This window comes from Ignavibacteriales bacterium, from assembly GCA_026390575.1.
Classification (GTDB): domain Bacteria; phylum Bacteroidota; class Ignavibacteria; order UBA10030; family UBA10030; genus Fen-1298.
In genome coordinates, this window is record JAPLFR010000007.1 from 57672 (window position 1) to 115342 (window position 57671).

Here is a 57671-nt window from a genome sequence, read left to right on the forward strand (position 1 = left end):
TATGAGACTGAGAAAACGCACTTGGATTATAATAAATAGAACTTACATCATACGCAGAAGCCACCGACGTTCCACCCATTCCTAATGCATGTGCTCCAATTGATATTCCCAAAAATTGTGCAGCGGTGGTACTGACCTTTGCTTGAGCTATCGATTTTGAATATCCGAAAAACACAAGACAAGCACACAGAGAGAGAGTTGTAAAGACTTCATATGTTTTCTTTATCATGGCCGTCTCCACTTACTTGATAATCGCTAATTTACCAGTTTTCGTTCCAATCGACGATTCTATCACATAGAAGTAGACGCCAAACGCTACATCTAGATTTTCTTTTGTCTTTAAATTCCACGAGACGTGTCCATCTTCAATATTGCCGCTCTGTGTAAGAGAAATAACATGGTCTCCTCGCGATGTGTAGATAAGGATTTTTGCTGATGCCGGCAAATGAATGAAGTCAATCCGGCGGAGACGACCGCTTGTGACGCTGGGCGGTAAAGGCGATTCCAGTGTTGAGGATGCTACATAAGGATTTGGCACAACGCGAATCCTTGAGAGTGCATCCTGTGTCAATGTGGAAGGATCTGACTTCGGTTTTGTGGTGATAAAAGCAAGCGTATCACCTTGAGAGAATGGTTTCGTTGTACAGATCCGGAGTGTATCATCGGTATGATATGGGATCACTTTCCCATCCTCGGAATCAAAGAATAATTCCCAGGTATATTCATACTCGCCGCGCGGATCTTTTTCATACAGGAAGATGTCATCTTTCGGTGCTAAGCGACCACGTTTTAGGAAGTTCAAGGTTGTATAACTGAACTTAAGATAGGTCTTCTCGGTTTTATTATAAATCCGAAAATTTGTCGGGATTGCATCAGAATATAAAATCGGATCTGCATAGGATGTATCAATGAATTTTGTAGAGTCGAATTGAAATTCGTAATCACAAGGCTTTCTATAGCCGCGCATCAAGGGATTTCCGTTATCGTCATATAGGTCCGTTAAAAGCATATTGAAACTATATTTCGTCTTGTTGGTTATCCACTTCGTTGTTGAATCGTCTTTTGCGACCGACCAAGGATTATTGAAAATAAGTTCTACACCATCAAAAACATCCGCATCTTTGCTATCTGTTGTATAGGGTGTTCCCCGGATATATTTACTTTGATAGACCGGATAATACTGGTACTGAATAGTATATTTCCCGGCTGGAAGTGATCCTCCGTAGAATCCGTGAATTTGGCCTGTCTTGATGTTCAATTTATATAATGATTCAGGTATCAACACTCCTTGGTCACTATAGACTTTGATTGTCCCCGGGATCAAATATTTGTGCTGTAGTGTTACAACAATAGTGTCTTGGGAAATAAATTTTTCCGTTTGATACTCAAGATCTCTCACACTGTAATTTGTTGTTATACGGTCCCATTCAGTAGAGTCCGCCAAATCGATGAGGCCATTATTGTTGTTATCGACACTATCTACTTGTGTATCGAGAAACTCGACACGGTAGCGATGACCAGTAGTTTTTGTTTCATCTATCACTTTATAATAGGCGTCGCCGGTTCCAACACCTGAAAGATGGTCGAGTAATATACCATCCTTTGGCCGAATATAACCAAGAGTTTTTGCATTCGGTACAACCACCGCACAATTCTGGCCTACACTTACCGTTCCCTGAGGAGAGATCGAAGCACTAATTTTATTCTCTGCCGGAAGAATTTCCAAATATTCATTCCCGGTATTATAGGCAACCAACGCATAATAGTATGTTCTACCGTTTTGTACCGAACTATCGACGTAGCTGTGTTCGATGCCGGTATTATTGCCCAGGTAGAAGGCAAACCCGGAAATATCTTCAAACAATTGACCTGAAGTATGGAAATATCCTTTGACACCATCATTGAGATCCCACTGTTTTATTGGACGGCGTCCTTGGGGCGAACCATATCCATCGGTAATCGTGTGAATATCATTAAACGTAGGATCCGTTGAACGATACAGTTTATATCCTTCAAATGTTTTCGTCTGTAGAAGAGGATCGATTGTCTCTTCCGCAACCCGGTCCCAGTACAATGTAACTTTTCCATCTCCCGGAACTGCTGTAAGAGTGGGTAAATCCGGTGGCAACGGAAATAGATAGTTCGCATCATAAATTTTTTGAACTGTTCTTTTGTTCTTTAACAGGTCTGCCACATCAACATCATATCCCTGGTTTTTACCCCCGCCGTACACCAACGCAAGAGAGAAGCGCTCTGTTTTCTTTGCCTGCAGAGGAAAATATCCTGAGCCGTAAATAAAATCTCCATCGGCACCATCGACAGGCCTGTTATTTTGGATCACGTTGGGAACATCGAAGAACCCGGGTGCCAAATACAACCACATTGTGTCTTTGTCACCCATTTTAAAATTACCTGCGGGTGAAAAATAAAAGAAGCTCGTCAGTCCAATTTGATCCGATTCATTCACATCGGTTTTATCGATATGCCATTCCCCAGGCGAACCTGTATCATAACCATTGTCATCGTAACCGGACGTCGGTAGGCCGTCGCCTTCTCCATAATCTCCGGTATTTGGACTGCCGTCTCTTCCATTGTCATCATGAAGAACGTTCCAGTTCTTATTGTTATCGATTCTATCATCACGCCGTTCATCAATCATGCTATAAGGATCGCTACCCATTCCTGTAAAATAATCCACATACGCTACAGGGCGCAGCATGTCAAACAACACTGTTCCTTCTTTGGTTCTTTTCACTTGTTCATAATGCAAGAAATAGTTTTCATCGATAAGGCCATCGTAATCGTTATCAACACCGTCATAAGCATTGGGATTAATAGTACCATCACTCAATTTATTCCCTTCACTCACCCATGTTTGCCCTGGATAAATCCATCGAGTTAGTCCATGGGTTGTGATCTGAACTGAATCGGCAGAAGGAATCGTATAAATATATCGGCTATAATCATCCCGAATCAGAACAATTTGTTTTCCTGATGTCAGAAGAGTGGAATCAAAACTTGCCGAAGTGAATCTAGGGGCAAGCCTTCCTGAGGATGAAGAATCTGCATCGCCATCATTATCGATACCGTCATAAGGATTTCCCGGGCTTTCAAGAAAAGCATACCCGACAAGTCCGGCTCCACTGCAAGGGGTTGGCTGCCAAAATGGATTCTTCATGCACTGCCCTCTTATCGCTTTAATATCACCAGTGTAAGTAATATTCTCCTTTACATCAAAAAATGACCAATCATCGTTGTATTCGCCATAGTCTTCCACCGATGTAACGCCAACATAGGTTCCCACGAGCATTCCAAAAACAGCTCGATCATAATTCGTAGTTCCGGTATTCGTGATTTCATACAGCCAAAAGATATTATCTTGGGCAAGAGGTTGCGAACCCCATTGCATGGCGCGTACTTTCATGACAAAGCCAAGCCCTTTTCTCGTTAAATCCGATGCATTGGGTCTGAACTGTATTCCCTTCGGATTGTTTGACGGATCACTAAATCTTTCATCATTATTGTCATCCATCACGAAGTAAGTTTCCAGATCAGCAGTCGGTTTCTTTTCTTTATATCCATTCCAAAATCCTGCCCACCCCGGATCTTTTGTATCTTGAACCTTATCCGGCCAAGTCGGAGGCCACGAACTCTTATCATCACTCATTGCAACTTTAGACGGTTGCCGACTGGGATTATAATATCCATTCTCAGGCTCAAATGTCCAATATTTTCCTGTACGCGGATCTGTATCTAATAAAAGAGTCGGACGATTGACGGGAACTGTAACAACTTCATGAAAAACAGAAACCGAATCGTACTTCACTTCAGCGCCCACCAAGGGGCTGACATCACCGAGGTATCCATTATTCGGATATTTCCAAGCGCCCCTATGCCCTTGTTCCTGTGGCTGGCCAATGACACCCCAGTTGCCAAATACTGTCTGAACCTGGTTGCCGTTCATTATGGCCCATTGACGATATTGACGCCCGCTTGACTGCTGTGCTTGAACAATGATATCTGCATTGTTCAAGAAAACAACTGATGAAAAAAGAACCAATCGAATGATTGTCTTCATAAGTTAGAACTCCAGATTCATGCCAAATTCAAAACGACGCGGTTCAGAATATTTTGTTCCATCCGTGAACCATTGATCAACAGTATTGACATATAATTTAACAGACCTTGCCTGCATCTCGTTAATCCAATCATAATCAGCACGCCCCGTGGAAGCATAAACGCCTTTTTGATTTCGTGTATCAAAAACATTGAAAATGCGTGTAAAGAATATGAGCTTCAGAGGATTAAGATTCAACTCATAATATGCACGGAGATCACAATTAAACGTTGATGGCTTTATTTGACTATTTGTTACTATCGTCGTTCCGGTACTTGGATTCGAAAGATCAGGTGTATAAGGCGATCCAGAACCATATTGAAGGATGGAACTGACACCCCAGGAAGTCATTGTATAGTTTAACGACACATTTAAGGTATGCCGTTGATCCCAATCTAAAGGTACCATTTGAATATCCGGAAGTCCTCCTCCTGCTATCCTATTCTTAGCCTGTTGGGGGTCAGACGCAGTTCCATCGGCAACCTGATAAGTATAATCAACTCGTGCTGTTATTCCTCCAGAGAATTTCTTGTCTACCGTCAGTACGATTCCTTTGACAGTCCCGAAATCACTATTTGCATATTGGGCATATTGTCCTCCTCCACTTACATCAAAAATTGCAGTTTGTGTGAGGCCTCGAATATCTCTCATATATATTGTCGCATCAAATGCGACGTCTTCAGATAATTGCTGCTGGACACCAAGTTCTGCGCTTACCGTCTGTTCTGGTTTCAAATCAGTATTACCCATGATACCAATTATACCGGAAGAATTTTGGCTAATTTTGAATCTGGGGTTTTCATAAAGCCGTTCGAATCCCGGCAGTTGGAAGAAATGACCATAGGAAAAATGAACAATGCCTCTATCTGTAATAGGGAAAGATACACCTAATCTTGGACTGACAGCATATTTTGAAGTTGCCGATTTGTACCAATATTGTTCCCGTTGCTGAAGCGTTGTAGAACCACCCTGCTGGCTCACATCAAGATGATCACTTCGTACCGGACTGTCAATGCTTGGATCGTTCACGGTATACATATAATGCAACGGATCGCTGGTATCCGGATGCGCATCATTCAGTACAAGCCCATCTGGTTGAAAATAATCGAACCGAACTCCAACGTTAACAATAACGTTCTTATACTCCATCTTATCCTGTAAGTAGGCAGAAAATTCTTTTGGATGATGTTCATAGTAATCGTGATAGGGAGAATTAATATCTAGAATCATCGTTCGAATATACGGCCTGAGAATGGCAGGATCGAATCCTGTTTGTGAACTCGCCGACTTCAATTCGATATGTTCATTTGTAATGTCATGAGAACGATACTCAACACCGAACTTTACCATATTCATTTCATCCATTTGACTAGTCAGATCAAATTTGATAAGCGCGGTTTGAGTAGAACGATGGTCTTTGTTGGGATCAGTACCGCCGACCATAAAAGAATAAGCAGGTGCAACTGATAAGTTGGGATCTACATAATGAGGTCCGTACGGATCGACTACTTCATTCTGTACATGATCACCGTTTGAGAGTGTAGAATCTTGGTATTGCAGATCATAGAGATAATACTTGTAATCTTTTTTAAAGATTGATCCCCCAATCGTGTAGAACGTACTCGAACTGAGGCTATGATTAAATTGAAAAATAATTGTATTGCTTAAGTTATACTGATTCCCTACTCCATCCGGATTATAGAAATAATCCCGACGATAATTACCAAATGCATCAAGGCCTTTCTTTTTTGTGTCATCGTAGATATAATCAACAGAAAACTTCATCAATGAAGAAATATGCCATGTGAGTTTCGCTTGTGCATAATATCGCTCACTCCAGTTCATTGGAACGATCGAACTATCTCCCTTTCCATCAGAAAAAACAGATTCCAATTGGTCATTTGTTAATTTTGGAATATTCCACGGATTAAATCTTCGATATCCTTTTTCCCAGCCATTAAAATAGATGTATCGAGCATTAGTAAAAAAAGTGAGATCGTCTGTCAAAAGAGGTCCACTTAAGTTCCCTTCGATATTTCTTATATTATTAGCTTTAAAACTATTCCCCGGGAAAATACTATCATTCGTCAGGGCATAGTCCCCTCCATAAATTCCTAATCCTCCGGAAAATTTCGAGCCTCCTTCTTTGGATGTAATGTTCACAATACCCGACATCGCTTGGCCATACTCTGCATTGAATGCACCTGATATAACCTGGAGTTCTTGAACAAGGCTCTTATTCACTTCAACAATCTGACTTCCGTTGAATGCATCCGTTACAGGCACTCCATCAATCCAATATGCTACTTCACCACTGCGCCCGCCGCGAAGACTCCCTGAGACAAATCCTGCCTGCATATTCACAACCGCCCCAACTTCTGACACTGGCATGGCGGCAATATCGTTGCCGCTCACAATCGCGGTTTTTGCGGTGAGATCTTTTTGTACGAGCGGTCGCTCAGCCACCACCTCAACTGCCTCTCCTATCTGAAGAACTGTCTCTGTGATCTCCACATCGATCGTTGTAGTCAAATCTCCCTTGACGCGTACACCGGTAGTTTTCGATGGAGTATATCCAACCATTGTCACCACCATGCTGTAATCATTCGGAGGGACGTTGATCATGAAGTACTTCCCATCAAAATCCGTCATGCTACCCAGAGTGGTTCCTTCGAGCCTTACATTCGCGCCGATGATCGGATCGCCTGTCTTCTTGTCTTTCACGACACCAGAGATCTTTCCCGTGGACCCCCCGAGAGCGAGGGAAGAAAGAAAAGAGATGATGAAAAGAGAATGCACTATTCGTGTAAACATGATTCTCCTGTTTTCTAATTCATAGTGACATGGTTTTTGTTTTGCTAGCATATTCCGTTAAGCACTTTTTGCGATTCTTCCCAAAGGAAGTGTTGTTCTGCGTACTATTAATGTCGGTTCGAAAGTTTTATGGAATATAGAAAGATCATGATTATTCATTCGCTCAAGCAATCTCTCGATGGTTAACGTTCCCATCTCAGACATGGGCTGCAGCATGGATGTCAATCCAAGCGGTCCAGAAAGTTCTAAATCATCAAATCCTATAAGTGCAATATCCTCCGGACAGCGTAAACCCATCTCTGAAATTGCCGCAAGTGCACCATATGCCTGAATATCACTCGCCGCGAATACCGCTGTCGGTCTATCTGATCCAAGTTTCAGCAACTCCTTCATCATCTCATAACCGTTCTCTCGGGTAAATCCATCAAGATATTCAGATTTCGTTTTTCGGATGAGGCACTCATGTAATTTTTTATGAGCATCCATCATTGCCATTTGATATCCCTTAAACCGCTCTTTTGCAGGAACGCTCCTGAGATTCGCATTTAATATCGCAATCCGAGTATGGCCAAGATCAAGAAGATGTTTTGTGGCTGTGTATCCTCCCTGTACATTATTCACAGCAAAGGAATCAAATTCTTTGTGATATGTATCTACAAGCACCATCGGGATTTTTTTAAATAGCGTACTCTTTGCCAATTGATCCGGAATCTTCATGGAACATAACACAATACCATCGACTCGATTACGATGGATATTAAGGCGAAGCGTTTCTGCAATTTGATCAGGATGATTGATGCCTAATAAAATAATACTGGCATCGAGATCCGATAAACGTTTTTGAATCTCGCGAAGAATTTCTAGATAGAAAAACGTTGCAAAAAATGGAATTGTAAAGAGAATTGAATTTGTTCTTTGACGAGCGAGACCAATAGCATAGGGATGAGGTCTATAATTTAATCTTGAGACTACTTGCAAAACGCGAGTGCGTGTTTTCGTTGAAACGCTCGCATTTTTATTGAGCACGCGTGATACTGTCCCTATTCCGACGTTAGCTTTTTTTGCAATATCATAAATGGTGACAGCCATATTCATATCATCTCATGCATGGAAGCGTTTCCATATGGAAGCGCTTCCAATATTTAGAAAATACTTTTTAGAGTCAAGTTAATTTTTATCTTTGATATCTTTGATGCATTTCAACGCATTATTAAGGAAGGGGGTTCCTTTCTTAAGTCAAGAGGAGATGGTTGGCGGAGCAAATAACTTTGAATGTGTATTTTTACGATGTACTTTTAACAATTTAATTTGGTTTCTACTCATGTTTCACCAGTATGGCATTTTCCTATAAAAGCAGGGATCACACTCCTGCGTTTCAATTGTTCATAGATAATAACTAAGCATAGAATCTCTCGATTATGATGGGAGAAGATTCAATCTCTCAGGTGTACACCTCCCATATAATGCGGACAGTTCGTATAACCTGGTTGTTGCCCATGGTTCTAGTTGTTCCCATGTAAAACGCCATTCCCAATTTCCATCGACTGTGCCTGGAAAGTTCATTCTTCCCTCATTGCCCAGACCAAGGACATCTTGGAATGGTATCACTGCAATATCTGCAACGGATTGCAATGCCAGTTTTATGAGATCCCAATGGATTTCGTTTCCGCTCGTTTTGCAGTACCGCCTGACAAAATCGCGCTCATGTTCCGTAGCCTTTCCATACCAACCAATGGTTGTATCGTTATCATGAGTGCCGGTGTAGACTACACAATTCTTGTCAAAAACATGAGGAAGAAAATTATCTTTGGGATCGGTTGAGAATGCAAATTGTAGCACTTTCATTCCCGGAAAACCAAATGTTTCCCGAAGTGCAGTAACTTCTGGTGTCATAACACCAAGATCTTCGGCAATAATCGGCAATGTTCCAAGTCTCTTTTCGATCGCTTTGAAGAGATCTTTGCCTGGTCCTTTTACCCATTTCCCAATTCGTGCTGTTTTTTCCTTCGCCGGAATTCTCCAATACGCTTCAAATCCTCTGAAGTGATCGATGCGGAGGATATCAAAGAGGTCAAACGTTTTTTTAAACCGTTCAATCCACCATTGATATTTTTGTCGTTTCATAACATCCCATCGATATAATGGATTGCCCCATCGCTGACCATCTTCGCTAAAATAATCTGGTGGGACGCCCGCAACAACAAGAGGTCTCCCGTCCTTATCAAGAGAGAATGCCTCCTGATTGGACCAAACATCTGCACTATGATGTGCAACAAAGATCGGGATATCCCCAACAAGTTTGATATTTCGATCGTTCGCATATTTCTTTAATTTTTTCCATTGCCGTGCAAAGCACCATTGCATGAACTTATGAAAATGCACTTGTGCTTTCCATCTTTCTGCTGCTTGTTTGAGAGCCGAAGGTTTTCGATGCACAAGATCATGATCCCAAACGATCCATTCCTTGCCGCCATATTGATCATTCAGCGCCTGGAACAACGAATAATCATTCAACCATTTTTTTTCTGTTTCGCAATAAGAACCAAAGTGTTGACGCTCTTTTTCATTCCCATGTTCAAAAAAGTATTGGGCGGCCTTCCAAAGCAAGTTCATTCTAAATACTGCGACTTCCTGATATTTCACACGGGTTTTCGAATCATTCGTGAACGTTTCAAGTTCGTTCTGAACCAACCAACCTTGTGATACCAATTCCTCCAGGTCAATGAGCAAGGGACTTCCCGCAAAAGCAGAGAGCGACATGTATGGGGAATTCGCCATACCTGCAGGTCCCAACGGAAGCATTTGCCAAAGTGATTGACCTGCAATTGACAACCAATCAACGAATTGATATGCTGAAATACCAAGATCCCCGGAACCATAAGGCCCCGGCAATGATGTGGGATGTAAAAGTATTCCACTACTACGAGCAAATTGCATTTCTTACCTCATGTCTTTATCATCGTACACATTTTCTTCAAACAACCTGTCAAACATAAACAAGCATCCAAACAAACGCAAGGAAAAATATTTTCAAAAATTGTACCGCGCAATATTATTTCATATGTATCATTTTTTTGACATCTGTAAAATCTCCAATCTTCAGTCGATATATAAATACTCCGCTGGATAGACGCGATGCTTCCCAAGATACAGCATAGACGCCGGATGACTTTTCACCGTCTACTAAAGTCGCCACCTCACGGCTCACGTTGCCGAAACAGCGATAACGGCAATAGATATGCACCTTCGCTTGTGTGCCCATAACTTGGTAATCTCCTTATTTGAGTTACTTAAATGACGAAGCAACGACTTCCCTACCAAATATGTGGATTGCATTCTTTTTCAATCAATGCGGTGGTTACTTCCTTCCAAATTGTTATAACTTTCGGACAAAAAAGATCGTATAATAAATCGAATCCAATTCTTGAACTATACTTTCGGAAAGGAGCGGCGCATCATGGAAAAACATTTTACACTCGTCGGCATTCTGAATATTGTGTATGATTCTTTTGCTCTCATTGGCTCATTTGTTCTCTTTGCCATCGCAATTGGATTCAGATATTTCTTTGAGTTAATCTCCCGGTATAATCACCACGGAATGGATGAAGTCCCTCCGGAAGTGTTAGATATCGTACCGTTTATCCTGACGGTTATCGGAATTCTGATCTTAGTCTTTGCTATTATCGGGATTATTGGAGCTGTTGGTGTGATGAAAAGAAAAGAATGGGGACGGATTACATTGCTCGTTATATCGTTCTTTAATCTGATACATATTCCACTCGGCACTGTTCTTGGGGTCTACAGTATTTGGGTGCTTCTGAACGACGAAACCATCCGACTCTTTAATCCAGTTCCGAATACACCAGTCGAGAAATCAACAATTTCATCCTGAGACGATATCCTTTATGAAAATTCTCGCGCTTGAAAAAGAGATCGCTGGGATAACGGACGAGCAATTTACTCCCGCAATTTTGAAAACAGAGGCAATGCGGGCTTGGGAACTACATCAACAAGGAACGATCCGCGAGCTGTACTTCCGACAGGATCGAAATGAAGCAGTGCTGATTCTAGAATGCAAAGATGTTAAAGAAGCTCAATCTGTACTTGCAACATTACCGTTGGTGAAGGCAGGTCTGATCGCATTTGAAATTATTCCACTTATTTCATACGATGGTTTTACTCGGCTCTTTTCGAAAGAATTTTTATAAAAAAATAATAATTGAAGTTGTTTTGAATTCCCGACTGCTCTATATTTAACAGAGCGCTCTGGGTTCATTTTTCGATCGGAATTATTCTTCCTCCGGATTGTAATAGACGCGCTGAACTTTCCGCGCTTTATGCATACGTATTGTAATCGCTCCCAACATGCTCGGCTTTTTTACCTCTAAGCTGAAAGGGTTCGATCGATGAACATTCTCCTCGTCAACCCAAAATTTCCTGATACGTTCTGGAGTTTCAAGCATGCACTCAAGTTTGTCTCCAAGCGTACAACCTTTCCGCCGCTCGGACTGCTGACCGTAGCATCACTGCTGCCTCATTCATGGAACAAGCGTTTGGTTGATATGAATGTGCAAGACTTACGAGAAATTGAATTGAGATGGGCTGACCTCGTTTTCCTTGGCAGTATGTCGATTCAATTGAAATCAGCGCGAGCTGTCATTGAGCGATGTAAAACAATGGGTAAAAAGATTGTCGCCGGCGGACCGTTGTTCACATCATTCCCCGACGAATTCAAGGATGTCGATTATCTTGTCCTCAATGAAGCAGAGTTGACCCTGCCACAATTTCTCGCGGATATAAGAAATCGTGATGCTTGCCATATTTACCAGACCGATCAATGGGCAGATGTTACAACAACTCCTGTTCCTTTGTGGAATCTCATCAATTCGAAGTATTACTCATCCATGAATATTCAATACTCACGCGGCTGCCCGTACGATTGCGAATTCTGCGACATTACAGTTCTGTACGGACGCGTACCGAGAACAAAAACAAAGGAACAGATGCTTTTGGAATTAGAAGCTATGTACTCTACCGGCTGGAGAGGCGATGTTTTCATTGTTGACGACAACTTCATCGGCAATAAGGCATTGCTGAAGAAAGAAATTCTGCCCGCAATGATACATTGGATGGAACAAAGAAAGTATCCGTTTGCTCTCAACACAGAAGCTTCCATCAATCTCTCCGACGATGAAGAGTTGATGGATTTGATGGTGAGAGCAGGGTTCAATGCGGTATTCGTCGGTATCGAATCACCGAATGAAGAAAGTTTAATTGAGTGTAAAAAGAGCCCGAATAGAAACCGCAATCTTGTCGAATCGGTGAAGAAACTTCAACACAAAGGACTGCAAGTGCAGGGTGGATTTATCGTCGGATTTGATAGCGATCCGAGTTCAATCTTTCAGAAGTTAGTCGAGTTCATTCAAGAGAGCGGCATCGTTACTGCAATGGTCGGATTGCTGAATGCACCAATAGGTACAAGACTCTATAAACGGATGCTGAAAGAAGGACGATTGCTTAAAGCAATGTCAGGTGATAATACAGATTTCTCAATGAATTTTATTCCTAAGATGAACTATGATTTTCTCGTCAATGGATATCGATCGATTCTGGAAAATATTTATTCGTCAAAACAATATTACGCCCGCGTCAAAGAGTTCCTTCGGACGTATAATCCTCCGAAAGTTAAAGTTCCGTTAGTACAAGCAGACCACTTCAAGGCGCTCTTGCGATCTGTGATTATACTCGGTATTATCGATAAGGAACGCGTGCAGTACTGGAGGTTATTTTTCTGGTCACTCTTCACACGTCCGCGCATGTTTCCACTTGCAATCACCTTCACAATTTACGGATACCATTACAGAAAAATTTTGGAATATTACGTAGCAGGATAAAAAATACACAGCATCAAGAAACAACTATCTTCGTTTACTCCTAACTGTTCTTGATCACTCTTCATTGATCATTGCACATTGCTTGCTGCCTTCAACGTATTCTTCAAGAGCATCGCAACCGTCATGAGGCCGACACCGCCAGGGACGGGCGTGATAGCCTTCGCGATTTTCGATGCAGATTCAAAATGTACATCACCGACGATACGGTATCCTTTAGGTTTCGAAGTATCTTCAACGCGATTAATACCGACATCAATGACGACAACGCCTGGCTTTAACATTGCACCAGTGATAAATTCCGGTTTGCCGATGGCGGCGATAAGAATGTCTGCAGATTTGATATAGGATACGAGATCGGAAGCGCCCGTGTGCGCGACAGTGACTACAGCATTAGCACCGCGCTGTTTTTGCAATAAGATATTCGCAACCGGTTTACCGACGATGTTGCTGCGGCCAACGACAACAACGTGTTTTCCTGATGGATCATTGCCGCTTCGAACGAGAAGTTCTTGAATTCCCGCAGGTGTGCACGATTTGAATGTATCAATCCCTATAACCAATTTTCCGATGCTCATCGGATGAATACCATCGACATCTTTACGCGGATCAATGGCTTGAATCACTGTTTGCTCATTCAAATGCTTCGGCAGCGGCAGTTGAACAAGAATTCCATGAATTTTCGGATCACGATTGAACTCGTCAATTTTTCTTAGCAATACTTGCACCGAGGTATCAGCCGGCATCTGCTCCGTGATCGAATAAAATCCCATTTCTTCAGATCGCTTCCCTTTCGAGCGTACATACGATTGCGATGCGGGATCGTCTCCGACAAGAATTACCGCAAGTCCAGGAACAATTCCTTTCGTTTCTTTCAAACGGATGGTTTCTTCCTTCACCTCGCGTTTGATGTCTTCTGCAATTTTCTTTCCGTCTATAATTTCTGCCATGGCTCATCCTTTGCGTTTTGACAATCGATCGCAACAAATGGAACGTTCATGGAAAAGCTTTTCGCCCGTTCAGCCAAGAGATTCAATTTATACTCGATGTTCTGAAAAACATCCTCTCTCCATTGGTCAGGCACTAATTCCTTCCACGCTGCCATAAAGATCTTCATAGAAAAATGATTCAACATTGCTGTAGCGTCTGAAAATTTAAAATCGAACTCATCTTCATACAATGCATTGATATGAAAGTTCGATTGCTCGAGCATATTTTTATATTCGGCAACCGGCCTGCGCTTCTCATAGATATGATCGTCAACCTTCACGCATAATTCCTTCAAACCGCTCTCGTTCAAAACTTCACGAAACACATTGTAAAATTCAGCGAATGTCTGGTCCGTATTAAATGTAAAGACAAATTGAGCGCCGGGCCGGGAGACACGTCTGCATTCACTCAGTGTTTTGGAAAAATCCTGAACATTATTCATTCCGTTATTGGAAACGATCAGATCAAAAAAATCGTTATCGAAAGGCATTCGTTCAGCCACGCCTTCGACAAGTTCAACATTTGGCACGCCTGTATATCTCAATTTAAATTTTGTCCGTTCAAGAGCTGCTTTCCACGGGTCAATACCGAATACTTTGCACGTTGGGCCAAGACGCATCGCAAGCTCGACCAATGGGAAACCTGATCCAAAGCCAATATCAAGGGCATGAATATTTCTTCTGTACCGCACAAGGCTGAGCAGTTTGATTCCAAAAGGAGCTGCCCAGAACGACATATCATCAAGCGCCGATAAGAACTCCGGGTCGTTGAAATTCAATTCGGTTTTTAAGTACTGAGTCATAGTAAAAGTTGGTTGCTAAATTACCAAGTCATAGAAGAACAGCGACACTATTGAAAACTTGGAAAGATCACTTGTTCAATCTTGGTTGCATTGCCGGATTCTGCATCCACTTGAATAAAGACCGCACACATCCGTACGTCATGTTCAGCAAGTTCGAATTTGTAGGGTGTCTGGAATTGGAACCGGCGGATCGCAATTTCTTTTTTCATCCCGATCACCGAATCGTACGGCCCGGTCATTCCAACATCCGTAATATACGCAGTACCTTTCGGAAGAATCCGTGCATCAGAAGTCGGGATGTGCGTATGTGTCCCTACAAATGCGCTCACACGTCCATCGAGATGCCATGCAAGCGCCATTTTTTCCGCAGTAGCTTCAGCATGCATATCAATGAGGACGACTTTTGTATCATGTGCAACTCTACTCAACGCCCAATCCGCAGCCTTGAACGGATCATCGATAGTTTGCATAAATGTCCGTCCCTGCAAGTTAATAACGCCGATGCGTCCCTTCTCTTTCAAATCATAAAGAACAAAACCGTTGCCGGGATTTTCCTTCGGATAGTTCAGCGGCCGCAGAATGTTGCGTTCTTTCGCGATGAGCGCTTTCGCCTGCCAGCGGTCCCACAAATGATTCCCTGTGGTGATCACGTGAACACCTAATTCGAAAAGTGCCTTTGCATCCGCTTCGTCAATTCCCTTGCCTTCGGTTGCATTCTCTCCATTGACGATACAAAAATCAATTTCATATTTCTGGATGTATTGTTTGAGCAAAGTAGCAAGAAGCGTCATTCCCGGTTTGCCATTGATGTCGCCTACAAAAAAAATATTTATGAGTTTTGCCACAAGTTCCCTCGATGTGTTAAGATAAAGATTTGATATTCAGCCTTCTCTGTCACTATTGATGCATCGTAAAAAGTTCATCAGGCAAGATCCAGAATATTATCGTACACCTGTTTTATCTTTTCTCCCACTCGTTCCCACAGAAATTCTTTTTGAATACGTGTACGCAAGACAGTATCTTTTTTATTCTTCAATGCTGTCTGTATTCCTTCAGCAATATTCTCTGTTGATGTTGGCTCTACATAGATTGCATCATTGCCAAAATAATCTTTTGTTCCGCCAACCGGTGTGATGACAATTTTTGCGCCAGCCAGGCCTGCTTCTAATGCAGCAATGCCAGGTGTTTCAAACTGAGAGGGAAGGACAAAAACATCGCAAGCGGCATACGCCGATGCCAGTAACATCGAGTCATGGGGAATTGCATCGACGATCAACAATCGAGGATTGCTGCTTGCACGCTCAAGGCATGCTCGCCCTGATGGTGTGTTCTCTATACGTCCTATGATTGCTGCCGGATGATCGATGCGCTCAAGCGCTTCAATGAGGCGAAAAATATTTTTACGTTCAGGTCCGATATGTCCCACAGAAAGAATAAAGTTTTTTATTCCATACTCACGTTCGAACAATCCCGGCGCTGCATGCGCAAATCGTTCTTCCACGCCATTCGGAACGACGATGAGCTTTTTCTCCGGGACGCCAAATGCATCGACGAACAGCTTCCCTTCCTCTGTCGTATTAGGTGTGACGGCTTCCGCCCAGCTGCACATCTCTGCAATCAATCCGTAATCTGTCCAGATTCCGCGCACTGTGCGGCTTATCAATCTATCGACGTTGATAACACGCTGAACCGTTTTGGCGGTGCGCCGTGTATAAAAAACAGGCGAAATGACAAGTGGAAGTCCCTGCGCTTTGACAGCACGTGCGAAATGGTACGTTGCCATGTTTGCTGAAAAAACGTGCACAAGATCAAATTCATTCGCATGAAAATCACGCCATGTATCGAACAATGTCACGTGCACACCAAGATGTTCCAATGCTTCTTTCGTCTGAAGCACCTGTGTACGCACACCTCCGCGCGTCAATGCTGTTGCCTGACTTGTTGCGAATAAAACATGCATACGTTTTCCCTACGCCTTTTTCTTCTTTTGAAGTAAATTCATTGCGGCGTTTACACCGCGCACAAGCGGAATGCGATAGTTAAACCGTCGTGCGCGCAAATAGTCTTCCGGCATCGTCCACGCTGCAGAGTTCGGTTCCCACCGAACAGTTTCCAGCACAATGTGTTCTGATGCGGGGATAATGGCTTCTGTCCCATTCGGTTGTGCAATGCGAATATACAGCGATTTATCGAGCCGAACACCTTGCAAACGCACTTTGCCATTTGCATGCTGTAATTCAGGAATTGATCCTGTACGCATGTTCCACCACGATGCATATTCGCCCATCGTTTTTACCGGTACTTTCTCGTAGCGCATTTCTTGAAAAAGCCATTCCAGCACATCGAGATGCATATCCCGTGGATGATGATAGAAAATGATCGGTTCGTGAACTGCTATTTTTCGCTCAACAACACTCGCAAAGTACCTGATCATCTGCTCGTTGTTATAGCCATGCCGTTTTAAACTGCCAATACAAATCGGATGGATCGGCACCTGTAATGCACCGTCACTGTTCTGAAGCCGTGGTAAGCTCGGCAAGTTGTCATAATCATACGAAAACTCTGACGAATATTCAAAACCGCAGTCAACAATTGCACGGCCAAGTTCATCGTTCCAAGTGCCAAAGGGAGCTGCAAATCCGTGTAAACGAAATCCTGAATTGCGTAACAATGCTTGTGCTTTACGGATATTCTGAACATTGCTTTCATAATCCGGAAACGTCTCGTGATCGAAGCAATGCACACCAACCTCATGTTCATTCATCTCCACATAGGACTTTATGGAAGTTGCATGATTTTTAGCGTCAACGAACCATGTCGGAGAAATCCCGTTTCGGTGGACAACAAGAGATAGATCTTTTAACTGTTCATCTGTTCCATTATCCGTATCAATTCGCAGACAGAATAATGAGCGTGCACCATGGGGGAAATTCCAGAGATGAACAAACGGCAATCCGCGACGATGATGAAGAAGCTCGAGGCAACTCAAAACTAATACTCGAATTTCTCCTTTTGAAACTCGTGAGACTGTTTCAAAAGGAAGTCGGCTTTCCGGTGAATAAAATGATTTCACTGCTGCACGGCGATCCGTCGCCAGTGCCGCAGGATCAAACGGCAAGGCGATCACTAAATCATCTACCTGTGTTCCTACACGAGCCGCAAAACTGCCGCGGTTGGTTTTGAGCTCGTTGGCATTCCATGCAAGCTGGCACCGGGCATACACATCGATGATGCCAAGTGAATGAAACATTGAATTCTGTGCCGGATACAGATAATCTATGTGTGCGAGTTGAGCTGTTATCTGCCGGATACGCGCGTACACTTTTACCGAACATAACACTGCGCCTCCAAGGCCAACATACTGACGAAGCATTTCCGACTCACGATCATCCACCATATCGCTTACCACCACAACACTAAATTCATCTGGAAGCAATGAATCTGTAACGACTGCATGCGGCACACCGATTTGCTGAAGAAGGATTTTCCATCCGGCATGTCCGCCAAGTATTCCGATTTTCAAGTTCATAAGAACCTCGTTATTAATTCTGTAATATCATGCCAAGTAACTGCACGGAGCAGCATCAACATAAGACTATAACACCCAATTCCCAAAAGGATTCCCCACAACAATCCATACGGAATAGCAATTGCAACACACACTGCCATGATCGCGGCGGAAAAAACCACACGTAATATTTTTCCCGGCGGGTAAAGCGGAATAACCCGCTGAAGTGAACGCTTCATCAGCAAAACACTTATGCCTTCCGAGAGAACGACACCGAAGGCAGCTCCAATCGCTCCAAAGAAACACACCCCGGTCGTGACACTCACAATATATGCGAAAGCTGTTATAAGCATAATCTTACCGTACGATTTATCTTCGCCTACGCCAATCAATCCGGCAGAATACACTGTGTGTATCATCGTAATAAAGAAATACCAAATAAACACCTGAAACACAGCGACCGATGAACTGTACTCGGCTCCATAGATTATCGCAATAAGTTGGTTCGCGATCAATATTCCACCAACAGCAACAGGCAGGCTTATGATAAGAATCCATCGCATTGCATCAGTCAGCATGCGGTTGAATGCTTCCGGGGAATCAGAGTACTTGCGCGCCGATGCCGGCAGAAGCAGCAACACGAGAATCCGATCGCCCATGAGCAAGAAATAGACAAGCTTGCTCGCTGCACTGAACGTGCCGACATTTGCAGTGGTTGTAAAAACACCAAGCGCAATCGGCGGGTAATTAATCACTAATGTTGTAAGAACAACCCCCACTGCCAGCGGAATGGACTGTTTCAAAAGACGCAGCGACGGCTTCATATGAATGTGAACATCGTGATGCTTCATACGAAATCGTATAAACAACAATACCGACGCCAGACATTCACCGGCAATACTTCCTAGTGCTACCCATACAATATCGTTAATCGTGCGGACAAAAATGAGGACAACAGCGAGATAGACGATTGCCTGCGTTACTCTCGCCGCACTGACAATTCCTAAAGTCTCTTTCCCTTGAAAAAACCAATCAACGAAAAATATTTGCGGGAGTACGGCAAATGAAAATATGATGATGAGCCACGCGATCGTTGCATTCGGAACTGTGATCAGCACAGTGAACGCAACAACGAACAGCACTATCATTGTCGCAATCAACCTGCTGCCGATCACACTGCCTACCAATTCTGGAGATTCGCCCTGTGCTATTTTTTTCGTTCCAAGTGTAGGAAAGCCAGCCGCACTCAAGACCATGGTGTACGCCAACACAGCAAAACCTAGATTGACAGCACCGAAACCTTCTTTCCCCAACACACGCGCCAGATATGCAACGGAAATAAAACCCAAGAGACGGCGTGCAATATCTGCGGAAAGAAGTGAAAGAAAGTTTTTAGAAAGTCGTTTCATGAGTGCTTCATGACTTTTTCATATACTTCATACGTTTGTCTGCCAATATTCGACCATGAATATTTTTGTTCGGCAAACTCAATAATGTATGCGCGGGTTTGTTCCCGCACATGAAACAAATGACTGTTGAGAAACATCTGAAGTTTCTTTGCCATATCTTCAGCATCATCCGGCTTGCAGATAAAACCGGTTACCCCTTCAAGAACGTCCTCGCGAAAGCTGCCAATGTCCGTTGCGATAATCGGCAAGCCAAATCGGTACGCAAGGAAAATGACACCGCTCTGAAAAATTCTTTTATACGGGAGAACAAGACAATCTGCAGCAGCGAAGTACGTTTCCACTTCATCAACTGGAATGAATTGGAACCTGAACAGAACATTCCTCTCCGGTAAAATTTTCGCTGCTTGCGATTTCAATTTTGCCGCATAGTTCGACTTCCGCTTTGGCTTTCCGATGATCATCAGCACAACTTCTGGATTTTCACGAACAAGCAACGATGCCGCATCAATCAATTTCTCTATACCTTTGTATTCATTAATCTGGCCAAAGAAAAGAATTGCATGTGCCGTCGATTCAATGCTGAGTTTTACGCGTGCATCTTTTTGCGAAAGCCCGCTCCGCGCTATGCGATTGTTGATCCCATGGGGAATGACAACAACTTTTTCCGGTGAGACATGAAAGAGCGAACAAAGTTCGTCTTTCATCTTTTGTGTATGGACAATAACACAATCCATAAGGTGATACATGATTTTGAGTGAAATCCATTGAAGAAAGGTCGCCCGTCCATCGCGCGCGTCTTTGTAAATATTGTGAGCAGTATAAACCATTTTTTTGCCAAACAGCTTATAATAGAGAATCAGAACTGTCCGGTCAAAAAGTGAGATACTGTTTTCCCATTGAATATGAAAAATTTCTGATTGTGTACGCGCTGTGTACCAAAGTAGCCGTAGATAGTACTTGCTGATACGCCAAGCTTTTGTAAATATAGTTTGTGTCGAAAGATTATCTCCGCGAAGATTATAGAGCGTAGTACGCGGAAATGTATCAATCACACCGACCGAACTATCGGAGTCAACGACTTCTATCTCCAACGATGGTATCTCGGAAAGTCCTGAGACAATTCCGTAAAGATAATCGGTTTGCTGACCGGCATTCAGGATGGAGATTTTCATAGGCGGGACTATCTATTCGTCCACCTGTACCTCAAACTTAACGATGTTGTATCCTTTCATCGTGTCGCGCACTCCGAAGATTACGCCTACAAAGACAACAACCATACCGCTCAGGAACGTACCGAGAATCAAATAACGAAGCTGAAGCACTGCTACAAAATAATCAGTGCCAATCAATAACGAAGTGACGACGAACAAGCCGACCGCGCAAAGGTAACAAAAAATTGAATTCCGGATGAGCCGCGCCCGGTTCAGAAGTCCTGCCACTTGCCGGGTGATGCTTTCAATACGCTGGATTTCAACAGAAAGAAAATCCCTTTGAGCTGCATTGAGGATCGTCTTCCTTTTTTCTTCTGTCAATATCCGGATGCGATTGAGAACACTCGTGAATTTGTTGTTAATGCCGAGCAGCAGAAGCCCGCATGCACTGATCATGACACCGGGAGCAAGAATTAATTGAATTGCCTGGATGACAGATAAGTTTTCGGAAAGATTCGGATTATTCATGTGCTTCGGCCTTTACATTCTCATTAATTTTTATTCGCGATCTCACCCATCACAAATGGTTTTTCTTTCTTCCGCTTCAGAGCAGATAGAACAGCATCGACGCCTCGATGATCCACAAGCAAAATCAATCCTACACCAAGATTGAATGTGCGACGCATATCTTCTTCCGGCACCTCGCCAACATGCTGGATGAGATTAAAAATGGCGGGCCTCTCCCATGCATTCCAATCTACATTGAGTGCTAATCCATTCGGCACGACGCGCATTGTATTACCTTCGATGCCGCCGCCTGTGATGTGCGATAGACCATGAATATATTTTGAAATAGAGGAGTTCAGCAGCGGATGAACCGATTGCTTATATGAACGATGGACAGCAAGCAGCGCATCGCCTAAAGTTTTACCTAATTCATCAAGATGGATATCAAGCGCAAACTTGTTGAGCAAAACGCGGCGCGCAAGTGAATAACCATTCGTATGTAATCCGGTGGAAGGCAAGCCGATGAGCACGTCGCCCCCCTTGACGTTTTTCCCGTTTAATATTTTTTTCTCCTCAACAATTCCAACGATGGTTCCTGCAATATCATAGTCTTCCATTCCATACATGCCGGGCATTTCTGCTGTTTCGCCGCCGATGAGTGCGCAGTCGTTTTCTTTACACGCTTTCACAAAACCAAGAACAACTTGTTCGGCAACATCCGGAGACAATTTACCGGTGGCATAATAATCCAAAAAAAACAACGGTTTTGCACCACAGACCAAGATGTCATTCACACAATGATTCACCAAATCCTGTCCAACTGTAGTATGACGATTCATAGCAATAGCAATTTTCAACTTTGTGCCAACACCATCAACACTGGAGACAAGCACAGGCTTTTTGATGGCTTTGAAGTCTGCACGATAAAAAGCGCCAAACATGCCGATGTCCGTAAGCACGTTGCGATTGAACGTGGAACGAATTGGTTTTTTAATGCGACGGATAAGTTCTTCACCAGTGTCGATATCAACACCAGATTCTTCGTATGTAGACATAGATGGAACTTCCTGATAAGAAATTTCTGTTGATTGAAGATAGCAGATTTTTTTGCCTTGAACAAGGAGAGAACGAATATCCATTGCACAAATAATAACGGAGTTTTCCTTGCTCTTTTTCCTCGGCTTCTTTATATTGGAATCGGTTTAATACATATGGGAGTTCGAGTGTGACCAATCTCAACTCTTTTCTTTCACTATCCTTTATATTTGTTATGAAACATATTGTTATCCTTATCATTTTCCTAGGACTTCTTTGCGGATCGTGTTCGACATCTCAATCATCTTTACCAACAGAGGGCGTTCTGGAAGGAACAATCTTTGCGATCGGAAATGACCCGTTTACAAAGCTCGGCCTTCAGACCACTCAAAATCAAATGTACGTTCTCCGCTGCTCAAAGGAGATAGAAAAAGAATTGAATACAAAACAAGGTCAAAAAATGCGCATTCAGTACGACACGTTGGAGAATACCCCGGAAGGAATAACCGTACGGGTCATAAGTTACGAACGCCAATAATTACCTTTTGGCATTCTTAGGAGATACTGTATGATACACAGTTTAGCAAAACGACTGATCGGTTTCTTTATCGGATCCATCCTCTGCACTACAGCGCTTTGGGGACAACAATTCGTACAAGCAACAGAAATAGGTACCATTGGACAAAAAAGTTATCCCATTCATGCTTCGGATTTACTTTGGAAGCAGGAACTTGAAGTTCGGGAGTATATAAAAGCACATCCGAGTGCTCTGCAGCGAACTTCTCTTAAGAAGACAACATCGTTTTCTGTCGGTGCTACGAAATCGTGGTATGCAGATAATTTAATTACACAAAAGAATTCAGATCGCTATCTCGTACCCTCCACCTGCCGCGCTGTTGGAACCAATTGCTATATATTTGTGGAGGATGCGAGCTGGGGATCACGGGTAAGTCAGTCTTCGGTCGATTCTGTACGTATTTACTTTGACTCAAAAACACCTGCCAACCCAGCCAAAGGAATTTATCAGACAGATGTTGATGCTTTCGGCAACCCGCCTGATGTTGATAACGATCCGAAGATTATTATCCTAATGATGGATATAAAAGACGGATATACGAGTGGTGGGACGAACGGCTACGTAGAAGGATATTTTTATTCGTTTAATGAAATCGATTCTGAATCACCAGGTTATAGCACAAGCAATTTCGCGGAAATATTTTATCTTGACACCAATCCTCTTGACCTCGCCACTACAAGCGGACTGTACGGCGGACTTTCTACCTTAGCGCATGAATTCCAACATATGATTCACTTCAATTATGATCGCAATGGAAACGAGTTAACATTCGTGAAGGAAGGATGTTCGGTACTTGCTGAAGTGAATTGCGGGTTTCCAATTTATCCACAGTCATACTATGCTGCTGAACCGAACCATTATCTCCTTGATTGGCGCCGTGATGATTATACGGCTGTTCTCAATGATTATTCACGCGCAGCACGCTTCTTTGTGTATCTGCGGGATCAGGTGGGTATGGGGCTTTTTAGACCGCTTGTTGCCAGTGCCAGCACGCTTACTGGAACGGCAGGTATCAATGCTGCGTTGCAATCAATCGGTGCAGGAGTACAGTTTTCCGATATACTACAAAATTGGTTCATCGCAAATATTTTGAACGACAGGAGTGTGGATACAAAGTACGGATATATATATCCCAATCTCCCAAAGTCAAAAGGACGCGTCTTCCTGAGTCCTAATGTATCCGTTACAAATGATACCGTCCAAAATTATGCTGTTCAATATATCAACTTTAAAAATGGATCGCAGTTAAAAGCCACGTTTACGGTGAGCAATCCGGCATTGATTGTAAAAGCAGTTGAGATTGGCGCTTCATCAAAACGTGTTGTTAATGTTACAAGCGGGGTAGAATTCTCCGAACCGCTTTATGGCAGCACTTATACCGAGGTTCACTTTGTCGTCATGAACACCGATCCTTCACTCTCTTATACTTTTACATATCAAGCCTCCGGTGCTAGTAAACCCATCGAACTGATGTATGACTATACTGAACCTGTTGGCGTTCTTCCGCTTGCTGCAAATGATACTGTTTGCGTTACTTTCGATGCCGTGCAGGATGGAAGTCTCGATTCTATCCGTGTGGCACTCCGCCGCAGTAGTACGATACGAGGGGGAATCTGGAGATCGACGGGCCTTAGCAGTCCGTCTCCCCTAGGTCAACCTATTACAACTAATTTGACGGTAAAAGGTTTATCAACTCCGCCTTCTCCCTATCCTGTTCCGTGGCCTAATTGGGTGACTATTGATGTTCGTTCTTTGAATATTAATACAAACACACCTTTCGCAGTGGCATTCATTGTGGAAGGTGCATATAGTACAACCGATGGAACCACCTACAACTATGTTATGACCACCCTCGCACCTGTTAGCAGTACACCGACAAGTTTTTCTTATTCGTCGGAATCTACAAGCGGAGCTAAATGGTACAATTTCGTCAGCAGTACCGCCCCCGATATGATGTTTAACTATTTAATACGGGCATATGTTAGTTTCCCGGCTTCGGTGTTGTACCCCGGTGATGCAAATAACGATGGCATTGTAGACGCAAGAGATATTTTACCGATTGGATTGTATTATGGGAAAACGGGTTCACCTCGTTTAAACGGATCCAATACCTGGCAAAAGCAATACATCGATCCACCATGGACACCGGAGCAAGCCGGCTATGCAGATTGTGATGGTAATGGCAAGATAGATTCTAATGATGTTATAGCCATTATTCAAAACTGGAATGCAACAAGGACTGGCGGTGTGCCGGCTGGACTCGTACGCAGTGCCATTTGCCAGGAATTGTTGCAGGAGATTGACCGGAATGGTGCGACCGGACCGATGCGTTCTATTCGTAATGCGATCTCTTCCTATATGAATCAATCGCTTGTCGAGCATACGGACAACGTCCCTTTGAATTTTGCATTATACCAGAATTATCCCAATCCATTTAATCCCTCAACAACTATTCATTTCACATTTCCGCAGAAAATACAAGAAGTTCGTCTTTCGATTTTCAATATCCTCGGGCAATTAGTGTGGGAAAAAGTTTTATCTGGTATTGAAGCCGGCACCTATGATGTTTCTTGGGCAGGGGAAACATTCAGCGGATCTAAGGTTGGCAGCGGAATATATATATACAAATTAAAAGCAGGTTCCTATCATGACGTTAAAAAAATGATTCTTATTAAATAATCTCCATGAGGAAAACAATGAAACAATATAGAGTAATAATTCCAATTGTCCTCCTCATCTTAGGAGGTTGCAGCAAGAGCACAACATCACCGGAAACATCAACATATACAATAACACCAACAGCTGGGTTGAATGGGATGATCAATCCTTCAAGTGCAACGACCGTAGAATCTGGTCAATCACAGAGGTTTGTTTTTATGCCTGACGCTGGCTTTATAGTCGATGTCTTATTAATAGATGGTGTGAAGGTAGATTCCTCTGTCGGTTATACATTTATCAATGTAAATACTAACCATACGATCCGTGTCACCTTCAAACTTGCTTCATTCACTTTAACACCGAGCGTCGGGCCGCATGGGTCGATCACTCCATCGAATGTAGTAGGTGTGGATTATGGCGGCACACAGAGATTCATTTTTACACCGGATGCGAATTATCAGGTTGATTCAGTGTTTGTGGATGGAGTGGAAGTTGACTCGCTGATTGGTTATTCGTTCGTGAATGTCACGGCGTCTCATTCGATCCGCGTAGTGTATTCCGCTATTGTTGCAGAAACCTGGACCTATCCATCTAATGGAGCAAAGTTTGCTGCAACAGTATACTCCAGTGCTTCTACAGTACAGAATGGCTCTCGATTTGAAGTGCTGGTGGTCTATTATAATATGACCAATGTTTTTGGAACAGCAATTGAGCTCGGTTTCCCAACCGACAAAATAGCTATACGGGATGTTATAGCCGGCCCGTACATATCCGGCAGTTCAGCACTTATTCTGAAAAAGTTGGACAACACTGCGGGGCGCGTGAGCTTGGGGGCAACATTTACTGCGGGCAGTGGCAGCACAGCTGCTGGAAGCGGTGTAATACTCAAGTTAAAGTGCCGTGCGATAAATACCGGCAGTAGTCCGATTACGATCAATGCGTCAAAACTACAGATTCTCCAACCGGATGGTTCATCGATCACGAATTTTAATACGCTCCAGATTGAGAACTTGACAATGGGAATTCAATAAATGATTGGGTCTATCATTCATTCACTTGAAATAGGAGAAATGAAAAGCCTCTAGAGGAAAAAAAGATTTTCAACGCTTCCGTTATATAAATCATTCAAGCCCTGACGCAGTAATGTGACAGGGCTTTAATATTTTTCTTCAGGGGCAATTCTTCCACCGCTTCATTCTATAATTGTTTCATTACTTATTGTTGACAGGTCAGTTAGCTGAAATGCTTATTGAACACGCATAAGGAAGACAATGATCCTCTATCGACCTGCTTCTGCAATAGCATCATTTGCTCCTCTCGCATTCGATATGCATCATCATGCGCACATCTTCTTAAAAATGATGGCGACGGGAACCACTATTATAGTGTCTTCGTTTATGAAGAGAAGATATTGACAATCATCGACTATACGGAACAAACTGATTCGGATAACAAAAAGAGGATGTAAAGATTGAATATCAAAATAAACGCAGAGTCAAGTGATGATCATCTCACACACAGTGGAAGATCTCGGATGCAACATTATTTCATTCGGCAATTCATAGCTCTTGTTTTCGGTTTCATGGTTTGCACAACCCTTCTTGCACAGCAGATGGAAAAGATAGTGGCAGAGAAGGGCATACCTCCGAATAGCTACCTGATTCATGCATCAGATTTGCTCTGGAAACAAGAGCTTGAAGTGCGAAATTTTGTGGTACAACATCCAGAAGCTCTCAAATCGAGTACACTACTCAAAACCGCATGGACATTCACAGTGGGCTCTACTAAATCATGGTACGCAGATAATTTGGTTACCGGTTTAATCAGCGACAGGTACCAAGTACCTTCGACATGCCGTGCTGTGGGCATCAACTGCTATATTTTTGTGGAAGACTCAAGCTGGATCACTCGTGTAAATCAAGCTGCCGTTGATTCCATACGAATATATTTTGATTCCAAAACACCTGCTAATCCTTCCAAGGGAATTTTTGCTACGGATACTTCCGCCTTCGGCAATCCACCCGATGTCGATCAAGACCCGAGAATCATCATTCTGCTCCTCAATATTAAAGACGGTTACAACGGCAGCGGTGGTTTTGTTGGAGGGTACTTCCAGCCATTCAATGAAATTAATCCCTCGCAACATGGATATAGCACAAGTAATTTCGCAGAGATGTTTTATATTGATACGAATCCGCTTAAGCTTACAACATCAGGAGGGTTAACAACCGGAATTTCAACACTTGCACATGAATTCCAACACATGATTCATTTCCATTACGATCCTACTGAAATATCTTTTGTAAATGAAGGCTGCTCGGTACTTGCAGAAGTAAATTGCGGGTTTCCAATTTACTCACAGTCATATTACGCATCCGAACCCAATCACTATCTCCTTGATTGGCGCAGTGGTGACTTGACACATGTGCTTAACGATTATTCAAGAGCTGCCCGGTTTTTTGTTTACATACGCGATCAAGTAGGTATTGGAGTATTTAAAAAAATAGTTGCCAGCACTCAACACGGAACTGCCGGGATTGATGCCGGATTACAAGCATACGGTTCACCCCTACGGTTCAATGGAATCTTGCAGGATTGGTTCATCGCTAATATCTTAGATGATAGATCTGTCGACTTATTATACGGTTACTCCTATCCCAACCTTCCAAAGGTATTAGAACGAACATTTTTCAATCCTAATGTTGCTCTCACAACCGACACTGTCAAAAATTATGCTGTCCAGTATCTTGCTTTTAAATCTGGTTCCCAATTGCATGCTACTTTTACATCCAGCAATTCTGCTCTTATTATTAAAGCGGTTGAAATAGGATCCTCAAAACGCGTAATTGATGTAACCAGAAATGTTGATTTCACAGAACCATTATTTGGTACCACATATAACGAAATTCATTTCGTTGTTATGGATACGGATCCTAATATTCAAGTAATATATTCTTATACAGCATCTGGTACCGCAGTACCGCAAACGGATGTCCAACGCGTTTCCATTGCTTTGCCAACTTCGTTTATGCTTAAGCAGAACTATCCCAATCCATTTAATCCGAGCACGAACATCGAATACAGCATTCCTATAAAAGGAATTGTAAAAATTGAGGTATTTGATATTCTTGGTCACTCGGTTGCAACATTAGTCGATAAAGTTCAAGACGCCGGTGTCTATCATACAACGTGGACTGGAAAAGCAAACAATGGCATAGCAATGCCCTCTGGAGTGTATTTCTATCGGCTGGAAAGCGGCAGTTTTTCAAAAACCGAACGAATGCTCCTTTTGAAGTAAGATACAGGATTGATCATTGAGAAAGCCCTGCCGCAGAAATGCGATAGGGCTTTTCATTTTTCTCTATTTGCCATTCTTCCGCCGCTTCATTATATTGATTCGTCCAATGCAAGGTCAGCCCAATGAAATCAGTTATTCTTCGCGGCACGGATAAGTTTTACACTGTTGGCAAAATCATTTGCCTCGGGCAGAATTACGCTGAACATGCCAAAGAAATGAAATTCGAAGTACCCGCATCGCCTGTATTCTTCTTCAAACCTCCAAGCGCGATCATCCATAACGGCGGACAAATTGTTCTGCCTGAGATATCGAACGATGTCCACCATGAAGTTGAGATGACCATACTGATAGGTGAAAGGGGAAACAACATTCACCGTTGCACCGCTTTGAAGCATGTTGCAGGATATGGAATTGGGCTTGATATGACGATGCGTGATATCCAGAATGAAGCAAAGAAAAAAGGCCTTCCGTGGGCACTTGCCAAGGGGTTCGATACCTCTGCACCTGTTTCGGAATTTATTCCGGCAGAGAGTGTAGGCGATCCTGGTTTACTTACTGTCCAATTGTTGATCAACGGAAAGCTTCGGCAATCATCTAGCACGAGCAAATTTGTATTCCCTGTCGATAAAGTTATCGCCTACATCTCGCAGTTCATCACCTTTGAGCCCGGAGATATTATTTTCACCGGCACGCCGGAAGGCGTTTCACGCGTAGAGCATGGTGATAAATTAGAAGCTTCATTGCTTGATACCGATAAAAATATATTAACATCTTTGTCTGTAAGCGTGCAATAATAAAGCGAATTGCTGATAACTGACAACTGTAACTGAAAACTGTTTTGACTAAAATCATCACGATAGCGATTCCAAAAGGCGGCGTTGGGAAAACAACAACGGCGGTAAACCTTGCCGCAAGTTTCGCCGTACTCGAAAAACGCGTCCTGCTCATCGACACAGATCCATTTGGCGCGTGCAGTATGTCGCTCGGTTTCACACCGGAGAAAACCAAAGGCGGATTATACGAAGTCTTCAACTTCATGCACTCGATGGCTCAGGTGATTCATCGAACCGATCTTGCATTCTTGGATTTTGTTCCCACAAACATTACTTCCACACAGGCGGAAGAGCGTATGATGCGTATTGCTGAGAATCGCACATTACTGAAAAACATTCTCCGCACGATCGCACCGCACTATGATTACATCATTATCGATACACCGCCATTCCTGCGCGGATTAACGACCAATGCACTCACGTGTGCTGATTCTGTACTTATACCAATTCGGTCTGGGCATTTCTCACTGGAGGGTATTGACAAACTATTCAAATACTTTGACTGGATTCGCGAAGCCGCAAACAAAAATCTGCAAATTGAAGGTATCCTTCAAACAATGTACGAGCCGCACACGAAAGTAACAGAAATAACTGATCGCGAATTGCAATTGCGTTATCGTAAGCATTTGATTAAAACAATTATCCCAAAGAACACTCATCTCACAGAATCTTCGTTTTATGGTAAACCGGCTGTGCTCTTTAACGCCGCATCGAAAGGTACGTTGGCGTATTTAGAACTTGCACGCGAACTCATTAGCCGTCACGAAGCAGCGCAGCAACCTCAAACATCAATTACTACGCAAATCCAATCTGCATAATTTCAGCATTCTCCCTCCTGTCGTTGATTTCGTTCCCCTTTTTTCGTTAATTGATAATGAAATGGACGAGCGGGTACTAAGAGACCACCCTTTTTTATATCAAAGACAGAACCCGAATGAGCACACAAGAACTTTCCAAAGCATATAATCCGAAAGAAGTTGAAGATAAATGGTATTCCTGGTGGGAATCAAATCACCTCTTCCACGCTGCTGTGAATAAAGATAAAGCGCCTTATACCATCGTTATTCCTCCGCCGAACATTACCGGTATTTTAACGATGGGGCATGTGCTGAACAATACTTTGCAAGATGTCTTCGTTCGATGGAAACGTATGCAGGGATTCGAAGCGTGCTGGATTCCCGGAACTGATCACGCAGGCATTGCAACACAGAACGCTGTTGAAAAATCTCTCGCCAAAGAAGGAAAGCATCGCCGCGATCTCGGCAGAGAAAAATTTATCGAACTCGTTTGGCAATGGCGTGAAAAATACGGCAGCACCATCATCCGGCAGCTGCGCAAACTCGGCGTCTCCTGCGATTGGGAACGCGAGCGATTCACCATGGATGAAGGATTATCGAATGCGGTGAAAGAAGTCTTCATCCGGTTGTTTGACAAAGGACTTATTTATCGCGGCAAGTACATCGTCAACTGGTGCCCGCAGCATCAAACCGCGCTCAGCGACGACGAAGTCGATCATGCGGAATCAAACGGCAATCTCTATTATATCAAATATCCGATAGTCGGTTCAGACGAGCATGCACTCATCGCTACAACGCGGCCAGAAACAATGCTCGGCGATACGGCGCTTTGCGTACACCCCAAAGATGAACGCTACAAACATTTGATTGGCAAGACAGCAATACTGCCAATTGTTGGACGTAAACTACCAATTATTGCTGATGATTATATTGATCTGAGTTTTGGGACTGGTGTTATGAAAGTGACTCCTGCGCATGACACCAACGATTTCCTTCTTGGCCAGCGGCACGAACTTCCACAATTGAATATCTTTGACGAAACTGCGCATCTCAATTCATCTGTTCCAAAACAGTACGAAGGATTGGATCGGTTTGAGTGCCGCGCACAGCTTGTGAAAGATCTGGAAGCTCAAAACTTGTTAGTGAAGACCGAACCTTATGTACACAACATTGGCAAATGCTATAGATGCCATACTATTATAGAGCCATGGCTGTCGGATCAATGGTTTGTGAAGATGAAACCACTTGCGGCTCCGGCATTGCGTGTCGTGCACGAAGGTTTAGTGCAGTTTCATCCGGACCGCTGGACAAAAGTGTATGAGCATTGGATGACAAACATCCGCGACTGGTGTATCTCGCGCCAGATCTGGTGGGGACATCGCATTCCTGTGTATTATGCACCGGACGGTAACTATGTCCCGGCACGCAATGAAGAAGAAGCACGCAAAAAACTGGGCGTTGCTGCCGACGTCCCGATTCGTCAAGATGAAGATGTACTAGACACTTGGTTCTCGTCCTGGCTCTGGCCATTCTCTACTCTTGGTTGGCCGGAAGATAATGCGGATCTGCATTATTTCAATCCGACCGACACACTTATCACCGCACCCGATATTATTTTCTTCTGGGTCGCACGGATGATTATGGCGAATATGGAATTTATGAAAGGCACGCCGGGCCGCGACGGCAAACCGCGCAAAAAAGATGAGGACTTGATCCCGTTCCACGATGTGTATTTTACCAGCATCATTCGTGACGAACAAGGCCGCAAAATGAGCAAGTCGCTCGGCAATTCACCTGATCCGCTCGACGTTATCGATCAGTACGGCGCCGACGCATTGCGCTTCACCATCGCGTACCTTTCTCCGCTCGGTCAGGATGTACTGTTCGCGTCGGAGAAATGCGATCTTGGCCGCAATTTCGCTAATAAAATTTGGAACGCCGGCCGTTTTCTTCTCATGAATAAGCAGGAAATCATCGGCGCAGAAAACATCTCCCTCGACACATTGTCGATGGAATATCTCGATCTTGCCGATCAGTGGATTCTCTCCCGGCTCAATCACGCTATTAAATCATTCAACACCTCGCTCAACCAATTCCATGTCAATGAAGCAACAAAGGTGATTTATGATTTTGTCTGGCATGATTTCTGCGATTGGTATGTGGAGATGGTGAAAACGCGTTTTTACGGCGAGGAACCGCAGGATGTAAAAACTGTCGTCGTAACACGTGCGTTTTGGATTTTCGATCAAGCACTCCGTTTGCTGCACCCGGTGATGCCGTTCATTTCGGAAGAATTGTGGCAGAATCTGAGCGACCGCAAAGGACAATCGCTCGTACGCACTGCTTTCCCAATCGCGAATGAACATCACATCAATCAGATAGTTGAAGATGAATTGAACTTCGTCATCAAAGTTGTCGAGGCGGTGCGAAATATCCGCGGCGAGTTGAATGTTGCGCCGTCAAAACAAATTGAAGTGCATATGCATCTTCACGGTGAGTTTGGCGAGAAGTTAGCTCTCGATGCAAACTATATTCAAGGACTTCTCAACTATATCGACCGTCTCTGTCGAGCAAAGACAGTGCCAACATGGGCTCGCGAATCGGAAAAATTTGAACGCCCGAAAGCATCCGCCAGCGCAGTCGTTGATGGAACGGAAATCTATGTTCCGCTTGTTGGTATCATTGACCTTGATGCCGAACGGAAACGATTGGAAAAAGAGATCGCACGCCTGCAAGGATTGATCGATAGTATTGGGAAGAAATTAACAAACGCCAGTTTCGTCGAGCGGGCGCCGAAAGATGTCGTAGAAAAAGAACGCGAGAAACAAAAGAACATGACAATGAATATGGAGAAGTTAAAAGTAAGCTTGGAGCAATTGAGCCAATAAGCTTGTGAGTTAATCAGTAGTAGAGTCCAGTCACCGACTGGACATTTCCATTGCTTTTATATTGTCCGATCTGGTGATCGGACTCTACTTTTAAATTTTCACTTTTTACTTTGGACTTTGTTATGTACACAGCCACAATTGAAACAGAATTCTCCGCCGCACATATCATCCGCGGATATAACGGACCGTGTTCACATCCTCATGGACACAATTGGAAAGTCACGGTCGAAGCGAAAACAGAGGTTCTCGATCATCTCGGAATGAGTGTTGACTTCTATGTCCTTGAGAAAAAGACAGAAGAGATTGTTGCACAATTCGATCACTGCGATTTGAACACGACACCGCCTTTCGACCAAGCTCTTAATCCAACATCTGAGAATATCGCACGGTATATTTTTGAAGAGCTGAAAAAATGTTTGCCAGCAAAGATAAGTCTGTCCTTTGTAGCGATTGGCGAAACTGGAAAATACACCGCAAAGTATTCAGAAGCATAACACGCATTGAAGAACAATTCTTCTCAAGATACTCTCGTCGTCAACGAGATCTTTTTCAGTATCCAAGGTGAATCCTCCCAAATCGGCAAACCCTGCGTCTTTGTACGGCTCACTGCCTGCGACCTGCGATGCAGTTGGTGCGATACTACATATGCCTTTGAAGAAGGCAGGACGATGCACATGGATGAAATACTGGAACAGGTAAAATCGTACAAATGCAGCCTGGTGGAGATCACCGGCGGCGAACCTTTATTCCAGGATAATGTTCACGGCCTCTTGAAGCGCCTGTGTGATGACGGCTATGTTGTCATGATTGAAACCGGTGGTCATCGCGATATCAGTACAATTGATCCGCGGGTGAAACGAATTATGGACGTCAAATGCCCCGGCAGTTTGATGGAAAAGCGCAATCGTTGGGAGAACTTAGAAGCACTGACAGCACGGGATGAAATAAAGTTTGTCATCGCACATGAAACCGATTACGAGTGGGCAAAGAACGTCATACAAAAGTACAACTTAATAGACCGATGCACAGTTCTCATGTCACCTGTGTTTGGTACATTAGAAAATCGTACATTAGCAGAGTGGATTCTTCGCGATCACATACAAGTGCAGTTCCAAATCCAAATACATAAATATATTTGGGATCCGAAGGCAAGAGGAGTATAATGATTACCCAGATTACGCTGATGTACCACTGATAAGAGATTTCGCAGATGGAAAGAATTTGTATTCGTCAAGAAGAATGTGACGAAAGTGATACAAGAAAGAAACAAGGAACCTTCCATGAACCCTATTGACAAGCTTGAAACGTTTGATAATAAATATCCCACACGCGATTATACTATCACGATAGTGAATCCGGAATTCACTTCCGTCTGTCCAAAGACCGGCCTGCCTGATTTCGGTACAATCACGATCAACTATATTCCAGGAAAAAAATGCGTCGAACTGAAATCGCTGAAGTACTATTTTCTTGAATACCGTTCGATGGGTATTTTTTATGAGACGGTTGTGAATAAAATTCTTGACGATCTCGTGTCGATGCTGCACCCAAAGTGGATCGAAGTGACCGGAAGCTTTACGGCGCGCGGCGGCATTGAGACAACCGTCAAGACCGTACATTCAGAAAAAGGGAAACATAAAATTTCATGAGCAAGTCACGCGCGGTTGTGCTGGTGAGTGGAGGAATGGATAGCTGCGTCACTGCTGCTATCGCCAATCTTCAGTACGAATTAGCATTTTTGCATGTGAACTACGGTCAGCGGACAGAACAGCGTGAATTGAAGGCCTTTCATGCACTTGCCAAACATTACGGCGTTCAGCAGCGGCTCATTGCAGATTTGACGCATCTTAAATCCATCGGCGGCTCCAGTCTTACCGACAGGCACATGGCAGTGACAGAAGCCGATCCGGAAACACTTTTTCATTCTAAGAAAAACGATATTCCGACTTCGTATGTTCCATTTCGAAACGCCAACATTTTATCTGTTGCAGTAAGCTGGGCGGAAGTTGTCGGAGCAGAATATGTATTCATCGGCGCAGTGGAAGAAGATAGTTCCGGGTACCCCGATTGCCGAAAAGAATTTTACGATGCCTTCAATACAGTCATTGATTTAGGAACAAAACCAGAAACGAAGATTTCAATCAGTACTCCTGTCATCAATCTAAAAAAATCTGAAATCGTAAAGCGCGGGATAGAATTGCATGCGCCTTTTGAGTTGACATGGTCGTGCTATACAAACGAAGATCGCGCTTGCGGAGTTTGTGACAGTTGTGCACTACGTCTGCGGGCATTTCAAATTGCCGGAATTGAGGATCCAATTCAGTACGCACAACGACCTCGATATATTTCATAACAGGTATACCAGAATGGTTCACCAGAATATAACATATATCGGCGAGTTACGGTGCGAAGCCATCCATGGTCCGAGCAGCGTTCATCTTATCACCGATGCGCCGATAGACAACCATGGAAAAGGTGAAAGTTTCTCGCCTACAGATTTAGTCGTTACGGCGCTTGCCACTTGTGTTATCACAACGGCTGGGATGATTGCTGAACGTGAGAATGTGAAATTGGAAGGCACAAAGATTTATACCGAGAAGCACATGTCCACGGACTCACCCCGCAGGATCGTGAAGATAGTATTAGAGTTTGACATGCCGAAAAGTATTCCACTCAACTTTCGTCCAAAGTTGAAAGCAACTGCTGCTTCGTGCCCGGTAAAGCAGAGCATACACCCGGATGTGGCAGTGGATATTCATTTCCGGTTCCCTGATTAAGGAACAACCATGTTCCCATCAGAAATCCTTCGCAATATTCTCAAACTATTTCAACTCCTTTCACGGGGGTTCAAATCAAGTTTCTCTCTCAATCCATCGGAGAAAAGTATGAATCAACCCGGTACAAATCGACCCATTCCAGTCGCCCATCGCAATATATGTCCGCACTGTAGACTGGATATCCCTGATGGTGCACGCGTATGCCATCACTGCCATCAATTCGTCAGTGTGAGATTCAATCTTGCGAATATTATTACTATTCTTGTTTCTGTCGCAGCAGTAGCAATGTCTGTTTATTCACTCTATATGACTGCGACGCAGGCGCAGGTAGCAAAGAATATTGAGAGTCGCCGCTTCCTCATCGAGACACTTCATAATATGCAGCAGGTACAGGATGAATTGCAGGCATCGCGTGAAAAATCCGGCGGTGAAGAAAAATTGAACGAGAAAGAATTATTACTGCTGAATTACTATCAAGTACTTTCTCGTACATTAGCACAGTATATCAAACAAGAACCGTCCCTGTTCGTGAAAATGCGCTGCACATACGAACCTTCCATCCGGATGAGGCAAAGTCCCTCGACAAAATCTCAGCAACTTGGGACATTATATAAAGACGAAGAAGTTTTTAGACTCGGAAATTTTCGGGACAGCAAGGGTGATATGTGGTACTATGTTGCTAGTGCCGACCAACAAAAGATCGGGTGGATTTATAAGTATCTGGAAATAGTGCAGTAACAAGTCACCAATCCGACCGATTTCAGCGATCGGATTGATTCAGCCTTACCTCTCCGACCCCTTTCAGGGATCGGAGAGGTTCAGTTTTCTACCTTTACTTCATTATCTCTCCAATCGCTACCAGCAATTGGAGAGGTTTTTGTTCTGGAGGCAAATTTGAAATATCTTGATGAACATTTTTACCATGTATTCAATCGTGGATCACGTTCTGAAGAGATATTCTTTTCTGATGCAAACTATGAATACTTCCTGCGTTTGATTGCTATGAATGCCTCTACACACTTGGTTTACATTGGTGCATATTGTCTTATGCCGAATCATTATCATTTGGTATTACAACAGAAAGAAAACGGTTCCATTTCAAAATTTATTCAATCAGCTATGACCTCCTATGTTCAGGCAATAAATAAAAAATACGACACCAGCGGCAGCTTATTCCAAGGAAAAGCAAAATCAAAACTTATTGATTCAGATGAAAATGTTTTACAAGTGATTCGCTACGTTCATCTAAACCCGGTAAGTGCCAAACTTGTGCAAGCGCCGGAAGATTGGCGTTTTTCTGATTACCGCGAGTGGATAGACGATACCTTTCCGACCCCTTCAAGGGATCGGAAAGGTACAACTTTAACCTCTACCAGCTATCGGATTGGTAATTTGCGCAATGCATATTTTGCAAATGCAGAAGAATATCGGCAATTTGTCGAAGAATACCGGATTGAAAAACAAAACTGTAAACTTGAAAAATTTCTTTTTGAAGAAGAATGAGATTCTACGAATCCGACCCCTTATAGGGATCGGATTGGTTCAACGTCAACCTCTCCGACCGCTTCAAGCGATCGGAGAGGTGCAATCTCTATGCCATCCATTTAATCGAGCAACCCATTGACGGATATTGTTCTCCCCTAAGCGGTTTTCCAGCAACAAGATTCTCAATCGCTTCCTTCAATTCTTCCTTCGTCACTTTCGATTCATCCTGCCAGTTGTCATCCAAGCGGCCGTGATAGACAAGCTTCTGTGCGGCATCAAACAAATAAATATCCGGCGTGCACTGCGCCTTGAATTCGCGCGCCGTCTTTTGTGTGTTGTCGATCAGATACGGGAAAGGAATTCCCCATTCCTTTATTTTATTCCGCATCTCGTCCGGTGAGTCATCAGGATAGTCCGGATTGATATTGGGATTAATTGCCAGGACGTTCACGCCGTTTTTCTGCGCATACGTACCAAGTCGAATAGTTCGCGGCCACACTGCCTTCGCATAGGGACAGTGATTACAGGTGAACACAATGAGCAGTCCTTTCTTCCCGAACGCATAATCGCTTACCTGAATAACACCATTTGGATCTCTTAAAATAAATTTTGGCATCTTTGTGCCCAACGGTATATCAAGTGATTCTAACCGTGCCATTACAATTTCTCCTTTCAATCGCTGTGTTAAATCAATCTCTAAAACCAGAAGAATCTAATAAAAGTTTCCATTATTTTCAGGTGCTTGCAATTCAAACGAAATTGATGGACATTTGAGCGTTTATTTCTAATTGTTCATACTGGCATTACTTCTCCGACCCCTCTAAGGGATCAGAGAGGTACCAAATTTTATAAAACTGTGGGAAGCCACACAAAGAAACAACCGAATCATACTATTGAGGTTTCAATGAAACGCACACCAAAGCTGTTCCAAGTCCCTCATATCGATTCCATTCAGGATATGATAATCAAATCAGCAGGCAAGTATGGCGACAAACTTGCGCTCGAGGATTTGAAGGATACGCCCGTCCCAAAAGTCAGCTACAATACCTTATTGAAACACGTGTTCAAATTCGGAACAGCTCTGCGCGATCTCAAATTACCGGAACGAAGCCACATTGCTGTCATCTCAGAAAACCGTGTACAATGGTGCTTGACCTATCTTACGTCAATGTGCTTCAATTACGTTATCGTTCCCATCGATGCGAAGCTGAGCACAAACGAAATTCTCAACATCATCCACGAGTCAGATACGAATGTCATTGTCTTTTCTGAATCTTTCGATTCAATGCTGCGCGAGAAACGCCATTCGTTAAAACATATAAAATATTTTATAAGTATGGATTTGTTGACGAAGAAAGATGGCTTTCTTTCCATGGTCGAGCTCATCAATAACAGCCGCGGTTGTACGGTGGATGCATTGCCTAAGATAGACGTACGAGATATGGCGGTCATTATCTTTACTTCAGGAACGCTCGGCAGAGCGAAAGGTGTCATGCTCAGTCAGCGGAATCTTGCTGCAAATCTCATTGCCATGGTCAGTATGATGATGATCTATCCAGAAGACCGCTTCCTTTCTGTTCTCCCTATTCATCATACGTACGAGTGCACATGCGGATTTCTGTGTCCGATGTATTCCGGTGCTTCAGCACACTATGCCCGTTCACTCAAAACTGTGGTAGACGATCTTCAGCAAGTAAAAGCAACGATGCTTCTTGGCGTACCGCTTCTCTTCGATAAAATGTTCAAGCGCGTCTATCATGCCATTCATGAAAAACGCCTCACATCGATGATTGTACCGCCGCTAATCAGACTAACAGACTTTGCGGCACGTTTTGGGTGGAAGAGTTCCAAGAAACTTGTTTTCGCTGAAATCCACGAACGCTTCGGCGGGCACATTCGCGCATTTATTGCCGGCGGAGCCGCTCCTGATCCGAAGGTTGCAGAAGGGCTTCGCGCTCTCGGCTTTACATTTGTGCAGGGATATGGCTTAACAGAAACATCTCCCATACTCACATTGAACCAACTCGACAATTTCAAAGATGATGCGGCTGGACTTCCACTCCCCGGTGTTGAATTGAAAATTCATTCACCCAACGAAGACGGTATCGGCGAAGTATGGGCAAAAGGGGCTAACGTAATGATTGGTTTTTATAAAAATGAAAAAGCGACTCGTGATGTATTTGAGGACAGTTGGTTTATGACCGGTGACCTCGGCTCTATCGATGAGGACGGTTTCCTTCATATTTGCGGGCGGAAGAAGAATGTCATCATCTCACGAAGTGGAAAAAATGTTTTCCCGGAAGAAATTGAAGACACTCTCCAGCGCAGTCCCTACATTCTGGAGTGTCTTGTATACGGCGAAGATGATCCTAAATTAGATGAAATTATTTCAGCTCAAATTGTTGTAGATGCAGAAGCGTTCATAGAGTTATCGGAAGCCCGCAGAGTACCAATCACCCCGGAACTTATCAATGATGTAATCGCAGATGAAGTAAAAAGGGCAAACGCCGAGCTGACCAGTTTCAAGCAGATCAAAAAATTTACAATCCGTGAGGTGGAATTCGAGAAAACGACAACGCAGAAAATTAAACGCTACCTCGCCCTCCCGAAATAGTCGGCGGTATTCTCATTCATAGAATATACCTGTTCAGCGAAATGATCAACGAGCGTGTGAACATGCAACTGATGTATCATATATGAAACTTACCTTCTCTACGTTTATCTACAGCATCGCGATATTTCAGGCATTTCTCATGTCTTTGTTTTTCTTCATGAATAAAAAAGGAATGCGGTCAAGCAACCGCATCCTTGGTACGTTGTTAGGTCTTTACGGATTCTATTTGATCTTTCTCCTGATCGTGAGCACCGAACAAGGGCTCGAAATTATTAAAATGTATCCCGCGATCTGGCTGCTCTTTGAATTGAATTATTGCTTTGGCCCGCTCCTCTATTTTTATACCCGATCCACCATTGACGGAATGTTCCGATTCCGGGTTAAAGATATGGTGCATTTTATCCCATGTCTTGCTACAGCGGCGATAGCGGGTGCACTCTTTTATAATCTTATCGAATTGAAATGGTTCTTTTTCGTAGATCAAAAAGTTGTCATTTTTCATCTTGCCATCTATATTTGTGTTTCAATGTTTACAGCTCGGTCAAGAATTAAATCCCCTTTCTCCCCGGTTGACGACATACGACTTGCATGGCTTCGGTTCCTGTTCTTCGCCTACATTATTATTCTGGGGACCAGAATTTTTGTTTCGCTCAGTGTTCTGTGGGAATGGAAAGAATTGTTCCTGTTCACCCGTTTTGTTCATATGACTTTTATTTTTGTTTTCTTCAATACAACGGCCTTGATTGCTCTTTTAAAACCGGAATTATTTTCCTTTATCGTTCGATATGAAAAATCGGTACTGAAGGATGCAGACAGGGAGCCCTACAAGCGCAAACTTCTTAACGCGATGGAGAAAGACAAACCGTATTTAGAACCTGCGTGTACGCTTCCAGCGCTGGCAAAAAAACTGTCGATTCCAGTTCCCTACCTCTCCCAGATTATCAATGAGACATTTAATCTGAATTTCCCGGATTTTATAAACCGGTACCGCATTGAAGAAAGTAAACAGTACTTGTCCAAGCTCTCTGAAAGTAAAATGACTATACTGGAAATTGCCTATACTGTTGGATTTTATTCAAAATCTTCGTTCAACGCTGCATTTAAACGGCATGTGGGTACGACTCCCAAAGAGTATAAAAAGCAGAAAGCTGCATAGGTACCACTCATATTTTCCCATCGAGCTGTTTTTCGTTCTCCGTATATTTTGTCCTCATTTATACATTCGGTCGAATTTTTCTCTCTTCCATAATATATTAATTCTCGACAAAGCGGGAAATGCTGATGTTACAAGAAGTTGATCCCTTGTATTACGAAATAAGCATTGTTACCTCATACTATTCAAAAAACTTGGAGTACATATGAAAGAAATAACAGTAATCCGATTAACCCTGCTCACTCTTATCGCAAATGTTCTCGCGGTTACGGCATTGATTGGACAATCATGGCAGCAATGCGGTTCGTTGCCGGAAGCAATGGCGCCTTCAGCACTCGCGGTAAACGGGAAAATTTATGCAGTGAGAGGAAATAATTTTTACAGAGGGAACCTGACTGAACCTTCGTCGATGTACGAATATGACCCTTCAACTAATATCTGGATAAAGAAAGGAACAATGAACACTCTTCGGACCCTTTCGAGCTTGATAGAATTAAACGGGAAAATTTATGCGATCGGGGGCGTGACGAATAATACATACGCAACAAGTATTACGATGGCTGACGTTGAGTCGTATGACATTGCAACCGGCAATTGGCAGACAAAAAGCAGCATCCCAAAATCATTGTATGTCTTTGGACTCGTAACAGTGCAGGGTAAAATATATGTTCTGGGCGGCAGTAATAAAACAATGATAAACGGCACGCGCAAAGACAGTACAAGTAATCAGCTCTACGAATATTCTCCGGAGAGCGACACGTGGACAACCAAAGCAAGCATGCTGAAACACAGATCGTGGTCTGATGCGGTGACAGTGAATAATAAAATTTATGCGATCGGCGGGAATAACGGTATCCCGCTGTCGGGTGAGAACACTATTGAGGAATATGATATAGCATCAGACTCTTGGACACAGAGGGCAACGTTTACGAACGGCTTCGACGGTCAATGCCAGGCGGTGGTCATGAATGGAAAGATTTACACGTTATCATCGGATGTAATCTCAACAGGCGCATTTACGAAAGCGTTGATAGGGGAGTATGATCCGGCAACCGGTACATGGGTGGAAAAAACACAAATGCTGTCCCCGATAATGGATTTTAGTAAAGTAGTCTGCAACAACCAATTATATATGATAGGCGGCCATCTCGTTTCGGGAATGACGTTTTCGAATAAAGTCATTAAATACGACCCGGCAACAAATAGTCAGCTCTCCCTTCCTGACATATCTCAATGGTATAACGCAGTTGTCGAGACGGGCGGAATTATTTATGCCGTCGGAGGAGTCAATAACAGTGGCTCGTACATCAACAGAGTAATAAAGTATGATACCAAAAATGATGCGACCCCCGTTCAGAAGATGCAGAACAAACCAGAATCATTCCTATTAGAACAAAATTATCCTAATCCCTTTAATCCAACGACACGAATAGTGTACCGCATCAACAAAAATGCGCGTGTTACCTTAACAGTCTGTGATCTGCTTGGGCAGAAGATTGCTACCTTGATCGATGAAGAGAAAGCTGCCGGTGAACACTCTGTGAATTTCGACGCATCACGATATTGTTCGGGTGTCTATTATTATCGCTTATCATGCGATGGATTTTACTCGGCGAGAAAAATGCTTATCATGAAATAGTAAAAAATTCTGCCCTTATCATTTGTACCATGCGCCTGATTATTCCGGCAGCTTATCCTTTTGCTAAAGTAAATCTTTGCGTACCTTCATCAAGAGAATCTTCTCATGACGCACAAGAAATATATTGCCCACCTCGATCTCGATTGTTTCTTTGTCTCTGTCGAACGAATAAAGAATCCGGACCTCATCGGCAAACCGGTGATCGTCGGCGGCAGCACAGCCGGGCGAGGTGTCGTCGCATCAGCTTCGTACGAAGCGAGAAAGTTTGGCATTCATTCCGCCATGCCCACGGCACGAGCGCAGCGGCTTTGTCCCGACCTGATCGTTGTGCATGGAAGTCACGGCGAATATGGACGTATCTCCAAGAAACTTTTCGAACGGATGTGCGAGCTCGCACCTATTGTCGAGCGCGCCTCCATCGATGAAATGAATATGGATTTTACAGGATGTGAGAATCTCTACCATAACGATCTACCCGGTTTTATGAAGACAATTCAGAAACTTGTGTCTGATGAATTCAAGCTTCCCTGTACCATTGGACTTGCCTCCAACAAAACAATCGCAAAGATTGCAGTGAATCAGGTGAAACCCGCCGGTATTATTTTCGTTCCTCACGGAACAGAAGCCGCATATCTTGCACCTCTCGACATTGGCGTCATTCCCGGTGTCGGCAAGAAAACAGAAGAATATTTGCGGGAAAAAGGATTTTATAAAGTTTCCGATGTCCAACAAAGGACGAAGAAGGAAATCCTGGACATTCTTGGCAAGCATGGGTTATGGATATACCAAGTAGCATGCGGACTTGGTTCTGATGTGATCGGCGAAGATTGGGACGCGAAAAGCATCTCGCGCGAAGAGACATTCGCCAAAGACATTGCCGACAAAAAAGAACTAGAGAAAATTATTTTTGCATTGACAGAAGATGTATGTCAACAGCTCCGCGAACATGGATGGAAAACACGTACAGTAACTTTAAAGCTTCGATATTCTGATTTTAAGACTATCACACATGCAGAAAGCATAGAACCAACGAATGACGACACGATTGTAGCGCATACTGCACGCTCGCTTCTTCATTCCGCTTATACACGCAATCTCCCGATCCGGCTGATTGGAGTACGACTTACTAATTTCGACGAGGAAGACCAGATGGAATTATCCCTCTTCCCTTCTGAAAAAAAGAAGCAAAATATTCTCAAAGTTGTCGATAGAATCCGTAAAAAATTTGGAGATGATGTGATTCATGTAGGTGGAGGATAATCTCCGACGCACTTCAAAAGTGCGTCGGAGATATAATCGTTCCAGGGGGGACTTCCAATGGCACAAAGATCAGTAAAGTTCACTCAAGGAGAGTACTATCACATCTACAATCGAGGATGCGGACGAGATAACATCTTCCGAGAATCAGAGAATTATTCTTATCTGCTTCGACTTTTTCAAAAGAAACTGCCGCAGTTCCAAGTAACGTCTATAGCATATTGTTTAATGCCTAATCACTATCATTTCATCCTTCGACAAGATAGCGAAATCTCAATTGGTTACTTCATCCAGAGCATTTTCAATAGTTACAGTAAAGCTTTCAACAAGCGGTATAAAAGAAGTGGGACACTTTTTGAAGGTCCTTTTCAGGCCAAACATATCAATAAGCAAGAGTATTTGATTCATCTTTGTAGATACATCCATCGAAATCCTGTCGATGCTGGACTTGTCAAGTCTCCTGAAGAATGGCCGTTCTCTGATTATTGCAATTGGATAGGAGTGAAAGAGAACACATATATAGATAAGGATTTTATTGAGAACATCTTTTATTCTGCAAAGGAATACGAAACTTTCGTTAAAGAATTCGTACCATCTAAGGTCAAAGGTGGATTAAATTCTTACCTTTTTGATTGATTAACTCCGATGCACATTCAAGGTGCGTCGGAGTTGCAGACCCTTTAGCTTCCTGTAAGAGAAAGCAATATCTTAGTATTATACGGCGTTCGTTAAAGCGGTTTGCAGGAACAAACGTCTTTACAGTGCAAGGTGAGCTAAATGCTAATTATAAGACAACGTAATATGTTAATACATTGAAGCGATCAGACTACTTAAATATTTTCTTCAAATTAATAAATAAACTAAAACGATCTCCAACAGTTGTAGAGTATATTAATTATTCCAAATGCAAACTCGACGATATTAATAACGTGTTTGGTAATTGGTATAATTTTTTAAGAATTGCAGAGAACATAACCAATGAGGAGATCGACACTTTTGATCATCTATATGTTGGTGACAACATAATAGAATTAGAATATATCCCGCCTAAAATACTCAAAGACAATAAATTATGGATCATACTTAAGTACATTGAAGCAAAAAGAATACTTGGAAAGCAACCTACGAATACCGAGTTTTCTAGGAATACAAATATTGCTACTACTAGGGTTAGAGAAATATTTGGAAGTTGGAATGAATTTATAATATACATGGGGGACAATCCAATAAATGTTCCAAGACTTGATAGACAACATCAAAAACGAAATCCGACAAAAAAGGTATTAATCCAAGAGTATTTAAAAATACGGAATAGAATGGGCAGAAAACTTTCTGCACATGAAATTACAAAATATGGTAAATACACTGAAAATGTTTATATACATAAATGGGGAACTTGGAATAATTTTCTAAAGGAAATAGGCGAAAGTACTAAATTGTTTAGATCGGGTGGGCCAAGAAAATATTCTGATGATAGCATTATCAAAAAGTACGAAATTGTAAAGAGGAAGATTAAAGATATCCCTAAGTCTAAAGATTTAGATAATATCTACCCAAATTTGTACGAACATTTAGTAAGACGATTTGGAGGTCTTGAGAAAATAAGAATAATGCGAAACGAAAAAAGTAATTCTGACCTTATGAAGGAAACCATAATGAAAATCAAACAAGACAATAAATCAAGGATAGGTGCAAAAATAGTTGCTCAAAGAGTCAAAAGTCTTCAACATTTTCTATCCAATCACGGTGGAATTGAGGCATTTCAGAACATTTACAAGATGTTAAATAGTAATTCGAGTAGAGATGATATTGCAAAAGAATTGAAATTATCGACTGCGCAAGTGTCAAGACTCGTTGATAATTTATTTGAAACAAAATATATAGCACGTAACGAAGTTAGAAAGTATATTGAGTTATATATTGATAACATACAAAAAGAACAAACTGCAACATCTGAATGGGTAAAAAATATTTAAATCTTTAAATGTCTACACTATTATTTATCATAACATTACCGAAAAATATATTTCGTATTACTAATCCGCAAGTGGTTGATTCAAATCCCTCACCACGACAAGGAAAGACCTACCTCCGACGCACCTTTAAGGTGCGTCGGAGGTAAGAAATCCGTATCTTAATATATTATGGCACGATTCAAGCTTACAATCGAATACGAAGGCACTCGTTTCAGCGGCTGGCAGGTGCAAAAAAACGCGCGCACCGTGCAGGGCGAATTCAATAATGCAATTGGCAAAGTTTTCGGCACTCATGGATTTGAGTTCTACGGCTCAGGCCGCACAGACGCCGGAGTCCACGCGTTGCAGCAGGTAGCGCATCTCGACATCAAAACAGTACTCGCACCGGAAATCATCCGGATGAAATTAAACGACGAACTCCCTGCTGACATCAACATTATCGAAGTTGAAAAAGCTGCCGATGAATTTCATGCACGGCACGATGCAATGGCGCGAAGCTATCTCTACCAGATTTCCCGGCGGCGGACAGCGTTCGGCAAGCGGTTTGTCTGGTGGATTAAAGATCCGCTCGACATCGTGAAAATGCGTGAAACAGCAGAGATGTTTATCGGACTCAAAGATTATCAATCCTTCACTGCCGATGATCCTGAAGAAAAATCCACAAAGGTGCATATCAATTCGATTGATGTTCAACAAGCAGGAGATTTGATTCTCATTCGTATCGTTGGATCGCATTTCATCTGGAAAATGGTCCGGCAGATTATCGGCGTGCTGGCAGAAGTCGGCCGCAGGAAAATGCCCTTGAATGACGTTAAGAAATTTCTCCATGCCAAATCTGAAGAACCGGCAAAACTGACAGCCCCGCCATCGGGTTTATTCCTCGAGCGCGTCTATTATAAAGGCGACATCTGGCTGAAAGAGATGAAACCGATGATGGACATTGGTTCAAGGATTCCTGCAAAGTTCGTTAAGATGCACGAAGAATCCGGTGATAAACCGAATGAAGGCAAGCAAAACGACAGCGGTAGGAAAGCGCACGAAGGATAGTATTCCTCTCTTCTGTGATTTCTCCTGTCCACATGCAGAGTTCACTCAACCCGATACGAGCGGCGCTTGCAGACGAGATCTCGCAGTCTATTGCACTTTGTATAAAAGTCATAACAATAAAAACTCCAGTTGTATCGGAAGAAAGAATTAAGATTACAATGGTTCCTCATTCCTGCAATCTTTCTTTGCATCAGTGCCAGCGTATGACCTCCATCCGGATTTTGATCATTGCAATAGGTTTTTTTTGCGTTCAGGCACAAGCACAACAATCTTCTTCAAAACCAGATTGGTCTACTTTTCAATTTCTTCTAGGGGAATGGATCGGTGAAGGCAGCGGCGATCCAGGCCAAGGGAACGGCATCTTCACCTTCTCACTTGATCTTCAAGATCATATTCTCATACGTCATAACCAATCCGACTATCCCGAAACAAAAACACATGCCGCTTTTTCTCACAACGATCTCATGGTGATTTACCAAGCACCCGGACATTCGGTACATGCAATATACTTTGACAACGAAGGCCATACTATCCAATACACTACGAACATCTCTGACAATGGAAAATCAATAACCTTTATCAGTGATTCTTTGCCGGCAGTACCGCAATTTCGATTAACGTACACTTCGCTTGCAGACGATTCGCTGTTTATTACATTCGAGATTGCTCCCCCCGCAAAACCGTATACTTTCTCTAAATATCTCGAGGGTAGAGCACATAGGACGAAATCAAATTCGGCAATAAATTCAGAGAAGAAAAAATAATGACCTCCTCCGAACTGTCAGCTGCTCTCAACGCTATTGCCGAACCATATGTAAAGCTCGTGCTCGCCGTTGGTCAACACGATGCGGACTATGTAGATGCATACTACGGGCCGCCAGAATGGCAAGAAGAAGCAAAAGCTGAGAAGCATTCGTTAGATACGATTCTGCAAACAGCGATTCCGTTAAAAACAAAATTAGATGAACTCCAGAGCAAACGTGCAGAAGATATTCTTCAATTGCGGCACCACTATCTCCGAAAGCAGTTCTCGTCGCTCATTGCCCGCGTTGAAGTGTTAGGCGGGAAGAAATTCTCATTCGATGAAGAAGCAAAAGCGTACTACGATGTTGAACCACCGGTATTTGCGGAAGAATATTTCAAAAAACTTGTAGCAGAATTAGAATCGATTGTACCGGGCAATGGACCGATTCCTGATCGCGTCGAAAATTATCGCAGACAATTCACTATTACTCCGGACAAGTTAGACAAAGTATTTAACGCCGCAATTTTTGAATGCCGCCAGCGCACAAAGAAGTATATCATCCTGCCGGAGAACGAAACCTTCCGGTTGGAATACGTACACAACAAAGCGTGGAGCGGTTACAATTGGTATAAAGGGAATAATGAAAGTCTGATTCAGATCAACACAGACTTACCGATTTTTATGGAACGCGCCATCGATCTTGCCGCGCACGAAGGATATCCGGGGCATCATGTATATAATTGTTTATTAGAGACAGCATTCGCGCGCAAATTAGGATGGGTGGAGTTCACAGTATATCCTCTCTTCAGTTCGCAGTCGCTGATTGCGGAAGGAACTGCTAATTTTGGTATTGAAGTTGCGTTCCCGGGAAAAGAACGGATGGAATTTGAGCGTGATAAACTTTTCCCGCTTGCGGGATTAGATAAAAGTCAGGCGGAAAAATATTCCAAAGTACAGGAGCTCGCCGCAAAACTCAGTTATGCCGGAAACGAAGCCGCGCGCCGTTATCTCAACGGAGAAATCTCGCGCGATGATGCCGCTCAATGGCTCGTTCACTATGCGCTTATGTCGCCGGAGCGCGCGCAGCAGCGGACACGTTTTTTCGATCAATACCGCAGTTATGTCATCAACTACAATCTCGGTTTGGATCTCGTACGGCAGTACATCGAACGACGCGGCGGCACAGAAAAGAATCCTGCAAAGCGGTGGGAAGAATTTACGCGCCTCCTTGCATCACCTCGTTTGCCTTCGGGACTCATATAAATGTCACCTGTAAAATCAAAAATACCAAAAGAGGAACGCCCGTACCTTGATAGGTTATTGGATGAAGTCCGCTATCGACTCACGACAGTGGAAGATATCGACGTTGCGGGACAATCCATTCCACGCTTCGTGGGTGAGTTCTGGACATCACAGCAACGGCAAGCATTGTCTCTGCACGAGGTTTCGTATCGCGCATGCTTCAAACCGCAGCTTCCGCGATTCTTCATCGAATATTTAACAAATGAAGGCGACACGGTGTACGATCCGTTCAGCGGGCGCGGCACCACAGCATTGGAAACGGGATTGCTCAATAGAAAAGTTATTGCGAACGATGCAAACCCTCTCAGCACACTTCTGAGCAAACCGCGCTTCTTCCCTCCTCTGCTTGAAGAATTGATGAAACGCTTGGATAGTATTCCTATCAAAGAAAAAGCGGAAGCTGATATAGATCTTTCGATGTTCTATCATCCAAAGACAGAAATGGAAATTGTTTCACTGAAAGAGTATCTTGACGAACGTCGTGCGAGCGGTACAGAAGATAACATTGACCGATGGATTCGTATGGTCGCCACCAATCGGTTGACCGGACATTCGAAAGGGTTCTTCTCCGTTTATACGTTGCCTCCGAATCAAGCAGTAAGCGCAGAGAGCCAGCGGAAGATCAATGTCAAGATGCAGCAGGAACCCGAACATCGCGACACACGCGTTATCATTTTTAAAAAATCAAAAACGCTTCTTAGCGGTGTCACACCGATCGACCGCGAAAATCTACAACGCGCCGGAGAAACTGCACGATTTCTCACATGCGATGCGCGCGAAACTAAAGCAATTGCCAGTAACACTATTCAGCTTACTGTTACCTCGCCTCCATTTCTTGACGTTGTTGACTATGTCCAGGACAATTGGCTAAGATGCTGGTTCAACAGTCTCGATGCAGCAGATGCCGCCAAGACAATAACAATGTCACGGTCGTTAGAAGAATGGTCGGCAATTATGTTTGGGGTCTTTCGCGAACTGCATCGGATTACCAAGCCGCGCGGATTTGTAGCGTTTGAAGTTGGAGAAGTACGAAATAAGGTAATCAAGTTAGATGAACACGTAGTGCCTCTCGGAATCAAAGCGGGATTTTCATGTGTCGGCATTATTATCAACGAACAGTACTTCACAAAGACATCTAACATCTGGGGTGTTGATAATAATGAAAAAGGCACAAATTCCAACCGTATCGTGATTTTCCGGAAGAACTAAGTCGAGTTTCGCAAAAGTCTCTCACTTCTCCCAATCCTTTTGTATATTTCAGTATGAACAAAAACGAACTGCAAAGCATCCATGTGATCATTCACCGTGCGCTCGAAGAAGATTTAGGCGACGGCGATATTACCACACTCAGCACAGTGCCCGTACGATCAGTACTCAAAGGAACGTTTATCGCAAAAGAATCCGGGATAATTGCCGGACTCGAAGTTGTGCGCGAGACGTTAAAATATCTTGATCCACGAATAAAATTTACGGCGCACGTCTCCGATGGCAATTATGTTTCTAAAGGCACTGTTCTTGCGACCGTACTCGGCAATGGACGCGCATTGCTGATTGCGGAACGAACAGCGCTTAACTTCTTTCAGCGGATGTCCGGTATTGCTACAACAACTCGTATGTATGTGGATGCCGTTAGAAGTACGAAAGCAATTATTGTTGACACGCGAAAAACGGCTCCCGGTTTGCGATTGTTGGATAAGATGGCAGTGCGTATCGGCGGCGGACAGAATCATCGGTTCGGCCTCTATGATATGGTACTTATTAAAGAGAACCACATTGCAGCATCAGGCGGAATTACACAGGCAGTTGCCCGTGTCCGCGCAATGGACAAAAAGAAACGTCCCATCGAAGTCGAAGTACGCAATCTGGATGAATTACACGAAGCCCTGAAACTTCATGTGGATAGAATTCTGTTAGATAATATGAGCTTAGATAAGCTGCACGAATCAGTTCGTATCACGAATAGAATGACAGTGCTAGAAGCATCCGGCAACGTGTCACTGGATAGTATTCGCGCCATTGCCGCAACCGGTGTAGACATTATTTCCGTCGGCAAGTTGACTCATTCGGTGCGAGCATTAGATATTAGTTTTCTCATTGAATCAGTAAAGAAATAGATACAATGTCAGTCGAATCAATTTATCAAGATCTAAAAATAAAACTGCACGACGTTGTGCCGGATGTCGAGCTGCGCTTGAAGGCGGGGCTTGCATTCGAAATCAATAAGCTTAAAGTCGAACGCAACGCTGTTATTCTCGGTCACAACTACATGGAACCGGCGCTTTTTCATTCGATTCCAGATTATGTCGGAGACTCGCTGGAACTCAGCCGCATCGCCAGTACGACTGAAAAAGATATTATCGTTTTCTGCGGCGTTCGCTTTATGGCAGAGACCGCAAAAATTTTGTCGCCTAAGAAAACGGTCCTGATACCGGCAAAGAAAGCTGGTTGTTCACTTGCAGATGGAATTACAGCAGAAGATGTCCGCCAGTTGAAAGCTCAATTCCCCGGTGTTCCGGTTGTCACGTACGTGAACACGAGTGCAGAGGTAAAAGCAGAATCGGATATTTGCTGTACCTCGAGCAATGCCGTTGCGGTGGTTCAATCGCTAAAGAGTGAGACGGTTATTTTCCTGCCGGATGAATATCTTGCCCGCAATGTTGCACGCGAAACAGGACGTCATATTATTTTCCCGACTCTCACAGGTGGTGATCCCACAAACGAGACACTTCTCAATAAACCTATCATCGGCTGGAAAGCACGGTGCGAAGTGCATGAAAAATTCACCGTGGAAGATATTCAGGATGTGCGAAAACAGTTTCCTGATGTAGTTATTCTGTCGCATCCCGAGTGCAGTCCGGAAGTTGTGACCGCATCGGATTATTCCGGTAGTACGACACAAATGATTCGCTATGTCCAACGCACCAATGCCCCGCGGTATCTCTTATTAACGGAATGTTCCATGGGCGATAATATTATGGCGGCTAATCCGGAAAAGAATATGCTGCGTCTGTGCAGTGTTCGGTGTCCGCACATGAATGAAATTACATTGGAAGACACATTGGAGGCACTCCGGAAAACTCAGTATGTGGTCGAAGTGCCGGAAGAAATTCGTGTGCGCGCGTATCGTGCTGTGGAGAAAATGCTGAGTATTATTCCTAAAGCATCTGATTGATATCACCGAATACCGAAATTAAAATTTGTTTTGGATTTGAAATTTAAGTATTGTTATTGAATCACATTATGAAAGAATGCATTGAAACGGATGTCTTAGTCATCGGCAGTGGTGTTGCCGGCAGTATCGCGGCACTGCAGCTTGCTGATGCCGGAATCCATGTAGTCGTGGCTACACGCGCATCGAATCCGGAAGAATCAAACACCTTCTATGCGCAGGGCGGCATTGTCTATGAAGGCGAAGGCGATTCACCGGAACTTCTTACGAAAGATATATTGCATGCCGGCGCAGGGTATTGCAATCCGCAAGCGGTTGAACTTCTTGCAAAGGAAGCTCCAAAACTTGTTCGGTCTCTCCTTTTAGAAAAGCTTGCGATCCCATTTGATCGAACTCCTACAGGAGAGCTTTCGCTTGTCCTTGAAGGCGGCCACACAGTTGCGCGCATTCTTCATGCGGCAGATTCTACCGGAAGCCTGATTGAGCAACATCTTATACGCGCGCTCAAGTCGAACTCTAACATTACGCTGCTCACCGGAAGAACGGCAGTTGATTTGCTGACTCCCGCTCACCATTCAAAAAACCGGCTTTCTGTGTACGATCCACTTTCCTGCAATGGGGCATTTCTTCTCGATCAGGAATCAGGACAAGTACAGCGAGTGCTGGCGCGCGCAACCATTCTTGCTACTGGAGGATTGGGGCAAATATTTCTTCGAACAACAAATCCTGCCGGTGCGCGCGGTGACGGATTATCAATTGCCTATCGTGCCGGTGCACGAGTGCTGAATTGCGAATTCGTGCAATTTCATCCAACAGCGTTCTATCATCAAAATGCACCTTTCTTTTTAATTTCCGAGGCAGTACGCGGCGCAGGTGCACGCTTGATCGACTCGACCGGTAAACAATTTATGCAGAAGTACGATCCTGAATGGAAAGACTTAGCACCGCGCGATGTCGTTGCCCGCGGTATTCATCAGGAGATGTTGACCAGCGACGCGTCGAATGTATTCCTTGATATCGCATCTTACATGCCCGCAGAAAACATCCGAAGTCACTTTCCGTCCATCTACCTAAACTGTTCTCAATACGGTATTGATATGACGCGTGAACCAATACCTATTGTCCCTGCGGCGCATTATTTTTGCGGCGGCGTATGGGCGGATCTATGGGGACGGACAACACTCAACCACCTCTATGCAGTCGGCGAAGTAGCATGCACAGGACTTCATGGCGCTAACCGGCTTGCAAGTACCTCCTTACTGGAGGGTGTTGTGTGGGGATATAAAGCAGCAGAAAATTTTCTTGTTACAATAAAAGAACATCCTCAGCCGGTTGCAGATAATATTCCACCATGGCGCGAAACCGGGACAGAAATTCCCGACTCTGCACTTATTAATCAGGATATGAGCGTCATAAAAAACATCATGTGGAATTATACAGGATTGATACGGACAACCGAACGTCTGCTGCGCGCTATGCGTGAACTGCGCCATCTCGAAACCGAAATCGAACGGTTCTACCGAGCTGTAAAACTGACGGACGATATTATCGGCTTGCGCAATGCTGTACGCGCTGCCATTATTGTGACAATCTCCGCTTGGGAAAATAAAACAAGCGTTGGCTGCCATTACAGACAATAAATCATTTACGAATTAGTCGATATCCATCACGTACTTACAAGGAGGCCTTATGTTATTTCTTCTCAGTCTCGTTATCGCCATCGGAGCTATCGTTGTTTGGGTCAATGCACGCAAAAAAGTGCACAACGAAAACAATCCCATTTTTAAAACAACAGCATCTGTCGCCGGGGTCACAGCACTCGTTTTTGCATTGATCGCTCTCACTCAATGCTTTACACAAATTCCTGCCGGACACGTCGGCGTAGTCGATTTCTTCGGTGTTGTTTCTGACAAACCATTAACGGCAGGTATTCAACCAGTTAATCCATTGGCAAATGTTGTGAAATTCTCAATTCAAACGAAGGAGCACAAAGAGACAATGCAGGTACTCTCGCGTGAAGGATTGTCGATTGGATTAGAAATCAGTGCAATTTACCGGCTCAATCCGGATTCTGCGGCACAAGTGTATAAAACCATTCTTGGCGGCGACTACGAGGACATCGTTCTCGTTCCTCAGTTCCGTGCTATCAGCCGCGCTATAACGGCAAGTTTTCAAGCCAGTGCATTATATTCAACAGAACGTGAACAACTCGCAATCGGAATACAGAATGAACTCGGAGCTACCGTCATCAAACGAGGAATCATTATCGAAGCAACACCATTGCGCAACGTTGGCCTGCCGCCGCAATTGACAGAAGCAATCGAAACAAAGCAGCGCGCTGACCAGGAAAGTCAACGAATGCAATTTGTGTTGACGAAGGAGACACAGGAAGCCAACCGCAAACGGATTGAAGCGCAGGGTATTTCAGACTTTCAGGCCATCGTGGCGCGTGGTATCAGCGATCAGTTGCTGAGGTGGAAAGGCATCGAAGCAACTGAGAAGATCGCTCAATCGCCAAATGCGAAGGTTATCGTCATCGGCGCCGGTAAAGATGGTTTGCCGTTGATACTCGATACAAAATAAGGAAAGAATAGCATATTCTATTTCTTCGATAAGGAGGTGCAAGATGTATGCTTATGTAAAAGCATTGCTCGTATGTGCATTCCTTGTACTTATTCATCCGGGTTGTTCTTCCGGAAATGCAATCAAAAACATCTCATCCCCTCTTTCGCCACCCTCGTCTGCACTAGATCGGGCAGTGGTGCGCGATAGGGTGTTTATCACTGCTCAACCAAGCGAAGCAGAAATTCGTTCATTACCTGGAAAAGGAATAACGTGTGTCTTCAATGTCCGGTCACCAGAAGAAATGAGCGACAAAACTCAAGTCCCTTTTGCAGAAGACTCTGTCGTCATACATGCAGGAATGCATTATGCCCAAGTACCCATTGGTGGCGAGAAGTATCCTTATGTGCCTGAAACCCTGGAAGCATTTGCGAAAGTCATGCAAGCCGATACAGGGAAAATACTTCTCCATTGCAAATCGGGAGGGCGCACTGCTTGGCTGTATGCCGCTTATGAATTGAAGTATCTCGGGAAAAGTCCGCAAGAGATTATGAAATGGCTGGAGCGATATGGTTACTGGCCATTACCGATTGAAAAGCTTACCGGAATTCCATTGGAACTACGGAAGCTTCAATAAGAATAAGTTCTTCATCATGGATACCGCGATAGAAAGAATTCTTGGTTCTACCGGACAAAAGGTTTTTCCACTCGGCCTTTCTACAACCTACTGGCCGGGAAAGAAAACCGTGTATAAAGCTATTGACGAAGGTATGAATTTTTTCTTCGGCTTTGGTTTCGATCGGCAAATGTTTTCAGTTCTGCGCGATGTTATAAAATCGAATCGTCAGAAGTTCGTCCTTGCCACGGGCGCATACAACTACATGTTCGGATATCAGAATCTACGGAAAACCTTGGAGCGGCGCTTGCGTCAATTCCGCACCGACTATATCGATGCATTTCTCTTTCTTGGTGTTACAAGAAAGAAGGAGTTCCCGGAAAAAGCGCGAGAGGAGTTGGTCCGACTCCGTGAAGAAGGAAAGATTCACGCTATCGGCATGTCATGCCATGACCGCACTTATGCCGGTTCACTTGCAGCTCAAGGGGCGCTCGATGTATTCATGATTCGCTATAATGCTGCGCACCGGGGAGCTGAACAGGATATTTTTCCAAATCTTTCTCACTATAATCCTGGAATCATTAGTTATACTGCGACGCGATGGAGTTATCTACTTCGCAGGCCCAAAGAGTGGCCTAACAATGGCCGCATTCCGACGGCTGGAGAGTGCTATCGCTTTGTCCTTTCAAACCCTCAAGTGCATGTCTGCTTAACTGCACCATGGAATCAGAGACAGTTACAAGAGAACATTGATGCAGTTCGTAAAGGTCCATTATCGGAAGATGACATGCGTTTTATGAAAGAATTTGGCGACGCGGTCTACCGTCAGTATAAATGGTTTATGTAAAAAAGGGGTCGGATTATGAAGAGCCATATCGACCGTCGTAACTTCATGAAACAAAGTCTAGCAGTCAGTGCCGGAGCCGCCTTAGGATCCGTTTCCTTACCTTCTATCCTTTTCGGAAATTCCCTCAAAGCCAAAATTGATTTATCCGTGGTCAATGGAACAGATTATTACACAAACACTTGGAAGGCTCTTGAGACGCTCGGTGGGATGGAATCGTATGTTCGAAAAGGAAGCACAGTCGGGTTGCTGATTAACTCACCCTTTGACGCGTTCGGTGCACATACAAATCCTGATATTGCATTCGCCGTACTGAAGATGTGCCTTGATGCAGGGGCAAAGCAAATTTATTCCATCGAAGGAGCTTCACGGGAATATTGGAAACGGAGCCGGTTGTTTCCTACGTTTAAGGATGAACTTGTCCGTGTACAATCTGATAACAATAAGACCACAATCAAGATCGAAAAAGGAAAATCTCTCAAGGAAGCTGAAATATCCAAGCGATTGGTTGACTGTGATGTTCTTATCAACGTGCCTATTGTGAAAGACCACAAGGGGACAAAATTCACTGCAAGTATGAAAAATATGATGGGAGCGTGTGCAAGTTCGACCAACAGGTTTTTCCATCAAGGTTCGGGCAAAGGCGGCGTGCTGAGGTATTTTCAGTATTACAATAATATCGAGTTCCTTTCACAGTGTATTGCTGATGTTCATCTCGTTCGCAAACCAGATCTCTGTATTGTGGATGCAACAGAATTCATAACGACAAATGGTCCGAATGGACCTGGTGAATTGAAAAGAGCGCAGAAAATTGTCGCGGGTCCTAACTGCGTTTCCGTCGATGCCTATTGCGCTGCATTGCTCGGTTTCCAGCCGGAAGATATTCTCATGATTCAATATGCAAGTGAACATGGAATTGGTGAAAAGAATTTAAAGAGGCAGACTATCAAGGAGCTTTAACCTGTTTGACATTCCTTCATAAAACATACCTCATAAGAATTTTGTCATAATCGAGGAATGGGATAGAACAGAAGCCATAAAGGAGATTCTCCATGAAAAGCAGTATTGATCGTCGTGAGTTCATGAAACGCAGCGTAGCGGCCGGTGTTGCTGCAATGACTGGTTCTTTATCTCTTCCCTCTCGTATTTTCGGAAAATCTCTTCCTTCCAAGCTCGATCTTTCTGTGATCAACGGTACGAATTATTTTGC

At 43.5% G+C, this 57671-nt stretch carries 52 protein-coding genes (2 of these 52 cut by a window edge); 36 read left to right on the forward strand and 16 right to left on the reverse strand.

Features of this window, described 5'->3' with window-relative positions:
• From NTX44_05280 to NTX44_05305, 6 genes are all read right to left on the reverse strand, one after another.
• A protein-coding gene (locus tag NTX44_05280) for a PorV/PorQ family protein (protein MCX6121010.1) crosses the window boundary here: on the reverse strand, positions 1-229 show its start. The gene continues 806 nt to the left of window position 1, outside the view; 229 of the gene's 1035 nt are visible here — the first part of the coding sequence; the start codon lies at positions 227-229; the stop codon falls past the left edge of the window.
• Between the two features lie 12 nt (positions 230-241).
• Entirely contained in the window at positions 242-4078 is a 3837-nt protein-coding gene (locus tag NTX44_05285; GenBank protein MCX6121011.1) for a hypothetical protein, read from the reverse strand.
• Between the two features lie 3 nt (positions 4079-4081).
• Entirely contained in the window at positions 4082-6931 is a 2850-nt protein-coding gene (locus NTX44_05290) for a TonB-dependent receptor (GenBank protein MCX6121012.1), read from the reverse strand.
• A 57-nt stretch (positions 6932-6988) separates the two neighbouring features.
• On the reverse strand, positions 6989-8020 hold the full coding sequence (locus NTX44_05295) for a LacI family DNA-binding transcriptional regulator (GenBank protein MCX6121013.1): 1032 nt from the start codon (positions 8018-8020) through the stop codon (positions 6989-6991).
• Between the two features lie 327 nt (positions 8021-8347).
• A complete protein-coding gene (gene malQ / locus NTX44_05300; GenBank protein ID MCX6121014.1) occupies positions 8348-9868 on the reverse strand; it encodes a 4-alpha-glucanotransferase in 1521 nt (506 codons plus the stop codon).
• A 115-nt stretch (positions 9869-9983) separates the two neighbouring features.
• Positions 9984-10193 (reverse strand): hypothetical protein, encoded by a 210-nt coding sequence (locus NTX44_05305; GenBank protein ID MCX6121015.1) that lies wholly within the window; start codon positions 10191-10193, stop codon positions 9984-9986.
• 195 nt (positions 10194-10388) lie between these two features.
• Between NTX44_05305 and NTX44_05310 the strand changes: the two genes are divergently transcribed.
• From NTX44_05310 to NTX44_05320, 3 genes are all read left to right on the forward strand, one after another.
• On the forward strand, positions 10389-10823 hold the full coding sequence (locus tag NTX44_05310) for a hypothetical protein (protein MCX6121016.1): 435 nt from the start codon (positions 10389-10391) through the stop codon (positions 10821-10823).
• A gap of 13 nt (positions 10824-10836) precedes the next feature.
• Positions 10837-11139, forward strand: a complete 303-nt coding sequence (locus NTX44_05315) for a hypothetical protein (protein ID MCX6121017.1) — start codon at positions 10837-10839, stop codon at positions 11137-11139.
• A gap of 198 nt (positions 11140-11337) precedes the next feature.
• Positions 11338-12825, forward strand: coding sequence for a B12-binding domain-containing radical SAM protein (locus NTX44_05320; GenBank protein ID MCX6121018.1), 1488 nt, complete (start codon positions 11338-11340; stop codon positions 12823-12825).
• 68 nt (positions 12826-12893) lie between these two features.
• Here NTX44_05320 and NTX44_05325 read toward each other — a convergent pair whose 3' ends face one another.
• The 9 genes from NTX44_05325 to purM form a co-directional block, all read right to left on the reverse strand.
• Complete coding sequence (locus tag NTX44_05325) at positions 12894-13772, reverse strand: bifunctional 5,10-methylenetetrahydrofolate dehydrogenase/5,10-methenyltetrahydrofolate cyclohydrolase (protein ID MCX6121019.1); 879 nt, start codon at positions 13770-13772, stop codon at positions 12894-12896.
• Complete coding sequence (locus NTX44_05330) at positions 13757-14614, reverse strand: methyltransferase domain-containing protein (GenBank protein ID MCX6121020.1); 858 nt, start codon at positions 14612-14614, stop codon at positions 13757-13759. Before NTX44_05330 ends, NTX44_05325 begins: the two co-directional genes overlap by 16 nt.
• 47 nt (positions 14615-14661) lie before the next feature.
• Positions 14662-15459, reverse strand: a complete 798-nt coding sequence (locus tag NTX44_05335; protein MCX6121021.1) for a TIGR00282 family metallophosphoesterase — start codon at positions 15457-15459, stop codon at positions 14662-14664.
• Positions 15460-15536: 77 nt separating this feature from the next.
• Complete coding sequence (locus NTX44_05340; protein ID MCX6121022.1) at positions 15537-16574, reverse strand: glycosyltransferase family 4 protein; 1038 nt, start codon at positions 16572-16574, stop codon at positions 15537-15539.
• Between the two features lie 9 nt (positions 16575-16583).
• On the reverse strand, positions 16584-18143 hold the full coding sequence (locus NTX44_05345; protein ID MCX6121023.1) for a polysaccharide deacetylase family protein: 1560 nt from the start codon (positions 18141-18143) through the stop codon (positions 16584-16586).
• Complete coding sequence (locus NTX44_05350; protein ID MCX6121024.1) at positions 18140-19531, reverse strand: flippase; 1392 nt, start codon at positions 19529-19531, stop codon at positions 18140-18142. Before NTX44_05350 ends, NTX44_05345 begins: the two co-directional genes overlap by 4 nt.
• The gene (locus NTX44_05355; GenBank protein MCX6121025.1) at positions 19528-20703 is read right to left on the reverse strand and encodes a glycosyltransferase family 4 protein; all 1176 of its coding nucleotides are present in this window, start codon (positions 20701-20703) and stop codon (positions 19528-19530) included. The genes NTX44_05350 and NTX44_05355 overlap by 4 nt, the downstream gene beginning before the upstream one ends.
• A 12-nt stretch (positions 20704-20715) precedes the next feature.
• Positions 20716-21210, reverse strand: a complete 495-nt coding sequence (locus NTX44_05360) for a DUF2721 domain-containing protein (protein ID MCX6121026.1) — start codon at positions 21208-21210, stop codon at positions 20716-20718.
• Positions 21211-21233: 23 nt separating this feature from the next.
• Positions 21234-22244: a phosphoribosylformylglycinamidine cyclo-ligase gene (gene purM, locus NTX44_05365; protein MCX6121027.1), complete on the reverse strand. Its 1011-nt coding sequence runs from the start codon at positions 22242-22244 to the stop codon at positions 21234-21236.
• A 170-nt stretch (positions 22245-22414) separates the two neighbouring features.
• On the opposite strand from purM, the gene NTX44_05370 reads away from it, so the two are divergent.
• From NTX44_05370 to NTX44_05440, 15 genes are all read left to right on the forward strand, one after another.
• Positions 22415-22762 carry a hypothetical protein gene (locus tag NTX44_05370; GenBank protein MCX6121028.1) on the forward strand — a complete coding sequence of 116 codons (348 nt, stop codon included), beginning with the start codon at positions 22415-22417 and terminating at the stop codon, positions 22760-22762.
• A 30-nt stretch (positions 22763-22792) separates the two neighbouring features.
• Positions 22793-25480 (forward strand): T9SS type A sorting domain-containing protein, encoded by a 2688-nt coding sequence (locus NTX44_05375; GenBank protein ID MCX6121029.1) that lies wholly within the window; start codon positions 22793-22795, stop codon positions 25478-25480.
• Between the two features lie 17 nt (positions 25481-25497).
• Entirely contained in the window at positions 25498-26490 is a 993-nt protein-coding gene (locus NTX44_05380; GenBank protein MCX6121030.1) for a cohesin domain-containing protein, read from the forward strand.
• A 240-nt stretch (positions 26491-26730) separates the two neighbouring features.
• Positions 26731-26874: a hypothetical protein gene (locus tag NTX44_05385; protein MCX6121031.1), complete on the forward strand. Its 144-nt coding sequence runs from the start codon at positions 26731-26733 to the stop codon at positions 26872-26874.
• 56 nt (positions 26875-26930) lie between these two features.
• On the forward strand, positions 26931-28757 hold the full coding sequence (locus NTX44_05390; protein MCX6121032.1) for a T9SS type A sorting domain-containing protein: 1827 nt from the start codon (positions 26931-26933) through the stop codon (positions 28755-28757).
• A 122-nt stretch (positions 28758-28879) separates the two neighbouring features.
• Positions 28880-29551, forward strand: a complete 672-nt coding sequence (locus tag NTX44_05395; GenBank protein MCX6121033.1) for a fumarylacetoacetate hydrolase family protein — start codon at positions 28880-28882, stop codon at positions 29549-29551.
• 44 nt (positions 29552-29595) lie between these two features.
• A complete protein-coding gene (locus tag NTX44_05400; GenBank protein MCX6121034.1) occupies positions 29596-30408 on the forward strand; it encodes a ParA family protein in 813 nt (270 codons plus the stop codon).
• Between the two features lie 116 nt (positions 30409-30524).
• Positions 30525-33275: a valine--tRNA ligase gene (locus NTX44_05405; GenBank protein MCX6121035.1), complete on the forward strand. Its 2751-nt coding sequence runs from the start codon at positions 30525-30527 to the stop codon at positions 33273-33275.
• A gap of 122 nt (positions 33276-33397) precedes the next feature.
• The gene (gene queD / locus NTX44_05410; protein ID MCX6121036.1) at positions 33398-33769 is read left to right on the forward strand and encodes a 6-carboxytetrahydropterin synthase QueD; all 372 of its coding nucleotides are present in this window, start codon (positions 33398-33400) and stop codon (positions 33767-33769) included.
• Positions 33770-33775: 6 nt separating this feature from the next.
• Complete coding sequence (locus NTX44_05415) at positions 33776-34438, forward strand: radical SAM protein (GenBank protein MCX6121037.1); 663 nt, start codon at positions 33776-33778, stop codon at positions 34436-34438.
• Positions 34439-34555: 117 nt separating this feature from the next.
• On the forward strand, positions 34556-34924 hold the full coding sequence (queF, locus tag NTX44_05420; protein MCX6121038.1) for a preQ(1) synthase: 369 nt from the start codon (positions 34556-34558) through the stop codon (positions 34922-34924).
• Positions 34921-35628 (forward strand): 7-cyano-7-deazaguanine synthase QueC, encoded by a 708-nt coding sequence (queC, locus tag NTX44_05425; protein ID MCX6121039.1) that lies wholly within the window; start codon positions 34921-34923, stop codon positions 35626-35628. Before queF ends, queC begins: the two co-directional genes overlap by 4 nt.
• A gap of 13 nt (positions 35629-35641) precedes the next feature.
• Positions 35642-36052 (forward strand): OsmC family protein, encoded by a 411-nt coding sequence (locus tag NTX44_05430; GenBank protein MCX6121040.1) that lies wholly within the window; start codon positions 35642-35644, stop codon positions 36050-36052.
• Between the two features lie 108 nt (positions 36053-36160).
• Positions 36161-36790 carry an SH3 domain-containing protein gene (locus tag NTX44_05435; protein ID MCX6121041.1) on the forward strand — a complete coding sequence of 210 codons (630 nt, stop codon included), beginning with the start codon at positions 36161-36163 and terminating at the stop codon, positions 36788-36790.
• Between the two features lie 156 nt (positions 36791-36946).
• Complete coding sequence (locus NTX44_05440) at positions 36947-37555, forward strand: transposase (protein MCX6121042.1); 609 nt, start codon at positions 36947-36949, stop codon at positions 37553-37555.
• Between the two features lie 88 nt (positions 37556-37643).
• Here NTX44_05440 and NTX44_05445 read toward each other — a convergent pair whose 3' ends face one another.
• Complete coding sequence (locus tag NTX44_05445; protein ID MCX6121043.1) at positions 37644-38195, reverse strand: thioredoxin family protein; 552 nt, start codon at positions 38193-38195, stop codon at positions 37644-37646.
• Positions 38196-38441: 246 nt separating this feature from the next.
• Between NTX44_05445 and NTX44_05450 the strand changes: the two genes are divergently transcribed.
• The 18 genes from NTX44_05450 to NTX44_05535 all read left to right on the forward strand — a co-directional run.
• Positions 38442-40151, forward strand: a complete 1710-nt coding sequence (locus NTX44_05450) for an AMP-binding protein (GenBank protein ID MCX6121044.1) — start codon at positions 38442-38444, stop codon at positions 40149-40151.
• Between the two features lie 82 nt (positions 40152-40233).
• Positions 40234-41307, forward strand: coding sequence for a helix-turn-helix domain-containing protein (locus NTX44_05455; GenBank protein ID MCX6121045.1), 1074 nt, complete (start codon positions 40234-40236; stop codon positions 41305-41307).
• 202 nt (positions 41308-41509) lie between these two features.
• Positions 41510-42943 carry a T9SS type A sorting domain-containing protein gene (locus tag NTX44_05460; protein ID MCX6121046.1) on the forward strand — a complete coding sequence of 478 codons (1434 nt, stop codon included), beginning with the start codon at positions 41510-41512 and terminating at the stop codon, positions 42941-42943.
• A gap of 105 nt (positions 42944-43048) precedes the next feature.
• Positions 43049-44203 carry a DNA polymerase IV gene (gene dinB / locus NTX44_05465; protein ID MCX6121047.1) on the forward strand — a complete coding sequence of 385 codons (1155 nt, stop codon included), beginning with the start codon at positions 43049-43051 and terminating at the stop codon, positions 44201-44203.
• 57 nt (positions 44204-44260) lie between these two features.
• Positions 44261-44836 carry a transposase gene (locus NTX44_05470; GenBank protein MCX6121048.1) on the forward strand — a complete coding sequence of 192 codons (576 nt, stop codon included), beginning with the start codon at positions 44261-44263 and terminating at the stop codon, positions 44834-44836.
• A 293-nt stretch (positions 44837-45129) separates the two neighbouring features.
• Positions 45130-46176, forward strand: coding sequence for a hypothetical protein (locus NTX44_05475; protein MCX6121049.1), 1047 nt, complete (start codon positions 45130-45132; stop codon positions 46174-46176).
• A 168-nt stretch (positions 46177-46344) separates the two neighbouring features.
• Entirely contained in the window at positions 46345-47223 is an 879-nt protein-coding gene (truA, locus tag NTX44_05480; protein ID MCX6121050.1) for a tRNA pseudouridine(38-40) synthase TruA, read from the forward strand.
• A gap of 32 nt (positions 47224-47255) precedes the next feature.
• Positions 47256-47987 (forward strand): hypothetical protein, encoded by a 732-nt coding sequence (locus NTX44_05485; protein ID MCX6121051.1) that lies wholly within the window; start codon positions 47256-47258, stop codon positions 47985-47987.
• Complete coding sequence (locus tag NTX44_05490; protein ID MCX6121052.1) at positions 47987-49231, forward strand: hypothetical protein; 1245 nt, start codon at positions 47987-47989, stop codon at positions 49229-49231. The genes NTX44_05485 and NTX44_05490 overlap by 1 nt, the downstream gene beginning before the upstream one ends.
• Positions 49232-50479, forward strand: a complete 1248-nt coding sequence (locus NTX44_05495) for a DNA methyltransferase (GenBank protein ID MCX6121053.1) — start codon at positions 49232-49234, stop codon at positions 50477-50479. It begins immediately after the preceding gene.
• 53 nt (positions 50480-50532) lie between these two features.
• On the forward strand, positions 50533-51384 hold the full coding sequence (gene nadC / locus NTX44_05500) for a carboxylating nicotinate-nucleotide diphosphorylase (protein MCX6121054.1): 852 nt from the start codon (positions 50533-50535) through the stop codon (positions 51382-51384).
• 5 nt (positions 51385-51389) lie between these two features.
• Complete coding sequence (nadA, locus tag NTX44_05505; GenBank protein ID MCX6121055.1) at positions 51390-52442, forward strand: quinolinate synthase NadA; 1053 nt, start codon at positions 51390-51392, stop codon at positions 52440-52442.
• A gap of 68 nt (positions 52443-52510) precedes the next feature.
• Entirely contained in the window at positions 52511-54079 is a 1569-nt protein-coding gene (gene nadB, locus NTX44_05510) for an L-aspartate oxidase (protein MCX6121056.1), read from the forward strand.
• 49 nt (positions 54080-54128) lie between these two features.
• Positions 54129-55022 (forward strand): prohibitin family protein, encoded by an 894-nt coding sequence (locus tag NTX44_05515; protein MCX6121057.1) that lies wholly within the window; start codon positions 54129-54131, stop codon positions 55020-55022.
• A 43-nt stretch (positions 55023-55065) separates the two neighbouring features.
• Positions 55066-55638: a sulfur transferase domain-containing protein gene (locus NTX44_05520; GenBank protein ID MCX6121058.1), complete on the forward strand. Its 573-nt coding sequence runs from the start codon at positions 55066-55068 to the stop codon at positions 55636-55638.
• A gap of 16 nt (positions 55639-55654) precedes the next feature.
• Positions 55655-56464 (forward strand): aldo/keto reductase, encoded by an 810-nt coding sequence (locus NTX44_05525; GenBank protein ID MCX6121059.1) that lies wholly within the window; start codon positions 55655-55657, stop codon positions 56462-56464.
• Positions 56465-56479: 15 nt separating this feature from the next.
• Entirely contained in the window at positions 56480-57421 is a 942-nt protein-coding gene (locus tag NTX44_05530) for a DUF362 domain-containing protein (protein ID MCX6121060.1), read from the forward strand.
• 92 nt (positions 57422-57513) lie between these two features.
• Positions 57514-57671, forward strand: partial view of a DUF362 domain-containing protein gene (locus tag NTX44_05535; protein MCX6121061.1) — the beginning only. 766 nt of this gene lie beyond the right edge of the window; the window shows 158 of its 924 coding nt (coding positions 1-158); the start codon lies at positions 57514-57516; its stop codon lies off the right edge, out of view.

Excerpts from the sequence above, each read along its gene's own strand:
- queD (MCX6121036.1), top strand. The coding sequence starts at position 33,398 with ATGTACACAGCCACAATTGAAACAGAATTCTCCGCCGCACATATCATC.
- dinB (MCX6121047.1), top strand. The coding sequence starts at position 43,049 with ATGACGCACAAGAAATATATTGCCCACCTCGATCTCGATTGTTTCTTT.
- NTX44_05330 (MCX6121020.1), bottom strand. The coding sequence starts at position 14,614 with ATGACTCAGTACTTAAAAACCGAATTGAATTTCAACGACCCGGAGTTC.
- NTX44_05305 (MCX6121015.1), bottom strand. The coding sequence starts at position 10,193 with ATGGGCACACAAGCGAAGGTGCATATCTATTGCCGTTATCGCTGTTTC.
- NTX44_05360 (MCX6121026.1), bottom strand. The coding sequence starts at position 21,210 with ATGAATAATCCGAATCTTTCCGAAAACTTATCTGTCATCCAGGCAATT.
- NTX44_05450 (MCX6121044.1), top strand. The coding sequence starts at position 38,442 with ATGAAACGCACACCAAAGCTGTTCCAAGTCCCTCATATCGATTCCATT.
- NTX44_05520 (MCX6121058.1), top strand. The coding sequence starts at position 55,066 with ATGTATGCTTATGTAAAAGCATTGCTCGTATGTGCATTCCTTGTACTT.
- NTX44_05490 (MCX6121052.1), top strand. The coding sequence starts at position 47,987 with ATGACCTCCTCCGAACTGTCAGCTGCTCTCAACGCTATTGCCGAACCA.
- NTX44_05340 (MCX6121022.1), bottom strand. The coding sequence starts at position 16,574 with ATGCATGTTTTATTCGCAACAAGTCAGGCAACAGCATTGACGCGCGGA.
- NTX44_05435 (MCX6121041.1), top strand. The coding sequence starts at position 36,161 with ATGAATCAACCCGGTACAAATCGACCCATTCCAGTCGCCCATCGCAAT.
- NTX44_05515 (MCX6121057.1), top strand. The coding sequence starts at position 54,129 with ATGTTATTTCTTCTCAGTCTCGTTATCGCCATCGGAGCTATCGTTGTT.
- NTX44_05350 (MCX6121024.1), bottom strand. The coding sequence starts at position 19,531 with ATGAAACGACTTTCTAAAAACTTTCTTTCACTTCTTTCCGCAGATATT.
- NTX44_05460 (MCX6121046.1), top strand. The coding sequence starts at position 41,510 with ATGAAAGAAATAACAGTAATCCGATTAACCCTGCTCACTCTTATCGCA.
- NTX44_05285 (MCX6121011.1), bottom strand. The coding sequence starts at position 4,078 with ATGAAGACAATCATTCGATTGGTTCTTTTTTCATCAGTTGTTTTCTTG.
- purM (MCX6121027.1), bottom strand. The coding sequence starts at position 22,244 with ATGTCTACATACGAAGAATCTGGTGTTGATATCGACACTGGTGAAGAA.
- NTX44_05290 (MCX6121012.1), bottom strand. The coding sequence starts at position 6,931 with ATGTTTACACGAATAGTGCATTCTCTTTTCATCATCTCTTTTCTTTCT.
- NTX44_05325 (MCX6121019.1), bottom strand. The coding sequence starts at position 13,772 with ATGGCAGAAATTATAGACGGAAAGAAAATTGCAGAAGACATCAAACGC.
- nadB (MCX6121056.1), top strand. The coding sequence starts at position 52,511 with ATGAAAGAATGCATTGAAACGGATGTCTTAGTCATCGGCAGTGGTGTT.
- NTX44_05355 (MCX6121025.1), bottom strand. The coding sequence starts at position 20,703 with ATGAAAATCTCCATCCTGAATGCCGGTCAGCAAACCGATTATCTTTAC.
- NTX44_05495 (MCX6121053.1), top strand. The coding sequence starts at position 49,232 with ATGTCACCTGTAAAATCAAAAATACCAAAAGAGGAACGCCCGTACCTT.
- nadC (MCX6121054.1), top strand. The coding sequence starts at position 50,533 with ATGAACAAAAACGAACTGCAAAGCATCCATGTGATCATTCACCGTGCG.
- NTX44_05315 (MCX6121017.1), top strand. The coding sequence starts at position 10,837 with ATGAAAATTCTCGCGCTTGAAAAAGAGATCGCTGGGATAACGGACGAG.
- NTX44_05525 (MCX6121059.1), top strand. The coding sequence starts at position 55,655 with ATGGATACCGCGATAGAAAGAATTCTTGGTTCTACCGGACAAAAGGTT.
- NTX44_05380 (MCX6121030.1), top strand. The coding sequence starts at position 25,498 with ATGAAACAATATAGAGTAATAATTCCAATTGTCCTCCTCATCTTAGGA.
- NTX44_05375 (MCX6121029.1), top strand. The coding sequence starts at position 22,793 with ATGATACACAGTTTAGCAAAACGACTGATCGGTTTCTTTATCGGATCC.
- NTX44_05430 (MCX6121040.1), top strand. The coding sequence starts at position 35,642 with ATGGTTCACCAGAATATAACATATATCGGCGAGTTACGGTGCGAAGCC.
- NTX44_05445 (MCX6121043.1), bottom strand. The coding sequence starts at position 38,195 with ATGGCACGGTTAGAATCACTTGATATACCGTTGGGCACAAAGATGCCA.
- NTX44_05395 (MCX6121033.1), top strand. The coding sequence starts at position 28,880 with ATGAAATCAGTTATTCTTCGCGGCACGGATAAGTTTTACACTGTTGGC.
- queC (MCX6121039.1), top strand. The coding sequence starts at position 34,921 with ATGAGCAAGTCACGCGCGGTTGTGCTGGTGAGTGGAGGAATGGATAGC.
- NTX44_05345 (MCX6121023.1), bottom strand. The coding sequence starts at position 18,143 with ATGAACTTGAAAATCGGAATACTTGGCGGACATGCCGGATGGAAAATC.
- NTX44_05385 (MCX6121031.1), top strand. The coding sequence starts at position 26,731 with ATGATCCTCTATCGACCTGCTTCTGCAATAGCATCATTTGCTCCTCTC.
- queF (MCX6121038.1), top strand. The coding sequence starts at position 34,556 with ATGAACCCTATTGACAAGCTTGAAACGTTTGATAATAAATATCCCACA.
- NTX44_05470 (MCX6121048.1), top strand. The coding sequence starts at position 44,261 with ATGGCACAAAGATCAGTAAAGTTCACTCAAGGAGAGTACTATCACATC.
- NTX44_05455 (MCX6121045.1), top strand. The coding sequence starts at position 40,234 with ATGAAACTTACCTTCTCTACGTTTATCTACAGCATCGCGATATTTCAG.
- NTX44_05320 (MCX6121018.1), top strand. The coding sequence starts at position 11,338 with ATGAACATTCTCCTCGTCAACCCAAAATTTCCTGATACGTTCTGGAGT.
- NTX44_05530 (MCX6121060.1), top strand. The coding sequence starts at position 56,480 with ATGAAGAGCCATATCGACCGTCGTAACTTCATGAAACAAAGTCTAGCA.
- malQ (MCX6121014.1), bottom strand. The coding sequence starts at position 9,868 with ATGCAATTTGCTCGTAGTAGTGGAATACTTTTACATCCCACATCATTG.
- nadA (MCX6121055.1), top strand. The coding sequence starts at position 51,390 with ATGTCAGTCGAATCAATTTATCAAGATCTAAAAATAAAACTGCACGAC.
- NTX44_05405 (MCX6121035.1), top strand. The coding sequence starts at position 30,525 with ATGAGCACACAAGAACTTTCCAAAGCATATAATCCGAAAGAAGTTGAA.
- NTX44_05295 (MCX6121013.1), bottom strand. The coding sequence starts at position 8,020 with ATGGCTGTCACCATTTATGATATTGCAAAAAAAGCTAACGTCGGAATA.
- NTX44_05485 (MCX6121051.1), top strand. The coding sequence starts at position 47,256 with ATGCAGAGTTCACTCAACCCGATACGAGCGGCGCTTGCAGACGAGATC.
- truA (MCX6121050.1), top strand. The coding sequence starts at position 46,345 with ATGGCACGATTCAAGCTTACAATCGAATACGAAGGCACTCGTTTCAGC.
- NTX44_05310 (MCX6121016.1), top strand. The coding sequence starts at position 10,389 with ATGGAAAAACATTTTACACTCGTCGGCATTCTGAATATTGTGTATGAT.